Here is a 57,671-nt window from a genome sequence, read left to right as displayed (position 1 = left end):
CTACACGCATTCGAGCTGCATCTCGACCAACCACGTTGTCTGCCACGGCATCCCCAGCGACAAGACGCTGAAAAATGGCGACATCGTCAATGTCGACGTGACGCCATTGCTGGATGGCTGGCACGGTGACACCAGCCGCATGTATCTGGTCGGCGATGTGCCGATCAAGGCGAAGCGGCTGGTCGAGGTGACCTATGAGTGCCTGATGCTCGGCATCGAAATGGCCAAGCCCGGCAATCATCTCGGCGACATTGGCGACGTGATCCAGCGTCATGCCGAAAAGCATCGCTACGGCGTGGTGCGCGATTTCTGCGGCCACGGCGTCGGCCGCCTGTTCCACGATGCACCCGAAGTCGTCCATGCCGGTCGCCCCGGCACCGGCCCCGAGTTGAAGCCCGGCATGATCTTCACGATCGAGCCGATGATCAACACCGGCCGCCCCGACGTGAAGGTGCTCGACGATGGCTGGACGGCGGTAACGCGCGACCGTTCGCTGTCGGCGCAGTTCGAACATTCGATCGGCATTACCGAGACCGGTTGCGAAATCTTCACGCTCAGCCCCGGCGGGTTCGACAAGCCGCCGTATTGAAATCTGATACCCGATCGATCTAGCGAGACATCGGAAAAGGCAGCGTGGGGCGGGGCAAACCCGTCCCCACGCTGCCGCCAGGTTCAGCTGACTTTGCTTACCGTGCCGTGCGTAATGGTGTGGTTGCCATAGGTGTACGTGCCGACGCCGTTCCATTCCGCATCGACGGCCAGCGCCGCCGAGAAGTGCGCGAGATAGCTGCCGATCGCGGGCGGCGGCACCGACACGACATATTCACCATGCAGCGCGATAAGCCGCGTATCGTGCCCGAAACCGGTATGATGCAGCACGCCGCTGATGGGAAATTCGATCGATCCATAGGGTGGCGGCAGCGACTGCGTAATATGCGCCGTGCCATGGATTTGACCAGAAACCGCATTGACCAGCAGCGACAAATGCAACGTCGGAGCCCCGACGATCGGCTCAATACCGAGCTGGACCAACAGCTTTACTTGATAAAGCCCTACTGCTTCAGACATGGTTTATCTCCTGCATCTTGAGAGAATAAAACAACACGTCGAGGATTGAGTCGTTACGCGCATCGTACATTTTCTGTATAATTTTACACGGACACCCTTGCCTAAAAATCAAGGGGTAATGCACGACTCCCGACTCGACCTTGCAAGAGTATCATTTCTCTCTTTGAGTCTAAAGCCGCTTTTCTCGGGTAAGCGCCTGAACCACCATCACTCCGTGTGTAAATTTCTTGCGATCGCGGAAGTTTTTATTTCATCTTTGTGGGTCCATCGAGTCGACACGATCGCACACCCTGGCGTGCCCCGACAGCATGGTTGTGCCTCCCAATCCGGCAATTCCCCCGCCTCCTGCCCATTTGTTGAGCATCGTGACATGGCACCCAAGCCGCTCCAACGCACTTTTGCGCCTCTCGCGCGGCTGGCACGGTTGTTGTAAGGTGAACCGACATAATGGGAGTGCGCACTGCGTGAAAAAGATCGAGGCGATCATCAAGCCGTTCAAACTCGATGAGGTGAAGGAGGCGCTGCATGAAGTCGGCGTCAGCGGCATCACCGTGACCGAAGCCAAGGGGTTCGGGCGGCAAAAAGGCCATACCGAGCTGTATCGCGGTGCCGAATATGTCGTCGATTTCCTGCCCAAGGTGAAATTGGAAGTCGTCGTCGAGGATGCGATGGCGGAGCGCGTGGTCGAAGCGATCGCCGCCGCCGCGCAGACCGGGCGTATCGGCGACGGCAAGATCTTCGTCATTCCGGTCGAAACCGCGTTGCGCATCCGCACCGGCGAGCGCGACGAGGATGCCATTTGACGCAGCGCAACATTGTGTGACAACCCGAGCATCCGGGTGAAATGTGAGTCCCGATTCTACGCGGGACATTGACTGATAACGAAAGGGCGTGGGGACATGGCGAATTCGGCTCCAAACACTGCGAGCGACGTGCTGAAGATGATCAAGGAGCAGGAGATCGAGTGGGTCGATCTGCGCTTCACCGACCCCAAGGGGAAATGGCAGCATCTGACCATGGTCGCCGGTGTCGTCGGCGAAGACGAGCTGACCGACGGCTTCATGTTCGACGGTTCATCGATAGAGGGCTGGAAGGCGATCAACGAATCCGACATGATCCTGAAGCCGGATCTGGACGCGGTGTGGACCGATCCGTTCTCGGCAACGCCGATGCTGATCCTGGTGTGCGACATTGTCGAGCCGTCGACCGGCGAACTCTACGCCCGCGATCCGCGCTCGACCGCCAAGCGCGCCGAGGCGTATCTCAAGACCACCGGCATTGGCGACACCGTGTACATCGGGCCGGAAGCCGAATTCTTCATGTTCGACAACGTCCAGTTCGAAAACAGCTATTCGACCAGCTATTACAAGATCGACGATATCGAGCTGCCGACCAACACCGGCACCAGCTATGACGGCGGCAATCTCGGCCACCGTCCGCGCGCCAAGGGCGGGTACTTCCCGGTCGCGCCGGTCGACAGCGCCGTCGACATTCGCGGTGAGATGGTGTCGACCATGCTCGAAATGGGCCTGCCCTGCGACAAGCATCACCACGAAGTCGCCGCTGCCCAGCACGAGCTCGGCCTCACCTTCGGCACAATGACGCTGACCGCCGACCGGATGCAGATCTACAAATATGTCTGCCACAATGTCGCGCAGGCTTACGGCAAGACCGTCACGTTCATGCCCAAGCCGATCAAGGAAGATAACGGCTCGGGGATGCACACCCATCTGTCGATCTGGGACAAGGGCCAGCCGCTGTTCGCGGGCAATGGCTATGCCGGTCTGTCGGACACTTGCCTGTATTTCATCGGCGGCATCATCAAGCACGCCAAGGCCGTGAACGCCTTCACCAACCCGACCACCAACAGCTACAAGCGCCTGGTGCCGGGCTACGAAGCGCCCGTGCTGCTCGCGTATTCGGCGCGCAACCGCTCGGCCTCGTGCCGCATTCCTTATGGCACCGGCCCCAAGGCAAAGCGCGTCGAAGTGCGCTTCCCCGACGCGATGGCCAACCCGTATCTCTGCTATGCGGCGCTGTTCATGGCCGGCCTCGACGGCATCCAGAACCGCATCCACCCGGGTGAGGCGATGGACAAGAACCTGTACGACCTGCCGCCGGCCGAACTGGCCGAAGTGCCGACCGTGTGCGGCTCGCTCCGCGAAGCGCTCGAATCGCTGGCCGCCGATCACGACTTCCTGCTCAAGGGCGACGTGTTCTCGAAGGACCAGATCGAATCGTACATCGAACTGAAGATGCAGGACGTGGCACGGTGGGAGATGACGCCGAGCCCGGTCGAGTTCGATATGTACTATTCGTACTAAGGTGCGGCCGCGCCCGCACCGGTGCGCGCCAGCGCATCGTGCGAATCGGCCGGCCTCGCTTTAGCGAGGACCGACGACGCTGCTCTGCCGCGGCGCGATCGAAGAAAGAGCGTCTGGAGCGATCCGGGCGCCCTTTCTGTTTGCAATGGCCGCGCTTGCGTCTGACGTCCCGCTCCACCTTCCCAATCAAGAAAGTTGCGATTGGCGCACCGTGCGGAGGCGGCTACTCTCCACTCGTGCCACCACCCAGGTGCTAAAGCACGGATTGCGCGCTCAAAATCAGGAGATACGATGTGTCGCGGTTCCGGTTCGTCGTCTGCTCGCTCCTCACCTTCTTCATCGCTGGAGCCGCCTCAGGGCAGACAGCCAAATCCGATAGCGCGCCAGCCCGCGTCCATATCCCGAAGGACGAACGCGAAGGCGTATGGCAAGCCCCCGCCGAGGGTACGCAGGTGCCGCTATGGTCGGCAAACGTCGCCCTCGCCAAACCCGACAGCGGCGATCGTCCCGAGGCAACGGGCAATGGCACCGGTCTGGTTGGAGGGCGCAAATGGCACTGGGCAACCTATGTCACGCGACCAACCATGACCGTCTATCGCCCCAAAGGGCCGCACAACGGGGCCGCGATGTTGGTGCTGCCAGGGGGCGGATTTGAAGTCGTCGCCACCGATTTGGAAGGCACCGAAATATGCGACTGGGTGGTCCAGCAGGGCATGACCTGCGCCATGCTCAAATACCGGACCCCGCAAGCCTGGCCGGCGGAAAATGGACAGCAACGGCGGCCGAAGGTGCTGTTGGCGTTGGAAGATGCCCAACGCGCGATGGGTTTGCTACGACAGGATGCCGCCAGCTACGGCATCGATCCCCATAAGATCGGCGTAATCGGGTTTTCAGCCGGTGCCTATCTCGCCGCGAATATGAGCAATACGGAAGAGCGCACCTATCCGCCAGCCGACGCGGCCGACCGCCAATCCCCACGACCCGACTTTGCGATCATCGCCTATACGGCGCGCATGGTGGACACCAGCAAGGGGCGGAACAGCCTGGACTTGCAACCCTGGGTGACGATCAGCCCGAAGGCCCCGCCGACGCTCATCCTTCACGCCATGAACGATTCAATGGACAATATCCGGCAACCAATGGCCTATGCGCTGGCGCTGAACGACGCAGGCGTACCGGTCGATCTGCGTCTCTATGCGAAGGGCGGCCACGCTTTCGGCATGCGCCCAACTGCCGATCCGATCACCACAGAATGGCCGGGGCAGGTCAAGCAATGGCTGCATGACATCGGCATTCTTTAATGCCGAACACCCGCCCCCTCACTCATCAAACGCCGTCCCGCCCTTCTCGACCGTCCGCCCGTTCAACTGCCCCCACAATTGCGCCGTCCCGGCTTCATGCGCCTTGTTCACATATTGCGAGGCGACCAGCCATCCCTTGATCGGGCGCAGCGGCAGCAGGCATCCCGCCAGCATCAGCGGCAGCGAGGTTACGGCATGGACCCAGAACGGTGGGCTGAACGCCACCTGGAACCACACCACCACGAACAGCAATGGAAACGCGACGATGCACAAGGAGAAGAAGGCCGGACCGTCATCGGGCGAGGCGAAGCTGTAATCCAACCCGCACACCTCGCAGCGGTCGACCACCTTCAGCCATGAGCGGAACATATGCCCCTTGCCGCAGCGCGGGCACAGGCCCTTGGCCCCGGATTTGAGGATCCAGCGCCATTTTTCGCCTTCAGTCTGTGTGTCCGCCATGTCTGATCCAACCTTTTCGCTGCCGCCTAGATAGGAACCCGCGCGCCGACTGCGATGAGACAAAACGCCCAAGGCGGTTACACGGTCAGCACGGTCGCGCCACACGTTTCCCCGGCTTCCAGCGCGCGGTGCGCGGCGGCGGCGTCTTCCAGCGCGAAGGTCTGGCCGATTTCGGGGGTGATCGCGCCCGAGCGCAGCATCGCGAACACGCGGTCGATCCCGGCCTGGCGCTCCTCGGGCGTGACATAATAGCTGAACAGCGTCGGGCGGGTGACGAACAGCGACCCGCGCGCCGACAGGATGCCGAGATCGACCCCGGTTACCTTGCCACCGGCATTGCCGAAACTGACGATCAGCCCGCGCCGCGCGGCGCTGGCCAGCGAAACCTCCCAGGTGGCCATGCCGACGCCATCGAAAATGATCGGCACGCCCGCCCCCTCGGTCAACTCGCGCACGCGCTGCGCCACATCCTCGCTCTTGTGGAGCAGCACGTGGTCGGCCCCCGCCGCCTTGGCCTGCACCGCCTTTTCCGGGCTGCCGACGGTGCCGATCACCGTCGCGCCGATCGCTTTCAGCCAGCCGACCAGCAAATGCCCGGTGCCGCCCGCTGCGGCATGAACCAGCACGGTCTGCCCGGCCTGCACGCGCGCGCAACGCTCGACCAAGAATTCGGTGGTGCAGCCTTTGAGCAGCACGGCGGCGGCGGTCTGGTCGCTGATATCATCGGGCAGCTTGAGCAGGATCTTGGCGGGGACATTGCGTTCGGTCGCATAGGCACCGAGCGCGGGGCCGAAAGTACCGACACGGTCGCCCGGCGCGACCTCGGTCACCCCCGGCCCTACGGCGGTAACCACACCCGCCGCCTCCGAACCCAGCCCACCCGGCAACGCCATCGGGTACAGCCCGGTGCGGTGATAGACATCGATGAAGTTCAGCCCGACCGCGACATTGCGCATCCGCACTTCGCCGGGGCCGGGATCGGGCAAAGTCACATCGACCCATTCGATCACTTCGGGGCCACCAATACGGTCGATCCGCGCAACGCGTGCCATCTGCCTATCTCCTTATCGAACCGCCCCAACCGACGACGTACGTTTCGGGTTGCAACCTATTTCGTCCCGCTCCATTTGTCGTCGCGTACCAGAAATTCAAGACGGTGGAGAGCGGCGATGAAGAGCTACCTCAAACAGTATATCAACGGTGCCTGGGTCGAGAGCATCGGCGGCACGCGCCACGCGGTGATCAACCCCGCGACCGAGCAGCCCTGCAGCGAAATCACGCTCGGCACGCCCGCCGATGTCGATGCCGCCGTAGCCGCCGCGCGCAGCGCGTTCGAAAGCTATTCGCAAACCAGCGTCGCCGAACGCGCCGCGCTGCTCGAGCGAATCATCGAGGAATATAAGAAGCGCATTCCTGATCTGGCGCAGGCAGTCAGTCAGGAAATGGGCGCGCCGATCGGCTTTGCCACGGCGGCGCAAGTGCCCGCCGGGCTCGGGCATTTCATCTCCACGCTGAAGGCGCTCAACGCCTTCCAGTTCGACGAACAGCTCGGCCGCGCGCGCGTGGTGCATGAGCCACTCGGCGTGGTCGCGATGATCACGCCGTGGAACTGGCCGCTCAACCAGGTCACCGCCAAGGTCGCGCCTGCCCTGGCGGCGGGCGACACCATGATCCTGAAGCCCAGCGAGGAATCGCCCGGCTGCGCGGTGATCCTGGCCGAAATCCTCGACGCCGCAGGCGTTCCGGCGGGCGTGTTCAACCTCGTCAATGGCGACGGCGCGGGCGTCGGCTCGGCACTGTCGGCGCACCCCGATGTCGACATGGTCAGCTTCACCGGATCGACTCGCGCCGGTATCGCGATCGCGCAAAATGCGGCGGCGACGGTCAAGCGCGTGCATCAGGAACTGGGCGGCAAGGCGGCCAATCTGGTGATCGAAGGCGCGGATCTGGCCGCGGTGCTGCCGCCGACGGTGCAAGGCGTGCTCGCCAATTCCGGCCAAAGCTGCATCGCCCCGACGCGGCTGCTGGTGCACAAAAGCCAGGTCGCGGACGCCACCGGCATCGTCAAGGCGATGATGGAGGGCACGCAAGTGGGCGACCCGGCCGAAATGGGCGCGCATATCGGCCCGGTCGTCAACAAGGCGCAATTCGACAAGATCCAGGGCCTGATCCAGTCGGCGATCGACGAGGGCGCGACGCTCGTCACCGGCGGCACCGGGCGGCCCGATGGCCGCAATGTCGGCTATTTCGTCAAGCCGACCCTGTTCGCCGACGTCACGCCCGACATGCGCATCGCGCAGGAAGAGGTGTTCGGCCCGGTCGCGACGATCATCGCCTATGACAGCGAAGATGAAGCCGTGAAGATCGCCAATGGCACGCCCTACGGCCTCTCCGCGACGATTTCGGGCGATGCCGCCAAGGCCGCCAAAATCGCACCACGGCTGCGCGCCGGGCTGGTGACGATCAATTCGTGGAGCCCGGACGGCAACGCCCCGTTCGGCGGCTATAAGCAATCGGGCAATGGCCGCGAAAACGGCAAGTTCGGCCTTACCGACTTCATGGAAGTGAAAACCGTGATCGGCGAGCCCGCCTGACCCCAAGCGCGGGCGGCGGATGCGCCGCCCGCCGACGATCGGCTAAGGCTTCACGCCGACTTGCGTACCGGCTGGCGGAAGCTTTTCAGCGTGAAGCTCGCGCCCTCGTGCACGATATGGTGCTTGGGCGGCTGCGGCTTTTGCGGGGGCCGCTGCGTTTCGGCAGTTTTGGGCAGATCCGGCATTGGCTTTACCTCCAGGGCGGCACCGCTCGCTGGGAGTGGTGAACGCCTCTGCCAGCAATATAGTCGCTTCCGCGCAGAATGCGAGCAGGAAGCCCGTCATCACGAACAACAGCACCTGGCTGCGCGCCCGCGCCTTGGCAACGTTGTTACGGCGGTTGGAGGTTGCCGCATCGGCCAGTTCCGCGATCATCAGCGTTCGCAGATCATCCCGAATCAACCCGTCGCGCTCAAGCGCCTTCTTGCCAATGTCCTGATAGAAGGTGCCCAAGGTTTGGGCGTAATCCAGAATTTCGACATCGCTGGGCGGATAGCGATACTCACGCAGCCGGATGACGTCCCAGAACCAGCGCCCGGCGACGACAAAACACACGAGCGCTCCCACGAGCAGAACGGCCACCGCAATCGTCCAGCCCGGTTCGCGCACCGAAAAGGCCGAGCGATAAATGCTCGGCAGGACCGCGACGGCAAGACCCAGGATCGCCGCGAAAAACGGCAGTGAGCGCCAGATCGCCTCGTCGGCATCCAGCTCGCGCTTGTAGGAGTCGGCAAACAGCGCCGAGAGATATTCGTCGGTCTTGGTTTCCGCCACCGCCTGCTCCCCGCCTCAATAATCCTTCGATACGCGCAAGTTTGCGCTTTGCCTCCCCAGCGTCGAGATGCTCGACAACACCGACAACCAACGCGTCACCTGGAACTCGACTTGTGTCGCCGAATAGCCCGCGCCGTCGGAAACGATCTCGGCGTAGAAACGCCGCGTAATGTATTTGCCCGCCGCGACCGAGGTGCCCTGCCCGGTTTGCGGATCGGCGGGGAGGATGCGCAGGCGGTCGAGCCCGGCCACGCGGCGCACCGCGTTGATCGGATCGAGCCCCCCCTTGCCGTTCTGCAACGCCGCCACTGCTGACGCCAATTGCAGCGCCTCGGGGGCGGACAAATTGGTGATCGAGGTGCCGAACAACAGCCGCGACAGCAATTCGTCCTGCGGCAAAGCGGGCACGCTGGAGAAGGTGATTTCGGGCTTGAGTGCGGGGCCGGTGACGTTGATCGACGCGTTCAGCCCGGTGGTGTTGGCGTTGGCCGAAATATCCAGCGCCGGATTGGCAGGCACTTCGCCGGCAAACAGGATCTTGCCGCGTTCGAGCGCGAAGCTGCGCCCGGCGAAATCGTAATTGCCCTGCACCAGATCGGCACGACCGGTGATCGCGGGATTGTCGGGCGCGCCGCCGATCTTGAGGTCGGCCGACCATTCGCTGCGCAATCCAAGCCCGGTGACCAGCACCTGGTTGGCGGCGCGCGCATGGATGGCGAGCTGCCACGGCGTACGCGGCGCTTCGTCATCCTCCGCGCCGCCGCCGGGCACGTTGATTTCGCGAATGGCGAGTTGCGGCACCGCGCTGGCCGCACTCGCCTGGCCCAGGCGATAGCGTGCCTTGTCGAGCTTCAGATCGCCCGAGATCGTGCCCCCTGCCCCATCCGACTGGAAGCGCAACGGGCCGGTGACGGTCGCGCCGATATCGTCGCGCGCGATCATCACCGCGCGGTCTGTCTGCAAGGTCAGATCGAGCCCGAGGCCGTTCTTGGCGGCGAAATCGAACGTCCCGCTTCCGTTGACTCGCCCGCCTTTGCCCGCGTCCGCCGCAAAGCGATCAATGGTGAGGCGCGACCCGCCGAAACGCCCGGCCGCCTGCACATTGGTCAGCACCGTGCCGGTCGTCGCGCTTTCGATGCGTGCGCCCTTGGCCTGAACGACGCCGGTGATTTGCGGATTAGCGATCGTCCCGCCAACGTCCGCACCGATCGCGACCGGGCCGGTCAGATCGAACAGTTCGACCCCGGTCAGCCGCCAGATCGTGTCGGCGGGCCCGTCATAGCGAAGCTGCGCAAACGCCCCGGCATTGGCAACGCGCGTCGCCAGATCAGGGCCTGCCGGCAAGGTCAGCAGCATTTGCGCGCGCCCGACGGTCTTGCCGCCGGTGGCCGCGACCGCGCGCGCGGCGATACGATCGGGCGACAGCACTCCGGCAATCCCGACATCGACCGGACGCGATGACAGGATCAGGCCCGAACGCGTCAGGCCACGCACCGTCATATCGATTTTGCCGGTCGGGGCCGCGCCGCCGCCTTGCGCATAGGACAGGGTGCCCGAAGCATTGCCGCCGAGGCCAAGCCCCGGATAGCCGATGTCGAGGATCGACAGCGGCATCCGCGCCAGCGTTGCGTCGATCGCGCTCGATTTGCCGGTGAAGCGGCCCGACAGCTTCGCGTCTCCGCCCGAGAAGGTGAGGTCGGTCGGGGCCAGTCGCCAGCCATCGCCATCGCGCGTGAACACCGCAGGGGTGACGAGCTTCAGCGGCCGACGATCGAGCGTACCCTGCGCGGTCACGGAGTAGCTGTCCGGCGTCACGCGAGTGAGCGACTGAATATCGAAGGCGCGCCCGCTCGACCCGGCGATCGAGGCGGTAATGGAGCCGGTGCCGCCGCGCAGCGAGGCGCGCGCAGCAAAGCGCCCGATCACCAGCGACCCGCGCCGCAACCCAGCGCCGGTCACGCTCGCTTCAATCGACGTGCCCGCCGGATCGAGCAGCGCCACCGCATCGAGATGCCCGCGCCGCAACACTACCGCATCGCTCAATCGTGCTGCGGTGGCATCGAGATGCGCCTCGATCCGCTGATGCTCGCCCACCGGGCGGAACAGCACCGCGCCCGACAAGCCCCCACCGGCCACCGCCAGCGTGCCGTCAAACCCGCCCGGCACGATCCGCAGCGGCCCCTTGGCATGCGTCCCGCTCACCGCCAGATCGGCGATGGAGATCGTCCCGTCGCCGCCCTTGGGCAACAGGATCGCGCCATTGCCGCTGAACGCCCCCAGCCGCGATCCGCCGCGCGCGGTGAAGGTGAACCCCTCTGCCGTCGGATCGAGGTGCGCGATCACGTCGCTGAGGCCCATCGTGTCATTGGGGCTTTTGAACACCAGATCGAGCGTCGGATGGTCGATCTTGCCATCGAGCTTCAGCGTCAGCGGGCCATAGGTTGCTTGCTGGCCCGCCCCTTCGAAATGGAAGGTGCCGTCGCGGCGGCGATAGCCATTGCCGGTGATGCGGATTTGCGGCGCGGTCAGCACGAGATGGTTGAGGTGCAGGATCCCGTCGGGGGTCCGCTCCAACCCGGTGACGAGGCGCGGCAACCCGCCCGCCAGCGACCGGAAGAACGCATTTTCCAGCGTCAGCATCCGCGCCGTGCCCTGGCCGACGACGCGCGTGCCGTGGCCGCCGGGGCCCGGCACCGCCTTGAGCTCCGTCTGCACGTCGACCACGCCGAGGCCGGGGATGCGGTAGCGCCCCAGGCCACCATTCAGACCAATATCATAGCGCCCGTCGCTGAGATCGAGCAGCAGGTTGATCCGCCCGTTGAGCTTGTCCGAGCTGAGCTTGAGGTCGTCGCCGATGACCAGCTTCGAGGTCACCCGCAGCACGCCATCGATCGTGAGATTGCGCAGAATGCCGCCCGCCACATCGCCAACCCCGGTGACGCGCGCCGCGACCGCGTGGATCGGCAGCAACACCGGCTGTTTGGACAAATGCCCGCGACCCGCGGCGTGGAAGTCCTCGAAACCCGTATCGTCAAAGGCAAAGCGCGCTGCGCTCAGGCGGTAGTCGAAGGCTGCGCTGGCAAAGCGACCGTCGAGGATGGTGCGCAATTCGATCGCACGCCCGGTCATGTTGGGGAACAACGCCGGTGGCCGCAGCAGGATCGCGTGGAGCCGCACATTGCGATAGGCGCTTTCCGCCAGATCGAGCGTGCCATCGCCAGTCAGGCTGAGCGAGACCGAACGGAGCGACAGCGTGCCCTTGAGCTGACGGTCGACCAGCGTTGCGCCACCATTCACCAGCACGCGCGGGGCGGTCAGCCGTTCGAGCTTGCCATGCACCAGCGGGGCCGGCGTCAGGACACCCGAAAGCGTATAGGCCCCGGCGCGGTCGGTCAGCGCGAGATCGACCAGCCGCGTCGGGCCGACATCGGCAATCGCCTTGCCCTGCCACGCCTGCCAGCTTCCTTTGCCCGCAATATCGAGCGCGATCGGTCGCGCGACCCCGATCAGCTTGGCGAGCACGCCGGTGGCGCTGCCGCGCGCCCGCGCCGCAACCTCCAGCCGGTTGCGATCGGGCTCGGCGTCGAGATGGACGCGCAGCCGGTCGCTGCCCGCCACCATCGCTGCAAGGTCGATCAGCGCGCGGCGATTGTGGATGTCCGCGCGCGCGCGCAGCCGCCCGATCCGCTCCACACCCGTCACCGCGCGCCCGACGATCAGCCGGTCCACCGCCAGTGCGCCGATGCGGATATCGAACCCCGGCAGGATCGGCCCCTTGGTCTCGGTCGGGCGCGTCTCGGGCACTTTGGACAGCGTCGCGCTCGGAATGCGCAAGCTGGTGATATCCAGCCGATTGTCGAGCCAGCGCAGCGGAGACCAATGCAGTTCGGCGCGCGGCGCGGCAAACACCAGCCCCTTCGGATCGCGCACCCGCACATCGATCAGCGTCGCGCGGCTGTAGATCGAGCCCTCGATCCGACCGATGCTGTAGCGCAGACCATTGGCGGGCCGCAGCCCGGCGATGGTATCGGCAATCATCCGGTGCCCGATCGCGGTATCGACCAACCCCAGCGCCGCAAGCAGCACCAGCAGCAGACCGAGCGTTGCCCCCAACACGATCCGCCCCCAGCGCCGGCGGCGCGGCGGCACAGGCGCGGCTTCGACCGTTTCGGGAAGCGACTCCCCGGTCAAAACGCCTGCCCCAGCGAGACATAGACGGCGACGCGCGGATCCCCCTTGGCGGGGTTTACAGGCGTGCCGACATCGATGCGGATCGGCCCGAAATTGGAATAATAGCGCACGCCAATCCCGGTGCCGTAGCGCATTCCGCCCAGCGTCGGGATGCCGCCGGTATAGATATTGCCGCCATCGAAGAACGGCACCACGCCGAAATGGCCGAACGCCTTGACCCGCGCCTCCAGCGAAAATTCGGCCAGGCTGCGCCCGCCGATCGGATCGTTATTGGGGTCGCGCGGGCCGATGTCCTGATAGCCATAGCCGCGCACCGACGCACCGCCACCGGCGTAGAAGCGCCGCGACGGGGCCACCGCATCGCGCGGCGCGCCCGCGATCGTGCCCAAGCGGATACGTCCTGCCAGCACCGCACCGGTCGTGATCGGCTGGTAAGCGCTGGCGTCGATCTGAATCTTGGCATAGCCGAAGATCGATCCTTCCAGCGACGCTTCGGGCGAGAAACGTCCACTCAGGCGGAAACCCCGCGTCGGGTTGAGCAGATCGTTGGACCCGTCATAGCTGAGCGTCGTCGGCAGCGCCGCGATGAAATAGGTGCGGCGGCGCGGAGCACCCGTCGTCACGATCACGTCGCGTTCATCCGACGCGGCCAGTTCCCCGCCGAGCGACCACGTCCATTTCTTCTGGAAGAAGATGTTGGTCTGCCGCTCCAGGCTGCCCGACAGCGACACGGTGCGCGCCTGATAGGCAGTGCGCTTCAAGTTGGACGCCACCGCCTGGAAAGTCAGCACGCGGTCGCGCCCTTCGAAATTGTTGCGGCGGAAGATGACGCTCGCCAATTGCTCTTCGGTGCCGAGCACCCCGCGCAGCGTCAGCGCGCCTTCGGGCGGGAACAGGTTGCGGTGCGTCCAGCTCACTTCCGCGCGCGCGCCTTCGCCGGTGCCATAGCCAAGCTCGCCGGCAATGGTGTGCGGCGGTGCCGGTTCCAAGCCGACCGCAATATCCACCGTGCCGGGTTCGCTACCTTCGACGGGCTCGATCTTGGTCGAGGAGACCAGCCCGGTCTGAATCACCGCCCGCCGCAAATCGACCAGCGCAGAGGCATCATAGGTCTGGCCGGGGACGAAGCGCGCAATGTCCTGCACATGTTTGGCCCCGAACACCTTGTCGCCCGAAGTCATCACGATCTTGCCGAAGCGGCGCTCGGCCCCCGGCACCACCGCCATGTCCAGCGTGGCGGTGTGTGCGGCGCGATCGACGACGATTTGCGGATCGCCAACCACCGCGAACGGGAAACCGCGATCGTTGATTGTGGTGCGCAAACTCGTCGCGCCCGCGACCACCGCATCCGAATTGACGGCATCGCCCGGATTGACCCCGAACGCGCGGCGGAGTGTGGTGGCCTTCGCGCCCGCCGCCTCCACGCCTGCGACGTTCACGCCCGCAAAGGTGTAGAGTTGCCCGGGCTCGGCATCCAGCACGACCAGCGGTCGCGCGGCCGGTTCCACGCGCGTCGTTACATGTGCGTCGTAATAGCCTTCGGCGCGCAGCAATGTCGTCAGCAAGGTCGCATCCTCGCGCGCGCGGCGATCGAGCTGCGCGGCGTTCGCGGGCTGGCCGACATTGGCCTTCAGCGTCGACAGCTGGGCAAACCGGTCGCTGAGCAGGCTGCTCGCGACATCGTCGATCCCGTCGACGCGGAAATCATAGCGGGTGTCCCCGGTCAGCGCGGTCGGCGTATCCGCCGCAACCGGCTCAGGTGGGGCCTTGGACAAATCGGGCCAATCCACCCCCAACCCCGGCAACGGCGCGAGCGGCGATTGCGGATCGAGCGGCGATACCTTGGGGTCAGCCTGCTCGGTCGACGGACGCACTTGCGCCATCGCTCGCGGGCAAGCCACACAAAGGAACCCGGCGGCGGCCAACGACACGCCCCGCCGCCCGACCGACAACGACATGGCTCGTCCTAGCCCGGCTGCGCTCCCAGTGACAGGGGGTTAGTCGCCGATTTGCGCGTCGATCAATGAACCGTGCCGACGGCGCGATCGGCCGAAAGCAGCACAATCAGCCGTTCGATCTGCCGCCAGCGGCAAAAGTGCAGATAATTGCCAAGGTCGCGACTGCGGTCGGCCCGCGCCGCCGCCTCCAGCGCCGCCTCATCGCCAAAGATCGCGATCAAATCGGTCGCATCGACGAAAGCGGCGCGGTCCGCGAGATAGGGCAAGCAGGTCATCAACGCTCCACGCTCAATTGGCTCGCCGACAAGCGTGCGAGCGTCGCGGGTATCACGACGCGTGCCAGTTTCCGCAAAAGCGCGGCAACGCGCGCGCCGTAAGGGTTAACCAAGTCCATCCCACCCGCCGGACGCTCTCACGATGGGACGCTGGCGTCCTGCACCGGGACATGGCAAAGCACCGGCATGGCACGCTCCCCCGCTCCCCGGACGCCGCTTGCAGGCGGGTTTTTGATCGCAATCGGCGCGATGGCAGGTGCCGGGGTCGGGCTGTTCTCGCCGATCGGGCCGACGCGGGGGTTTCTGATCGGCATCACGCTGGGGGGCGTATTGTCGCTGGCGCTGTGGCTGATCGACCGGCGGAAATAGGGCTTAGCGCAAGGTCCGCGACAGCCACACCACGCGTCCGATCACGTCGACCGACGCCGCCGTGATCGGGGGATAAGCGGGATTGTCGCTGACGATCCTGTACCCGTCTGCGGTTTTGGACACGCGCTTCACCAGTAGCACCCCGTCCCGCCGCAGCACGAAGATCGCCGGGCTGGCGCTGACCCGCGTGTCGCGTTCGTCGATCACGATCTGGTCGCCATCGGCGATCGTCGGCAGCATCGAATCGCCGCGCGCGCGCAGCATTGCCGCGTGCGCGGGACGCAGCCGCAAATCGTCGAGCAAGCGCGGGTCGAGCAACATCTCCGCCACGCCCGGATCATCGGCGGCAACCGTCCCCGGCCCCGCCGACACCTCGACATCGAGGCGCCGGATCGTCGCCATCGGCGTTGACGGCGTGCCCCCCAGCTCGGCTGCATCCACCCGAAAATAAGCGGCGAGCAGGGCACGGTCGCGGTCCGCCAGATCGCGCGGCGTCCCCCGCCGGACATATTGCTGCAGATACGCATCGTTACGCCGCAGCATCCGCGACAGCGCAGCATAGCTCGCCGTATCGGCATCGATCAGCGCCGCCAGCCGCGCCCGGGGATCGCCTCGCTCCATAGCCGACACGATAGCCATAGGAAATTTCCTAGACAAGTTGGAAAATGGAACAGATCGTGAACTTCAGCGCGAATCACGGGAGATGGGACATGTCGGTGCTGCAGAAAATCGATCGCTATTTGAAGGCCACGGCAATGCCACCGACCAAGTTCGGGCGGCTCGCGGTGCGCGACCCGCGTCTTGTCCACGATCTCAGGCGCGGCCGCGAGCCCGGCCCCCGCATGGTGCGCCGGATCGAGGCCTTCCTCGCCGCGCAACAGGTGCAGCCATGAGCCGCGGCCCCGATGCCGCCACGCTGCTGCGCCGCGCGCTGGAACGCGATGCGCGCGCAGGGATGTGCCATTACGATCGGTGCCCTGCACAGCACGCGCTGGGCCAGCGCGACCTTTATCGGCGCGCAGCATCGGCTGACGCTGGACGCGCCCGACGATGCCGCGCTGGCGCACTGGCTCGGGGCACTGCCCGAAGTGGAATTGACGCTGCGTGGTCATCTCGTCGCCGATGCCATGGTGACCGCGATCGCGCGGAGCGACGGACGCGCCGAGGCGACGATCGAGGTGCTGACGGTCGAAGCCTGACGCCGCGAGCGGGCGCGGTGGATTGTCGCGCGCGCGCGGCCCGGCTACGGCTGCGCTATGTCCAACCCGCGCATCATTGCCGTGACCCTTGACGAGCGCACCATCCTGTGGCGCTCGGCCGATATCGAGCAGGAACGGCGGATCGCGATCTTCGACCTGATCGAGGGCAACCATTTTGCGCCGCAAAAGGCCTATCCCGATGGCTATGTCGGCCCGTACAAGATCGATCTGACGGTCGAGGAAGGGCGGCTCGGCATCGGGATCCACCGCGAGGATGGCACCCATCTCGAAACCTATATCCTTGGCATGGGGCGCTTCCGCCGCCCGATCAAAGACTATTTCGCGATTTGCGACAGCTATTATCAGGCGATCCGCAACGCCACGCCTGCGCAGATCGAGACGGTCGATATGGCGCGGCGCGGCATCCACAATGACGCCGCCGCGTTGCTGAAAGAGCGGCTGGAGGGCAAGATCGACATCGATTTCGATACGGCACGCCGCCTGTTCACGCTGATTTGCGTCCTGCACATCAAAGGGTAAAGCGGGCGGCATGGGGCGTTGGAAAAAGCGGATCGGCCTGGCCGGTGCCGCCATCATCACCATCGGTGTGGCATATGCGGCAGGCTGGACCTGGATGCACCATTGGCGGCCGTCCGACAAATACGCCTTTCAAGGCGTCGATGTCGCCGAGGCGAACGGCGCGATCGACTGGTGGGCGGTAAAGCGCGCGGGGGCCGATTTCGCCTATGTCCGCGTTACCAGTGGTGCCGACCGACGCGATGCCCGCTTTCAGGAAAATTGGGCCGCCCTCTACGAAACGGGGCTGCGGCGCGGTGCGAGCCATTTGTATTCGATCTGTCGCCTCGCCACCGATCAGGCCAATCTGTTCAACACCACCGTGCCACGCGACGACAGCGCCCTGCCCGCCGCGCTCGAACTCGACTTCGCGGCGGATTGCCCCACGCGCCCGGCCCCGCAGATCGTGCTCGACGAACTGCGCCGCTATATCACCATGGTCGAATCGCACACCGGCAAGCCCGTGCTGCTCAAGGTCAGCAAGGCCTTTGACGCGGCTTACGGTGTGACACTGGCGATCCCGCGCCCGGTCTGGGCGGTGCAGGATTTCTTTCCGCCCGATTATCCGGCACGACGCTGGCGGATGTGGCAGGCAAACGGCACGCGGCGCATCGACGGCGTCGACGGGCCGATCCATTGGGACGTAGTGGCACCATGACCGAAGACAGCACCCGCGACACGCTGATTGCCGCCGCCCGCGCCGCCGCGCGCAACGCGCACGCGCCCTATTCGCGCTTCGCCGTGGGCGCGGCGGTACTGCTGGCGGACGGGCGCATCGTGACCGGGGCCAATTTCGAAAATGCCAGCTATGGCCTGTCGCTCTGCGCCGAGACGGTTGCACTCGCCACCGTCAACAGTGGCGGAAGCCTGCGCGAGGTGGTGGCGATTGGTGTGATTGGCGGGGCGATGGACGCGGATGGCCGCCCGACCGGCAGCACCCCGGTTGGCCCATGCGGGCGCTGCCGCCAGGTCATCAACGAAGCCGCCGATATGGCGGGGCGCGACATCATCGTGTGGTGCGGTGCCGCCGAGGGCGATGCGGTCGAGCGACGTACCCATTCCGAACTGCTGCCACACGCCTTCGGGCCAAAGGATCTGGGCTTGGGCGCTGCGGGGTAGCCGCGCGAGACGAATGTGGCAGCCCCCTTGCCCGCATCGGGATTTCCAGCGAAACGCGGGGACCGAAGACCGACACCATAGGGGAATCATTCGCATGTCGATCATGTCCGACCGCTGGATCCGCGAGCAAGCGCTCGCCACCGGCATGATCGAGCCGTTCGTCGATGGCCAGAAGCGCGAAGGCTGCATCAGCTACGGCCTGTCCTCCTATGGCTATGACGCGCGCGTGTCGGACGAGTTCAAGATCTTCACCAACATCGACAGCGTCATCGTCGACCCCAAGGATTTCGCAGCAAACAGCTTCGTCGACCGCAAGACCGACGTCTGCATCATCCCGCCCAACAGCTTCGCGCTGGCGCGCACGGTCGAATATTTCCGCATCCCGCGCGACGTGCTGGTCATCTGCCTCGGCAAATCGACCTATGCACGCTGCGGCATCATCGTGAATGTCACCCCGCTGGAACCCGGCTGGGAGGGGCATGTCACGCTGGAATTTTCCAACACCACCCCGCTCCCGGCCAAGATCTACGCCAATGAAGGGGCGTGCCAGTTCCTGTTCCTCGAAGGCAATGAGCCGTGCGAGACCAGCTATGCCGACCGTGCGGGCAAATATATGGGCCAACGCGGGGTGACACTGCCGCGGTTGTAATGCCCTTCGATCGCGACGCTTAAGCCGCCCCGAAAAAGTAACTGGTCCCCACGATCGAGCGGATTACCTTGTCGGGCATCGCGGCCAGCGCGGCGGCGACGAACGTTTCGCCGGAGCAGTGACCGGGAATGATATAATCCGGGTTGATTGCCTGCATCAGCGCGAGCGTTTCCATCGCCTGATCGCGCGTCTGTGGGGGAACGAGGTGAAACCCGCCGACGATCGCATGGACCTTATCGACGCCCGAGACGGCTTGCGCGCGTCGTACCGTGTTAATGATGCCGCGATGGCTACACGACCCGATCACCACCAGTCCGCGCCCGGCAACATGGAATGCCGTGCCCAATTCATGCTCGGCATCATCGACGACGAAGGGTCTGTCGCGCTTGGCAAGGTCGAGCAACCTTCTATCGCAATTCTGACCGGGAAGCATGCCCGTGGGCACGCGCGGGCGCTCGGGCGAGACGAACGGGATACGGCCCGTGGTAAAACCGTGCCCTGCCACGACCTGCGAATCGCCCGAGACGATGAGATCGATCCCGGCGCGCCCTATCGACGCTCGGTCGATTGCGCCAAAGGGCGAGCCATCGGGCTCTGTGCCCCGCAGGCGAGCGCAAAAGGCTTCCTCGCCTCCTACTAATAACGGGGTGCGGCGGCGGACCTTTCCCGTGGCCAGGAAGCCGTAAAGCCCGCCAAAATGATCGTAATGGCCATGGCTCAGCACCATCGCGTCAATCGCACCGGGATCGACACCGAGCAGCGCCATATTGTTGAGCAATGCCGCCGCAGTATAGCCAAAGTCGATGAGGGTCGTATGTGTACTCGCACCCACCGACGACCGTGCCAAAAGCGAATAGCCCCACTGGCCGGCAAAAGCCGTGTGATAATCTGCGGTAATCGGTGGCGGAACCACCCGGATTCCCGGTCGCGTTACTGAGGCACCGAACACACCGGTCGTGCTATCGATCAGAACCGTCAGGTGCAGTCGATCGACCACAGGCACCAGAAGCGGCGGTGCCGCGCCGATCGGAAAGGCGGGCATCAAGGCGGCGCCCGTCAGCGCCAGCAAGGATCGGCGATTCAGGTCCACAACGTCCTCCCTATCCGCGCGACACAAGCCTGACAGATCGCCAGTTGGTCCGCAATATTGGCAGCGGCAGTCGCGTCGGTCTCAAACAAAAAAGGCGGCCCCGAAGGACCGCCCTGATTGTGCATCGACAGATCGTAAGCGATCAGAAATCGTTGCGATATTGCTCGTTGCCGATGAAGCCGAGCTTCGAGACGTTCGAACGCTTGATGATCGCCAGAACCTTGTCGACCTTCTCATACTTCGCCGCCGGGTCGGGCTGGAAATGCAGCTCGGGCTCGGGGTTGAGCTGGGTCGTCTGCACCAGATATTGCTGCAGCGTCGCCTCGTCGGTCGGCGCGCCGTTCCACAGGATCACGCCGTCCGGCTGGATGACGATCTTGTTCTTTTGTGGGTCGACGTCAGGCTTCTTCGCGGATGGATCGTTGATCGGAAGATCGACCTTCACCGCGTGCGTCTGGATCGGAATGGTAATAATGAACATGATGAGCAAGACGAGCATGACGTCAATCAGCGGCGTCGTGTTCATGTCCATCATGGGCTCGCCTTCGGCGCCGCCACTGCTGATTGCCATGTCAAATACTCCTTGGTGCTACCGCACGCATTACGCCGACGGGCCACCCGTGGGGGGCGGTTCCGAAATGAAGCCGACCTTGGCGAAACCAGCCGACTGCATCGTGTAGATCGCGCCACCGATGCAGCGATACGGCGTTTCCACGTCACCGCGGATATGCGCCTCGGGCAGATCTTCGGTCGTCAAATTCTGAGCACCGCCGGCCTTTTTGACAATCTCTTCGAGCTTGTCGGTCGCGCGCTTGAGCAGCTCTTCGTGCGTAACCCGCGTCAAACCCCAATAGATCGCGCACTTGCCGTCGCTATCCTTGGTGATCGAGAGCGAGACGTTCTCGGGCTTGGTCACGGTCGGGTCGTACCGCACGTCCGGCAGCTTCAGCTTGACCGACTGCACGATCGCCGGAACCGTGATGAGGAAGATGATGAGCAACACCAGCATGACGTCGACGAGCGGCGTCGTATTGATGTCGGACATCGGGGCGTCATCGCCGCCGCCACCTGTACTAATCGCCATGAAAGGCCATCCTATTCGTATCGGTCAGGCCACCCGATAAAGCCGGGCGGCGAAAGAAACGGGGCCGCCGCTGGGAGCGGCCCCGCTCGGTACTCTTAGACGCGGGTCTGCACGCCGCCGGCCTGGCCAGCCGTGGTCGTGGCAGGCTTCGGCGCAGTTGCGGTCGGAGCCTTCTTGCCGGGAGCGACCGGACGCACCGCACCGTTCGAGGCGAGGTAGCCGAGCACGTCGTTCGAGAACGCGCTGAGATGCTCGGCAATGCCCTTGTTGCGGCGCTGCAGGAAGTTGAAGGCGAGCACGGCGGGAACCGCGACGACCAGACCGAAGGCGGTCATGATCAGCGATTCACCGACCGGACCTGCGACCTTGTCGATCGATGCCTGGCCAGCCTGGCCGATGCCGATCAGCGCGCGGTAAATACCGAGCACCGTACCGAACAGGCCGACGAACGGAGCCGTTGCACCGACCGTGGCGAGGAAGGCGAGACCGCCACCGAGCTGCGAGTTGATCGCTGCTTCCGAACGCTGCAGCGAACCGTGCAGCCAGTCATGCGCTTCGACCGGATCGGTCAGGCGCGAATGCTGTTCCTGCGCTTCGATGCCGTCGTCGACGATCTGCTTGTAGGCCGAGTTCTTCTCGAGCTTGGCAGCGCCTTCGCGCAGCGAGTTCGCATTCCAGAAGGTCGCACGGACGCGACGGCCCTGGTTGATGATCTTCTGCTGCTCGAACAGCTTTGTGAACAGGATGTAGAGCGTGAAGAACAGGAAGATGGTCAGGATTGCAGCCGTCGTCCAGGTGACGGGGCCGCCCTGCTTCATCGCGTTCATGAAGCCGAAATTGTCAGCAGCCGATGCACCGGCAGCGAGAATGGTGGTGGACATTGCGAAGACTTCCTTCTCGAAAAATGCCCGTGCGCCTCACCCCGGAGCACGCACGGGTGGATGGTTTATTGAGGCAAGCGCCAAACGACGTTACGCGAAGACGACGAGCGGATCGGATTGCCCGCACTGTCCAGGGCAGGCGTATACCGCCCGCGCCGCGTAATGTTCGAGCAAGCAGCGCGATCGAGCGAAGCGTTACCGCTCGATGCGACCACTACGCAGTTCTCGACACGGCCAGCGGTGTTGATTTCCCACTTGATCTTGCTCGTGCCCTGCGCCTCGGCGCTCAGTGCGTCCGAAGGATAGTCATCCGTCGTAACCCATTGCGACGGGTCGCCCTTGGGACCGGCCTGCTTGTTGATCGTCGGCGCTGGCGGAGCAGCAACCGGAACCGGGGCAGGCGCTGCGGCGCGCGGCGTAATCACCAACGCGGGCGGCGGTACGGCAACCGAGACCACAGGAGGGGGCGGTGCCGTGACGCGCACGATCGGCGGCGGCGACACGACCGGCGGGGTCTGAAGCTGCGGCTGCTCGGGCGGCGGGGGCGGCGGTTTGTCGGGTGGGGGCGGCGGTGGTTCGACGACGTCGAAGGTGTTCAGCTTTTCGGTAACCTTCTTGATGTATTTGAAGGTCAGACCGTTCACGAAACCCCACGCGAACAGCGCGACAATGATCGACACGATCACGATCGAAACCACGCGGCTGCCACTCGTATTGCGATCAGCGTAAGCCATTCAGAAACGAAACTCCTCTTTTCCGGTCACGACGGTCCAAGCCGATCCGTAACGTCCGCTCGTTATTCCGGCCTGCCATGGGCTAATATATCCTGGACAGGCCCAACCTCTATCGCGCCGAAAACAACGACGCAAACGCTTTGTCTCACGCAACAAACGTACAACCGCCGCATGGCAGAATTATTTCTGTATAAAAAATGCTTCCTCGGATACCCGTTGGGAATGCCAAAGTTCCCAAAAATCGCCCTGACCGCCGCAATTGTCGGACTTTCCGCCCCCTCCGCCGTTGCAGCGCAACATGCTCCGATCGCTGCGGAAAGTGCCGCGCCAGCGCCCGCTTATGCCGATTATGCGGACCTCGTCGTCGCGGCTCCGGTCATCGTCGATGCGACCATTCGCAGCACTGTCCGGCTCAAGCCGACCGATTCGGCGGTCCTCCCGCCCACTATGGCGCGCCTTTATGTGGAAGCCGACGTCTCGGCACTGATTCGCGGCACCGACGCCATGCCCGCGCGGCTTGGCTATACGCTGGACGTGCCGCTCGACGCCCATGGCCGCGCCCCGCAATATCGCAAGAGCCGCGTATTGCTGTTCGCGCGGGCGGTGGCGGACCAAAACGGGCAGATTCAGCTCATTCGCCCCGACGCGCAGCGCGGCTGGACGGTCGCTGGCGAGGCGTTGACGCGGCGAATCGTTCGCGAAACGCTCGCCCCCGAGGCTCCGCCAACGGTGACGGGTATCGCCAACGCCTTTCACACACCGGGCGACCTGCCCGGCTCGGGGGAAACGCAAATCTTCCTGTCGACGGCGGGCAACCGCCCGATTTCGCTGACGATCGAGCGCAAGGCGGGCGAAGCGCCGCGCTGGTCGGTCGCCTTGAGCGAAGTGGTGGATGCCGCCGCGCCACCGCCGCCGCGCGATACGCTATTATGGTATCGGCTGGCGTGCAGCTTGCCCGCGACCTTGCCCGACGCCGTGCTGCACTCGTCCGGCGACGATGCGACGGTCGCCCGCGAGGATTATGCCCTGGTCATCACTGCGCTTGGGGCCTGCGATCGCGGCGGACGCCCCTAATCGCGTGCGCCGATGCGCAACACCTGGCCCGTCGAAGATGTCGCCGCTGCCAGAAAGCGCGCGGCGGCGAGGACATCGTCCGCACACACGCCATCAGCGAGATCGAGCGCGGCCACGCGCATAGCCGGTGCGGCGTCGATCGCGATCGGGCCAATGCCTGCGATCAGCAATGCCCGGTCCAATGTTGGGACGGTTTCGGCAATGATGAGCAACGACAATCCGCCATCAGCCCGCGAATCGGATATCGTATGCCGAAGGTCGACGAGCGCAGCGGCATCGGCGGCGATCACGACGCGCGCCTGCCCCGCCAACGCCGCCGCCACCGCCTGCGTCACCGGCGGTTCCGCACCAGGGTGATCCCGATCGATTCGCCCGCCTCGGCGATGGCGAGCTTGACGATCGACACCTCGACCCGCGTCACGCGGGCATCCTGCAGGAACAGCGTTTCGCAAATATGTTCGGCAACCGCCTCGACCAGCGTGAAATGCACGCCGGTGGGCAGCGCCGTCGTCGCGGCATGTTTCAGATCGAGATAGTTTTTGGAGGCCGACAGCGGCGTATCGGGATCGAAACGATCGGGCACCGCCAAATCCACCGTCAGCGAAATGCGCAGCGGTTGCGGCAGATGCGTCTCCTCCGAATAGATGCCGGTCAGCACCATCACTTCGAGATCATGGACGTTCAGCGTCAGGCGGTCGGTCAAATCTGGCCCTTCTTGTCGATATGGGCGCGCGCCATAGCAGATCGCGGGCGCAGGGGAACCGTCACGCGGCGGCGCTGCTCCGCGCCGATGCGGCCGCGTGCCACCGCCGCAGATTGCCGAGGCCTTCCGGCACCGCCAGCCGCGCGGCCTTGGCGAAGTCGATCGTCACCAGCGCCGTGATATCCGCGAAGCTGTAGGCATCGGTCGCAATCCAGGCGCGCGTCGCCAGTTGCGCATCGAGCGCGGTGGAAAACGCCGCCCATAAAATGCCGCCACGCTCGGCCAGCTCTGGAATTTGCGGGATGGCGGGCCATTTGCCCGCAACGCCGCGATCGCGAAACGCCTCGCGCTGGTTGCGCAGGACATAGACGACTGCGGCATAGCCTTCCTGCTCGATCCGCCGAGTCCACGATTCGATCCGCGCAATGTCGAGCGCGCTCTCGCCGAACAACGATGGCGCTGGCTGCAGCGCCTCGAAATACCGACAAATCGCCGACGATTCGCACAACACCTCGCCGGAATCGAGTTCGAGCGCGGGCACCACCCCACGCGGATTGATCGCGAGAAACGCAGCGCCCAGATGCTCATCGCTGCGCAAATCGACCGGCACGCGGTCGACCTCGATTCCCTTTTCCGCCAGATAGATGCGAACGCGGCGCGGGCTTGGTGCCCAGGCGGCATCATAAAGTTTCACGAAGACTCTCCCCATTCGCCTTGCGTTCGGCGCGGTGGAGGCTAAAGCGCGCGGCCCCTTCGGTCTATGGGCCCGTTCCAGCGGGACACGGAAGGGGCGAGGAAACCGCCGTGATCGAATATGTGCCGATTGCCGATGTCGCGCCCGCTGCTGTCGAGGGACTGCTCGACCGTGCCTTCGGACCCGACCGCCATGAGCGCACCGCCTACCGCATTCGCGCCGGGATGGAGGCGATTGCCGCGCTGAGCTTCGCCGCGCTCGACGATGGCGCGCTGGTCGGCACCATCCAATGCTGGCCGATCCGCTTTGTCGGGGATGACGGGCAGGATGTCGCGATGGTGCAGCTTGGCCCGGTCGCAGTCGAGCCCGGACGGCAGCAAGGCGGCATCGGGCGCGCGCTCACCGCCCAGGCGCTGGCGGCGTCGGAACAGGCCGGTCTGGCCGACGCGATCACGCTGATCGGCGATCCCGAATATTATGGCCGCTTCTTCGGTTTCGATGCGGCGCGCACGGCGGAATGGCGCGTGCCCGGCCCGGTCGAGCGGCATCGCCTGCTCGCGCGCGGCGGCAAAGTGCCGAACGGGGCGGGCCTGCTCGCGCCGCGGATCACCGCGCTCGCCTGACGCGGGTTTACGCAACGCGCCGCCTGCCCTACCGCCGCTGCCATGCCGATGGAGCCGATCCCCGATCTCGCCGCTTTGTCGCTCGCCGACATTGCGCGCCTTGCCGAAGCGCGCAAACTGCCGCCGGTCGAGCGCTGGAACCCCACGCATTGCGGCGACAGTGAAATGCGCATCGCGCGCGATGGCACCTGGTTCCACCAGGGCTCGCCGATCGGGCGCGAGGCGATGGTGCGATTGTTCTCGACGATCCTGCGGCGCGAAGCCGATGGCAGCTATGTTCTCGTCACCCCGGTCGAGAAGCTCGACATCGTGGTCGAGGATGCGCCCTTCGTCGCGGTCGAGATGAAGGTGTCGGGCGAAGGCAAGGCTGCGACGCTCACCTTCCGGCTCAACACTGGCGATCTGGTCACCGCCGATGCCGACCATGCGCTGCGCTTCGAGCCACGCGAGGATGGTCCGCGTCCCTATCTGCACGTCCGCGCCGGGCTCGATGCGGTGGTCGCGCGCGCGGTCTATTACGATCTGGCGCAACGCGCGATCGACGGCGGCGACGTCCCGCCCGGCGTATGGAGCGCGGGCATGTTCTTTCCGCTGGAGCCCTCCGCATGACGCTCGTTTCCCGTTTGCAGCAGGCACTGGCCACGGGCCATGCCGATACGGTGCTGTTGACCGGCGACCATGTCGATCCCGATGCGATCGTCACCACGCTTGCACAGGCGGCGGTGCTGATCCCGGTCACCGACCGCGCCGAACCGGGCGTCATCCTGACGCGGCGCACCGACACGCTGTCGCGCCATGCCGGGCAGATTGCCTTTCCCGGCGGCCGGATCGATCCGGGCGATGCCGGGCCGGTCGCGGCGGCCTTGCGCGAAGCCGAGGAGGAAATCGCCCTGCCGCGCACCCACGTCCGTATCGTCGGCGAGGCAGACCGCTATCGCACCGTCACCGGGTTCGAGGTGACACCGGTGATCGGCGTGGTGCCGCCCGATCTGGCGTTCATCCCGGCCGCAGCCGAGGTTGCGGAGGTGTTCGAGGTTCCGCTCGGCTTCCTGCTCGATTCGGGCAACCATATCGAGGCGAGCGTCGAGTGGCAGGGCCGCAACCGCCATTATTATGAGATTTTCTGGGGGGACCATCGCATCTGGGGCGCAACCGCCGCCATGATCGTCAACCTCTCCCGGCGGCTGCGATGGACGGCCTGACGCTGCCCGATGCGCCCTGGCGGCAGCGCGCGGGGCTGGCCGAATTGTGCGCGGTGCTTGGGGCCGCGCGTGGCGACGCGCGCTTCGTCGGCGGGGCGGTGCGCGATTCGCTGCTTGGGCTGGACGTTGCCGATGTCGATCTGGCGACACGCCACCCGCCCGAGGATGTGATCGACCTGCTCGCGCGCGCGCGGATTCGCGCGGTGCCGACGGGTCTTGCCCATGGCACGATCACGGCGGTGCTGGCGGATGGCTCTCCAGTCGAAGTCACGACCTTGCGCAGCGACGTGGCAACCGACGGCCGCCATGCCACCGTCGCCTTCACCGACGATTGGCGCGAGGATGCCGCGCGCCGCGATTTCACGATCAACGCGCTCTATGCCGATCCACAGACGGGCGAAATCTTCGACTATTTCGACGGCCTGGCCGATCTGGCGGCGCACCGCGTGCGCTTCATCGGGGATCCGTTGCAGCGCATCGCCGAGGATCATTTGCGCATCCTGCGCTTCTTCCGCTTCCACGCGCGCTTTGGCGATGCGCCGGATGCGGCGGGGCTGGATGCCTGCACTGCGCGCGCCAACGATCTGATGGCGCTGTCGCGCGAACGGATCGCGGCGGAACTGCTCAAGCTGCTGGTCGCCCCCAACGCGGTGGCGACGCTGCGGCTGATGGTTGAGCGCGGCATCTTCCGCCCGGTCCTGCCCGAAATCACCGGCGGGGGTGTCGAGGCCTTTGCCGACGTTGCGGGCAGCGAGACGCTGGCGGGCCTCACCCCCGATCCGATCCGTCGCCTCGCCGCTGTGCTCCCGCGCGATGCGAAGGTCGGCGAGGATGTCGCCGCGCGGCTGAAACTGTCAAACGCGCAGCGCAAACGCATCGTGTCCGCACTGACGCCCGATCTCGCCGCCCCGCAGGCGCTCTCCTATCGGCTGGGCCAGGACGGCGCGATCGACCGCGTGCTGCTGCATACCCCGGCGGCGATGGAGCGCGTGCTGGCGGTGCGCCAGATCCTCGATTGGGTCGCGCCGAGCTTCCCGATCCATGGCGGAGCGCTGGTCGCGCGCGGAGTCGACAAAGGGCCCGATGTCGCGCGGTTGCTGAAACTGGTCGAACATCAGTGGATCGCCGAGGATTTTCCGTCAGCCGAGCGCGCCAATGCCATTGCCGATGCGGCCGTCGCTCAATTCCTGAGCGACTCCAGCATCGCATAGGCTGCTTCCGCCTCCAGCGGGCGCGCGTACAGATAGCCCTGGCCATAGGTACACCCCAACGCCGCCAGCGTTTGCGACAATTCGTTGGTCTCGATTCCCTCGGCGGTGGTCTTCATGCCCAGCGCCTGCGCGAGCGACAGGATCGCGCGCACGATCGCGATCTTGTCGCGGTCCGCCAGCATCCCCGTCACGAAGCTGCGGTCGATCTTGAGAATGTCGATCGGCAGTTTCTGGAGATAGGCAAGGTTGGAATAGCCAGTGCCGAAATCATCCATCGCGATGGTGGTGCCCAGCGCCTTCAGCGCGTGCATGATGCCGGCCATGCGGTCCGGGTCGGTCACCAGCGCGCTTTCGGTCAGTTCCAGCGTGAAGCGCGATCCGTCCAGCCCGTAAGCCGCAAGCGCCGATTGCACGACCGGCGCAATCGCATCGCGCTGCAACTGGATCGCGGAGAGGTTGACCGCGAGCTTGACCCCGCAATCGCCCCCCATCCGCGCATCCCATTGCGCCAGCGTCGCCGCCGCTTCCTGAATCGCCCAGCGCCCGAGCGGAACGATCAGCCCCGATTCCTCGGCCACCGGAATAAAATCGTTGGGCGAATATTCGATTCCGGCTTCGTCGCGCCAGCGCGCCAGCGATTCGAACGACACCAGCCGCCCGGTCGCGAGATCGCAGATCGGTTGATAGGTCAGCCGCATCTGCCCACGCTCGATCGCGCGGCGCAGCGCGGTCTCCATGCCGAATTGCTCGCGCGCAATGTCGAACGCCTGGGTCTGATACGCCTCGGTCTTGCCCGTTCCCTTCGAACGTTTGACCGCAAACTGCGCGTGGCGGATCAATTCCTCGCCATCGTCGATCGCCGCCGTGCCGAACGCGATGCCGATCGAACAGGCCACGCGAATCTCGAAATCCGACAGGCGGAACGGCGTGGACAGCGCGCCCTGAATCCGCTTGGCGACATGATCCGCATCGCCCGGCCCATCCTCCAGCGTCAGGAGAATGCCGAATTCATCACCGCCGGTTCGCGCCAATACGTCCTGCGCCCGCAACGCCCCCTTCAAGCGACGCGCGACGGTGATGAGCAGTTCATCCCCCGCCATCGACCCCAGGCACGCATTGACCCGGCTGAAACGATCGAGATCGATGACCAGAACGGCATAACGCGTGCGCGACGCGGGCTCGTCGAGCAAGGTTTCAAGCCGATCGCTGAACCCCGCTCGGTTGGGCAGGCCGGTCAAACTGTCGGTCAGCATTTCCCGACGCAAATTGTGCTCGGTCCGCAATTCGGCGGTTTGGTCAACCAGGATCAGGACGCAGCGCTGATCGGGATTGATCGCCAGTCGCGCCAGGGTGGCCTGATAATAATGGCAATCGACCGCGTCGCCATATTCGATCGGAAATTCGGCGCGGAGCGAATCGCTGCGAATAAAGTCGGCGATCCGTTGCTCGATTTGCGCGACCAGCGAGCGCCGCCGGTCGCCAATGCCAAGCCCTGCAATTTCATAAGCGCGGTTGGCGGCCTGCACCACCACCCCCGTTTCGTGCAGCGCCAGCATCACCGCCGGCACCGGCAACAGCTCGATAACGCGCGATGCCAACATCAGCGACGGCGCATGCGCATTGTCCTGCGTCAGCGCATCCGCCGCAGTCGAATGGTTCAAAGCAGGATGCGAAACGAACGCCATTGTCGTAGCGATAGCGCGCAATCGTTAAGAACCCGCTCAACCTTCCGGTTTTTCAGTACGTTGGTGAAATGACACCGCTGGTACTGGCGCGTGCTAGAAGCGGTTGTCGCGCGGGAATCCGTTGGGTGGCATTCGCCCCGCAGCGCCCCGTGCGGCCCGCCATGGTGCAAGATCGGTTTCGGTACGGGTGCGCCCGCTCTCGCCGCCCATCGGCCAGCTCAATCCATCGGCAAACACGAAGGTCGTCGCATCGGATAACCCGCCATCGCGGAAGCGCATCAACTGCACCCCCTGCCCGCGCGCCATTTCCGCCAGTTCGGTCAGCGGGAACACGAGCAAGCGCCGATTGTCGCCGATCGCCGCGACATAATCGGCCTCCGGCGCGACCGGGCGGACGACCTTGAGCTTGGCCCCGATCCGGGGCGTGACGACGGTCTTGCCCTTGCGCGTCTCGGCGATGATGTCGGCGGTGCGGACGATAAAGCCGCGCCCATCGCTCGCCGCGACCAGCAATTTCTCGGCAATGCCTGCACGGAAAATATCGACGATACCGACGTCGCCATCGAGATCGATCATCAACCGCACCGGCTCGCCAAAGCCGCGCCCGCCGGGCAATTTGTCGGCCGCCAGCGTGTAAAAACGCCCGTTTTCGGCGGCGACGATGATCTTGTCGGTGGTGTGCGCTGTGAAATCGAACAAGGCGGCATCGCCTTCCTTGAACTTTACCGCCGCAACCCCTGCGGCATCGACATGCCCCTTCATCGCGCGGATCCAGCCGCGCTGCGACAGAATCACGGTGATCGGCTCGCGCTCGATCATCGCCTCGAGCGGGATGTCGCGCGCCGGGGCCGCCTCGGCCACGGTGGTGCGCCGCTTGCCGAGCTTGGTCTCGGGGCCATAACGCTCGCGCAATTTGGTGAAGTCGCGCTTCAGCCGCGTGCGCTGGCGTGCCTCGCTGCCGAGCAACGCCTCCAGCCCGGCACGCTCCGCCTCCAGCGTGTCGCGCTCCTTGCGCAACTCCATTTCCTCCAGCCGCCGCAAGCTGCGCAGCCGCATGTTGAGGATCGCCTCGGCCTGGCGCTCGTTCAGGTCGAACTCCGCCATCATCACCGGCTTGGGCTCATCCTCGGTGCGAATGATCTCGATCACGCGGTCGAGGTTGAGATAGGCGACGATATAGCCGTGCAGCAGCTCGATCCGGTCGGCGATCTTGGACAGGCGATGCGTGGTGCGCCGCTGCAGCACGATGAACTGATGCGCCACCCATTCCTGCAACGCCTGGCGCAAACTCATCACGCGCGGCGTGCGGTTGGCATCGAGCACGTTGAGGTTGAGGCTGAAGCGGACTTCGAGGTCCGACATTTTGAACAGGCTTTCCATCAGCATATCGGCCTCGACCGTGCGACTGCGCGGTTCGATGACGATGCGGATTTCCGAATCCGATTCATCGCGGATGTCGGCCAGGATCGGCAGCTTCTTGTCGTTGACGATCGCCGCGATCTGCTCGATCAATTTGCCCTTCTGGATACCATAAGGGATTTCGGTGACGATCGCATTCCAGGTGCCACGCCCTTGATCCTCGACATGCCAGCGTGCCCGCACGCGGAAACCCCCGCGACCGGTGGCATAGGCCTCGGCGATCGACACCGGGCTGTGGACGACCAACCCACCGGTCGGGAAATCGGGCCCCTTGATATGCTCCAGCAGCGCCGCATCCTCGGCGTGTGGATTGTCGATCAGCAGGATCGCCGCATCGAACAGTTCGGCGGCGTTGTGCGGCGGGATACTGGTGGCCATGCCAACCGCGATTCCCGCCGCACCGTTTGCGAGCAGGTTGGGGAAAGCTCCAGGGAAAAGCTCAGGCTCCTGCTCTTCATTATTATAGGTGGGTTTGAAGCCGACAGCGTCTTCGTCGAGCCCTTCCATCAAATCCATGGCGACTTGGGTCAGTCGCGCCTCGGTGTAGCGGAAGGCGGCGGCGTTATCGCCGTCGATATTACCGAAATTCCCCTGGCCCTCAACCAACGGATACCGCACCGAAAAATCCTGCGCGAGCCGGACCATCGCGTCATAGACCGAGGAATCGCCATGCGGATGATATTTGCCGATCACCTCGCCGACCACGCGCGCCGATTTCTTGTAGGCGGTGTTCGGGTCCATCCGCAGCTGGCGCATCGCCCAGAGCAAGCGGCGATGCACCGGCTTCATCCCGTCGCGCACATCCGGCAGCGAGCGTGCGGTGATCGTCGACAGCGCGTAGACCAGATAGCGGTCGCTGAGCGCGCTATCGAACGGCGAGTCCACGATGGCTTGGAAGGGATCGGTCAAATCGGTCGGCATGTGTCCGCGATAGCAGCCGCATTCGCAGGTGGCGAGATGGTCGCGTCGCGATTACACCCGAGAGATGATCCGTTTACTGCCCCTCGCCCTTCTCCTCCTGCCCGCAGGCACCATGGCCGATACCCCGCGCCCGCCCGAACCGCCCTTGCTCACCTGGCCCGACTTGACCGGGCGGGCGCAGCCGAAGCCCGACGCGACGATCGCCTATGGCACCGATGCACTGCAACAGGTGGACGTGTGGCTCCCCGCCGGGGCCGGCCGACATCCCGTCGTGCTGATGGTGCATGGGGGCTGCTGGACGACCAGCATCGCCGATCGCAGCCTGATGAACTGGATCGCCGATGATCTGCGCAAAAGCGGGATCGCGGTGTGGAACATCGAATATCGCGGGGTGGATCGTCCGGGCGGTGGCTATCCCGGAACCTTTCTCGACGCCGGTGCCGCCGCCGACGCGCTGACCGCCAACGCCGCGCGCTTTCATCTCGACACTACCCATGTGGTCGCGGTCGGCCATTCGGCCGGCGGACACCTGGCGCTGTGGCTGGCCGGACGGTCGCGACTGCCCAAGGACAGCCCCCTGCACAGCGCCCACCCGATCACGATCCGCCATGTCATAAGCCTCGGCGGGTTGCCCGATCTGGAAGCCACCGCCGCCAGCCCCGATAACGGGTGTGGCACCGAAATCGTCGCGCAGCTGGTCGGCAAGCCCGGCACCCGCGCCGATGTTTATGCCGATACCTCCGTCCCCCGCCTGCTACCGCTCGGTGTGGCGCAGGATCTGGTCAACGGGCGTGCCGACGCGATCATTCCGTTGCGCCTTGGCACGGCCTATGTTGACCAGGCTCGCGCCAAGGGAGACCGCGCCGCTTTGCACATCGTCGAACGCACCGGCCATGTCGAACTGATCGCACCGGAGACGGCCGCCTGGGCGCAAGCAAAGGCGCTGATCCGCAGCGCGCTGGCGCAATGACGCGCGACGAAGCGCGCGCGCGCGACGCTGCCGATCCGCTGCGCGGCTATCGCGACCGCTTCGCGCTGCCCGACGGCGTACTCTATCTCGACGGCAATTCGCTTGGCCCCTTGCCGCGCGACGCCGCGCCCGCGCTCGCTGATATGGCCGGGCGGCAATGGGGCGAGCGGCTGATCCGCAGCTGGAACGAGGGCTGGATCGACGCCCCGCAGCGCATTGGCGGCAAGATCGCGGCGCTGATCGGGGCCGACCCCGACGAAGTGATTGTGGCCGATTCCACCTCGGTCAACCTGTTCAAATTGCTCGTCGCCGCCCTTCGCCACGATCCGGCGCGCCACACCATTGTCAGCGAAACCGGCAATTTCCCGACCGATCTGCACATCGCCGAAGGCGCGGTTGGCTGCGTGGCCGGTGCGCGGCTGAACGCGGTCGCGCGGGGCGCGATCAGTGCTGCGATCGACGGCGACACCGCAGTAGTCCTGCTCACCCATGTCCATTACAAAACCGCCGAGCGCTTCGACATGGCGTCGTGGACCGCCGCCGCCCATGCCGCCGGGGCGCTGACCTTGTGGGACCTCAGCCACAGCGTCGGCGCGGTGCCGGTCGACCTCAATGCCGCCGGAGCCGATCTCGCGGTGGGCTGCGGGTATAAATATCTCAATGGCGGGCCCGGTGCCCCGGCGTTCCTGTTCGTCGCGCGACGCTTGCAGGAGCGCTTGGCAAGCCCGTTATCGGGTTGGATGGGCCATGCCGCGCCGTTCGATTTTGCCGACGCCTATCAACCGGCCAGCGGCATGAAGCGATGGCTGGCTGGCACCCCTTCCATGCTGGCGATGGCGGGGCTGGAGGCGGGGGTCGACCTGTGGCGCGCCGTCGACCAGCAGGCGGTGGCGACGAAGAGCGCCGCGCTGTTCGATCAATTCGCCGCGATCGGTGCGCGCCTCAACCTCGAATGCGCCAGCCCCGCCAATCCCGAGCGGCGTGGCAGCCATATTTCGTTCCGCCATCCTCAGGCCTATGCGCTGTGCCAGGCGCTGATCGCGCGCGGCGTGATTGGCGATTTTCGCGACCCTGACATCCTGCGTTTTGGCCTGACGCCGCTCTATCTGGGGTTTGAGGATGTGTGGTGCGCCGGATCGATCCTCGCGGACATCCTGACAAGCGGCGCGTTCCGCGACCCCGCCTTCGCGCAGCGCAATGCGGTGACCTGATCCGTTGGGGCCAGCATCACTCCGCCAACCCGCACACCCCCAAGCTGATTGCACCACCGCCGCGCTTTCGATATAGCGACATCCTTACCGCCCCGGCCCGCGTTCCCCGCGTCGCCGGGGCCTATCGTTTTCAGCTTTTGGTTTTTAGGGGTATCCGCGCACATGGCACGCCGCCGCCAGATCTACGAAGGCAAGGCCAAGATCCTCTATGAGGGGCCTGAGCCAGGGACGCTGATCCAGTATTTCAAGGATGACGCAACCGCCTTCAACGCCCAGAAAAAGGGCACGATCAGCGGCAAGGGCGTGCTCAACAACCGGATTTCCGAGCATATCTTCACCCTGCTCGGGCTGATCGGCGTGCCAACGCACTTCATCCGCCGCCTCAACATGCGCGAGCAGTTGATCCGCCAAGTCGAGATCATCCCGATCGAAGTGGTGGTGCGCAACGTCGCCGCCGGATCGATTTCGACTCGACTCGGCATTGAGGAAGGCACCCAGCTTCCCCGCACGATCATCGAATATTATTATAAGGACGATGCGCTCGGCGATCCGATGATCACCGACGAACATATCGCCGCGTTCGGCTGGGCCGGGCAGGAAGAGATGCACGACATTGCCGACCTGGCGATTCGCATCAACGATTTCCTGTGCGGGCTGTTCGCCGGGATCGGCATTCGCCTGGTCGATTTCAAACTCGAATTCGGGCGCGTGTGGGACAATGACTATCCGCGCATCCTGCTCGCCGACGAAATCAGCCCCGATGGCTGCCGCCTGTGGGACATGACCACCAACGAGAAGCTCGACAAGGATCGCTTCCGGCGCGATCTCGGCGGTGAAGTCGAGGCGTATCAGGAAGTTGCCCGCCGTCTCGGGCTGCTGCCCGAAGGTGCCGACAATGCCGTGCTCGATCTCGAAAAGCATCGGCTGAGCAAGGGCAAATAAGCGCATGGCGGGGTGGCGGCAGCTTCGGGCCGCCGCCCCGGCGGCTGTGTGGCCCTATGCGGCCCTGGCGATCGCTTATGTGCTGAGCGTGCTGCGCGTGGTCGGGTGGGCGGGCCTCACCGACCCCACCGCACTCTACTGGCATGATTGGCAGGACCAGTCGCTCTACATACGCTCGGCGACCGCGCTGGCGACCGGCGATCTGGCACCGAGCCTGCATTATTACCCCTTGCTCTATCCGTTGCTCGGCCTGCCGTTCCTGCATCTGTGGCCGAGCCAGCCGTTTTTCTTCGTCAATCTGGCCTGCTATCTGCTGGCCTTTGCCGGCTTTCGCAGCGTCGCGCGCAGTTTTGGCGTGCCGCTATGGGGGGCGGTGCTGCTGTTCGCAGCGACGACGCTCCCGCAATTCGACCTTGCCAAAGTGTGGATCGAGCCGTGGACGAGCACACCGGCGGCGGCGCTGCTGTGGCTCGCGTTCGGGGCGATGGCGCGGCTGTGGGAAGAGGCTTCCTATTCCCCCTTTTCCCTTTCCCGGGGAAGTAGGGAGGAGGAACGCCCAACGGGCGGATCTCGCTGGCCCGCGAGCGTCCTCGGCCTGGCGCTCGGCCTGATCCCGTTCGCCCGCCCCGGCGACGTCATCATCGGCGCGATCATCGGGGCGTTCGCCATCGCCGCGCTGATCCGGGCGCGAGACGGCCGCGCTGCCCGCTATGCCGCTGCCGGCTTCATCCTGTCCTTCGGTGTGCTGGCCACGCTGTTCGTGGCGATCTACGGCCTGCGCCCAAGCCCTTACATGCTCTATTCGGCGCAATATGGCTTCAATTTCGCGTGGCTCGGCTGGAAGGCCTATGTCCTGCTGGTCGAGCCCCGCGCCTGGTTCGGCGAAGGTGTCGGGTTGCTCGATGCGGCCCCGTGGCTGCTGCTCGGCGGAGCCGGTATGCTCGCGGCTTGGTGGACCCCAGCTGCAAGGCGGCCGGTGACGCTCGCGGTCGCAGCGGCGGGTGCAACCTATGTCGTCCTGATGCTCGCTTATGTCGATTTGCTGCCGACCGGGCTGTGGCGCTTCAACAATGTGCATTATTTCAAATGGGTGCTCCCGCTGTTCGGGCTGTTCGCACTGCGTTTCGTGCTCGATGCGTGGCGGCGGCCGGTGACTCTGGTCGCGCTGCTGCCGATTCTGCTTGCGCTGACGATCCGGATCGACCCCGTGCCAGTTGAGGCTCATCAACCCGCGCGCATGGTGGTGTTCCCGGCCCCGGTCGGTGCCGCATGGACACCTACCTATTTCGCCACCGCATGGTTGACCGACGCGCGTGGCGAGCAACGCAACTCTTTTGATTACCATCAGATTTTGGCCGAAAATCGCGTGCGCGCAGTCGCCCTGCGACGGCCGTTCGCGGGCGATGAACGCTGGATCGGCGACGACCATGTCCGCGCGCAATTGGAGGGGCGCGATACCGGCGGCTATGCCCCGCTCTATCTCACCGGCCCGTGGCCCAAGACGACGATCGCCCGCTATGGCGCGCGGATATCCGTCGGCCTGCCCCATTGGTTCGAACCGCGCGAGACCGCGCGCCACTGACCCCTGACGCCACACGACGCTTGCGACACGGCGCGCACAGGGCCATAGGGTGCCGCGCTAACGACCAGCAGCCAGGACATGCCCATGAAGCTCCGCATTTTCGTCACGCTGAAGCCCGGCGTGCTCGATCCGCAGGGCCGCGCGATTCACAAGGCTCTCGGTGGCCTCGGCTTCGGCGGCGTCAACGATGTGCGCGCGGGCAAGCTGATCGAACTCGACGTTGCCGACGACACCAGCGACGACCGGATCGACGCGATGTGCCGCGAATTGCTCGCCAACACCGTCATCGAAAACTATCGGATCGAACGCGTATGAAGACCGCGGTCATCGTCTTTCCCGGCTCCAATTGCGACCGCGACATCGCGACCGCGCTGCACGAGGTCAGCGGCGTCGCGCCGACGATGGTGTGGCATGCCGATAGCGACCTGCCCGATGGCGTCGGCCTGATCGCCCTGCCCGGCGGCTTTTCCTATGGCGATTATCTGCGGTCGGGCGCGATCGGCGCACGCTCGCCGATCATGCGCGCGGTAACGGCGGCGGCCGAGCGCGGCGTGCCGGTGCTCGGCATTTGCAACGGCTTTCAGGTGTTGACCGAGGCGGGGTTGCTGCCGGGCGCGCTGATGCGCAATGCCGGGCTCGATTTCGTCTGCCGCGAAGTGGCGCTGACCGTCGATAATGCGCAAAGCGTGTTCACCAGCCGCTATGGCGCGGGCGAGCAGATCATCATCCCCGTCGCGCATCATGACGGCAATTATTCGGCCGATGCCGAAACGCTCGACCGGCTGGAAGGCGAAGGCCGCGTCGCGTTCCGTTATGCCGAGCCGGTCAATGGCTCCGCGCGCAACATTGCGGGCGTGCTCAATGCAACCGGCAATGTGCTCGGCCTGATGCCACACCCCGAACGCCGCATCGAAACCGCGGCACATGGCGGCAATGACGGACGGCGGATGTTCGAAGGCTTGCTGGAGCTGGTCGGGGCGTAACGACGGACCGACGCCTCTGCTTCCGTTCGTTTCGAGCGAAGTCGAAAAAACTGGCACGGCGCTTGTGGCTGTTTCTCGACTACGCTCGAAACGAACGGCTCAAGGGAAAGCCTTTACCCTCTCAGGACTGGGGCCGCATCGATCCTAAATCTGGAACGGTGAAAAGTCCGTCCCGCGGTCGTAAACGTCCACGCCCTCGCTGCGCTTCAGAACGTTGACCACCAGGTAGGTCACCGGCGTCAGCAGCACTTCCCATGACACTTTCAGCACGAACTGGCTGAGCATCACCATGCCGATCTGCTCGACCGGCCAATCGGCCAGCCCGTAAAAGGCGATCGGGTAGAAGATCAGGCTGTCCGCCCCTTCCCCCACGATCGTGCTACCGATCGTGCGCGTCCACAGATATTTGCCGCCGGTGGCGATCTTCATCTTGGCGAGCACGAAGGAGTTGAGCAGGTCGCCCACCCAGAAAGCGGTGATCGACGCCAGGATGATCCGCCAGCCAGCGCCGAACACGCGTTCATAAGCGGCCTGCCCGTTCCAGCCCTGTGCGACCGGCAAATGCACCACGGTCCATTCCATCACCGCCATGAACAGCAAGGCACCGAACCCCGCCCACAACGCGCGCCGCGCCCGAGCATAGCCATAGACTTCGGTCAGCACGTCATCGATGACATAGGAGACGGGGAAGAACAGGATGCCCGCGCCGAACGGCCACAGCCCGATCCACGGAAGGTTGATGACCGAGCGCTTCTCCGCACCGATCACGTTCGACAGCAGCAGGATGACGACGAACGCCACCATCACGAAATCGAAATAGCGGAACTGCCGTCCACCCAGATCGCGCGCGTTGATACTCTGTGGTGTCGTCATGCGGATCCGCCTTTGCCCTCGCGCGGCAGTTATGAAGGCCGTTTCGCTGCGCCGCAATCCACGCTACAGGCGAATCCGGTGCGCGCCCGTAGCTCAGTTGGATAGAGCAAGGAGCTTCTACCTCCTCGGTCGGGGGTTCGACTCCCTCCGGGCGCGCCATACCGCCGATTGGTCACCGCGCTCTGCCTGCATGGCGGTGCGGAAATCCATGCGAAACAAACCGATCCTAGCGGGCGTGGCATATGCACACCACACCCCGCCGCCTCGCCCTCCAGACCCCGCTCGCGCTGGCGACAATACTGCTTGGCTGCGGCCTGACCTCGCTCGCGCATGCCGACACCGGCGCTGCGCCCCCCGCTAAGGGCGGGGCGTCCGCGCCCGCCCGGCAGGCGAGCACGACCGACGACATCGTCGTTACCGGACGCGCGCTGCCGGGTGCGGTGATTGGCGACATCCCGCCCGAGAACCGCCTCAACCCCGCCGATGTCGCGGCGTACGGCGTGTCGACGATCAGCGAACTGCTCGATGCGCTGGCCGACCAGACGCAGAGCGACCAGGGGCGCGACAGCAGCAGCGCGCCGGTCGTGCTGGTCAACGGCAAGCGCATTTCGGGCGTCAACGAAGTCGGCGACTTGCCGACCGAGGCGATTTTGCGGGTCGATATCCTGCCCGAGGAAGTCGCACTGAAATATGGCTATGACGCGCAGCGCAAGGTGGTGAACATCATCCTGCGCCGCCGCTTCGTCGCCCGTATCGCCAATGCGAGCGCAGGCATGGCCGCTGCGGGCGGCGACGAGAATGGCACCGGCATGCTGGGCTATGTCCGCATTCACGACAATGACCGCTTCAACATCGCGGCGAGCGCCACAGCGACCGGCCAAGTGCTGCAAAGCCAGCGCAATGTGAAATCCACCAACACCGCGACCGATGCCAGCGGCACGGTGGTCGACGATACCGCCGACCGCACGCTGCAAGGGACATCGCGCAGCTACCGCCTGAACAGCGCGCTGGCGCATCGCCTTTCGGAAAGCGTCACCGCCTCGTTCAACGCGACCGGCAGTTTCCAGACCAGCGATTCGCTGAACGGCCTGCCGACCGCGACGCTGTCGGTGCCCGGGCAGGAGGATGAGGACGCGACCACGGTCCGCCGCGTGCTGACCGACCGGGCCTTGCGCCAGCATAGCGAGACCGCGAGCGCGCATGGCGGTGTCACGCTCAACGCCGATGTTGCCAAGGACTGGCAACTCTCGGCGATCGGCGCGTACGACCATAGCGACGTCCGCACCACCACCGACCGGGGGTATACCACCAGCGCGTTGCAAGCCGCGATCGATGCCGACCCGAGCATCGCGACCAATGGCAGCGCCTTTTCCACCAGCACGCTCGGCAGCCTGCAGCGCCAGCATTCGGTGGCGATCACCGATAGCGGCAGCGCCAGCATCGTCGCGATGGGCAAGCTCGCGACCTTGCCCGCCGGGCCGCTGCGCACCACCCTGCGCATCGGCGGGGCGTATAGCGCGCTCTCCTCCGAGACGATCGGCGACGCCGCGACCAGCCCCACCACCTTCAGCCGCTCCGAATTCAACGCGCAGGCCAGCCTGGACGTGCCGCTGACCAGCACCAAGACGCACTTCCTGGAGGCGATCGGCACGCTGTCCGCCAACGTGAACGTGGGCACGACGCGGTTGTCCGATTATGGCGCGCTCGGCACGCTCGGCTATGGCCTCAACTGGACCCCGCACAAACGCATCAGCATCATCGTCTCGGTCAATGAAGACCATGTCGCGCCGACGCTGGATCAATTGAACGCGCCGACCATCGCCACCACCAACGTGCTGGTCTATGACTATCGCAGCGGTCGCACCGTTTCCGTCACCCAGATCAGCGGCGGATCCTCCACGCTGTCGGCCGACGACCGGCACGTGTTCAAGGCCGCCTTGTCCTATGCCGCCCTTGCGAGCACGCGCACCAAGCTGACGCTGAGCGCCAATTATCTCAACAGCCGCACCGACAATGCGATCGGCCGCTTGCCGACGCTGTCGGCGGCGGTCGAGGCGGCGTTTCCCGACCGCTATGTCCGCGATGCCTCGGGCACGCTGATCTCGGTCGATGACCGCGCGGTCAATTTCGCGCGCGAGGAGCGGCAGGAGATTCGCTCGGGCTTCACCTTCTCACGCGTGTTGCGCGCGGCCAAGCGGCCAACGCCGCCCGCCAACTGGCATCCGCCCGCCAATTTCCGGCCATGGGGCGCGGGGGCACCGCACCCCGGTGCTGCCGTTGCCGAGGGTGCCGCTGCGCACGCTACCACGCCGCGCAACATGCCGACCCCCGACCGGGGTACGCCCGACCAGGCGGTGCCGGGGACCGATGGCGACGACATCGTCGTCGAGGGCCACCGCGCACCACGCGAGGATTTCGGCGGGCCGCCGCCCTTTGGCGACCGCCCGCCCCCGCCAGATGGCATGGGCCCGCCGCCGGACGGCATGGGCCCTCCCCCCGATGGCATGGGACCGCCCCCCGGCGGACCGGGAGGCCCTGGTGGCCCCGGTGGACCGGGAGGCCCTGGTGGCCCTGGCGGCCCGGGTGGTTTTGGCGGTGGCGACAACAGTCTGCGGCTGCAACTGTCGGCGTTCCACAGCTGGTTCTTCCGCGACCGGCTGGTGTTGCGCGATGGCGGCGGCACGATCGATTTGCTCAATGGCGGCTCCACCGGCAGTGGCGGCCAGCCGCGCCACACGGTGCAAGTCGATGCCGGCATCGTCGACAATGGCATCGGGTTTCGGCTGAGCGGATCGTGGAAAAGCGCCACCACCGTCGACACCGCGACCGACGGCAGTGGATCGCTGCACTTCGGCGCGCTCGCCAAGCTCGATCTGCGCGTGTTCGCCAATCTGGAACAGCGCTTCTGCGGCCAGGCCTGGGCGCGCGGCACGCGGGTGACGCTGGCGGTCGGCAATGTGTTCGATGCGCGCCAGCGAGTGCGCGATGCGAATGGCGCGACGCCTTTGGTGTACCAGCCCGACCTGCTCGATCCGCTTGGCCGCACGCTGAGCGTGTCGCTGCGCCGGCTGTTTTAGGGGGGCGTGGCGCGGGGCGCGATACGAGGATCATCGCCCCACACCCGGACGGTCAGGCTGGCGATCTGGACGCCAAATAATGACCATTCGTTAAGCGCAATCTTTCCCGTTTCTCCGTCCGCGCTTCGCCATTTCGGGAAAGAGCAATTGGGAACGATTTTGGGAAAGCAAAACCCGCAGGCGTCGGTCAGCGCGATCGAGGCGGCTATATTTCCGCCAGACATTCGGTTTTGAGAACGCCGGATCATAGCTGTCACACAGCCGTCACCCTCGAAAGAGCATCGATTGTGGGAAGGCGGACTGGCACTCAACTCAGTTGGTGATATCAACAGTCACGTTGCTAAAGTCTCCACAACGAAGTGCTTCGCGATCGATTAGCAGCACAAGCGAGTAGCAATCGCCCCAGATAAATCCGGCAATCTTACTCGTGTGAATTTCCAGCAATACCTCGTTTGGGCTTTCGGGTCCGTGGGGAGTGTAAATGTGCCCGAGAGGAGCGTGGCCCATCGCAGCGAGGCCGTCATGCGTTTCGCTTCGCCATTTAGCTTCAACGCGGTCGCGGAGGGGTGTTGGCAAATCTGTAGGCGTCGACGTGTAGGCCTTAATCGCATGATTTGTGAGACCGGCTTCGTAAAGAAGCCACCAAAGTTTTAAATCGGAACCTTTAGGCTGCCAATCAAGCAACTTTGTTTCTTCCAATATCAATTCAGCATTCCCGTCACCATCCGTGCGGGTATATTCTTTTCGATAGGCATTAAGGTCGGCGAGTTCGCCAATAAAGCTGGCTATCGAGGCCGGGTCCACTTTCCCTTCAGAGCGCATCCGCCCTTCAATTTCGAAAAACCGTACAAAGGTGTCTAACACCTCGGCGCGTTTCCCTTCGAACCATGCAGCGTCGGCAGGACGCAGTTTCTTCATGGCCGGGAAGCGCACGATGTCTCGCGCCAGACGCGTCACCGCATCTTCGAGTGCCGTGCATAGCAGTGAAACGGTTTGGCGATCAAAGGGATGATATGCGGGATCGACCAAGGTGCCCTGTTCGGGCGATTCCGTTGCTCGGGGCGCATCAGAGTCATGCAGTTCGTTACCCGAACGGGTTTCGACAATTAGCGGCCATTTCGGAAGCGCGAAGGTCGCTGGTTCCTTAAAGTCGAAAATACGAGTCCAATCGGCGTCGTTCGGTATCGGGGCCTTCACTTCAACTAAAGGGCCATCGAAGTGCAGTATCGACGGCTTTAGCGGGTGCTTCTCCGAAAGGAATATGCCTAGCCATCCGAACCTCGGACCTACGCCGCCCCACAAATCTCTTGGTAGCGCAGAAAGATCGATCTGCCCGACGAATAGTAGCTTCTGTCCGCCCTCCTCAGGCCAGACCGTGCCTTGCGGCATGGCGGCATTGCCCCCGAACCATCCGGCTATTGGCCCCACCCCAATGGGAATTTGAGGCTTTAAAATTGCAATATTTCGTTGGCTAGAGCGAGCGGCATCCTTCATCCGATCGGTATCGGACTGATAGCCAAGGAACTCGGCGATGAATTTTCCGCCCTCGCCCCCTGTGCCCGCACTTTTCTTGCGTCCGAACATGCCCGATCTCTCCCTGCCGATCGAACGTACATCCACCCGGTTGAAGATCGATTAAGCCTTTCCCTTATGTTCCGCCGTTTCGCCGGCGTTCCCGTTGAACCATCCTTTTTTGGGAACGTCGGCAGCTGCCCAATGTCGGCTATCGCCACCCACCTTCCCCGAAAGCAGCCGGTCTGCTGTCCACCAATTCCCGCCGCTCGCTGCCCCACCTCCCAATCCCGCTCCCCCCGGGAGAGGGGTGTCGGATGCGCCTGGTATCAGCCCTCCGCAGGATTCGACATAACGCCCGCCGCGATGGCGGCACCATAGGCTTGTGCGACGAAGTCCATCAGGGCGTTCGCTGATGGCGATGCCGCGGCGAAGGCGGGTTGCTGATGCGTTTCGCGCGCCACCATTTTCATCTTGCGGGTCAGCGCTGGATCGCCGCCCGTCGCCTCAAACACCTTGCCCATCCAGCGCCGGGCGAGGTCGATCGCTTGCGGGGAGTGCGGGTCGCCGATGGTCATCAGCCGGGTGGCCTCTTCGTGCAAGGTGCCCCAATCCGCATCGGGCTGGTGCATGCCGCCATAGCCATTGGCGTCCAATGTCGCCTGATCGGCGGGAGAGAAGTGTTTGGCGGCGATCGCCTGATAGGCGGCGCTGACATCGTTGGTGCGTGGGTCGGTCATGGCGGTTTCCTTGGTAAGGTCCATCAATTCGTCCGAGGAAAGGCCCCCTTGGTGGGCGAGTTTGGCGCGCGCGGCCGACAGCAACCGGAGCGCCTCCGCCACGCGCGTGGCTTCCTGGCGCAACAGCTGTTCATGCAGTTCCAGGAACGCAGCCAGGTCCGCAAGGTCGCCCGACAGGAGATCGGCAATGCGACGGAGCGAAAAGCCGAAGCTCTTGAGCGCGATGACCTGATGCAGACGTCGGATCTGCTCGGGGCCATAGACCCGCCAGCCCGCCGCCGTGCGTTCCGCCCGCACCAGGCCGTACCGCTCATACACCCGCAAGGCCTTGCCGCTCACCCCAAAGCGGCGGGCGGCCTCTGCGGAACGGAGATACGGCTCGGTTTGCGCCACGGTGTGCCCTTCATCGAACGAATCGCTCTATCGGGCCTGCCCCAGGGGCCGGTGCAAGGGGAAAATGCCACAGCGACGCGAACGGCTTCAAGATCGCTGTTGTCTCGCAAACCGCCGCTCGTCCTGCGGCGTCGCCGCGAAAAATCCGCTATACATTGCAAAATTCAATCAAATTTGAAACACTTTGAAATAATGCGTGCCTAAATTCCAACGTACACCGGCAATATAGCGCCAACTCATCAGACCAATAGCCATTGTCATCGAACTTTCATAAGCGGCCTACACGCCATTTATTGGCAGCGGACACAAATAAGGTCCCGCCTGTATGGTCCAACGAGGGAAGACAATGCGCAAAACTCTTATGTATAGTGCCGCCGTGGCGGCGCTTGGCTTGCCGACGCTCGCGTCGGCGCAGTCGACCGGCTCAATCGATGCCGAAACCGATATCGTTGTCAGCGGCAAGCGCGCGACCGGGATCAATGGCATCGAAATCCCCGACACGCCCAAGGCCAAAGCGGTGCTGACGCAGGAGTTCATCGCGCACCGCGTTCCGGGCCAGTCGATCCTCGACACGATCAACCAGATCCCCGGCGTCAATTTCACCAACAGCGATCCTTATGGTGCATCGGGCGGGCAGCTTCGTATTCGCGGCTTCGATGGCGCGCGCGTGTCGCTGACCTTCGACGGTATCCCGCTCAACGATTCGGGCAATTATGCGATCTATTCCAACCAGCAGCTCGACCCCGAGCTGATCGAGCAGGTCAACGTCAATTTCGGCACGACCGACGTGGATTCGCCGACCGCGAGCGCATCGGGCGGCACGGTCAATTACCGCTCGCTCACCCCCACCGACACAATGGGTGCGACCGCAATCTATTCGCACGGCACTTATGACATGAACCGCGTGTTCGGCCTGTTCAACACGGGCGTGTTCACCGCGTTCGGCACCAAGGCGTGGTTCTCGGCGAGCAAGGAAAGCTACGACCAGTATCGCGGCTATGGCAGCCTCGACAAAAAGCAGTTCAACGGGAAACTGTATCAGCCGCTCGGCAGCAATGGCGACTTCATCTCGATCGCCGGCCATTATAACGAGAATCGCAACAGCTCGTACAGCAACCCGTCGCTGGCCAATATCCGCTCGGTACTGGGCACGTCGGTGGTGCCGTCGACGATCGGCACAGCCACCCCCTACACGCTGTCGCTGAGCAAGAGCCAGTATGACGCGCTGTATAACAACACCTCCTCCGCCTTCCTCTACGATGCGAGTTGCTCACTCCCCTCGGCAAGCGGCGTCAACGGCACCAGCCAAAGCGACAAATCGGCCTGCTCGAACGTGGCCGCGACCGCGATCAACCCGTCCAACACCGGCAACGTGCGGCTCAACTCGCGCATCACGCTGACCCGCAAGCTCACGCTGACCTTCGACGGTGCCTATAGCTTCACGCGCGCCAATGGCGGCGGGTCTTCGGTGCTGGCCGAAAGCAACGCCAATGCCACCAACGCTGCCGGAACTGCGGCGGCGTCGGGCGTCTACAGCTATCAGTTCCAGCGCCTGGGTGCGGGCACGGCCAGCGGGGTCGACATTAACGGCGATGGCGACACGCTGGATTATGTGCGGGTCTATTCGCCCTCGAACACGCGGACGCAGCGCTTCACCGCGATTGCCAATTTGCGCTACGAGTTCGACGCCGACAATGCGGTGCGCTTCGCCTATACGTGGGACCGCGCGCGCCATCGCCAGACTGGCGAAATGAGCCTGCTCGATGCGACCGGCCAGCCCTATAATGTGTTCAGCGCGATCGACGGCGTGAGCGATTATGCTGTGGTCGATGCCGCCGGCAACGTGCTGCAGAAGCGCAACCGCTTGTCCTATGCGATCCTGCACCAGCTTTCGGGGGAGTATCGCGGATCGTTCCTGAACGAGAAGCTGAAGGTCGCGCTGGGCGTGCGTGCGCCGTTCTTCCGCCGCAACCTTACCAATTATTGCTACACCATCCCCGGCAGCACCAGCGACGCTTATTGCACGTCACAGACCGCGGCACAGGTGGCCGCCAATGCGACCACGGCGACCTATGGCCTGCCATACAACAACCGGGTGAAGACCTATAATGCCGTCCTGCCCAATGTCGGCCTGACCTATGCGATCACCCCGCACCTCAGCACCTTTGCCAGCTACTCCAAGGGTTTCTCGGCACCGCGCACCGACAACCTCTATGCCTTTGACGATGTGAAGATCAAACCGACCGGTGCGGTGAAGCCCGAAAAGACCGACACGGTCGACCTCGGCCTGCGCTACACCACCGCCTTGATCCAGGCGCAGGTGGCCGGCTGGTACACCTATTACGACAATCGCATCATCTCGACCACGACCGAGCTGGAGGGTGGCGGCACGCTGACCACCGACCGCAACGTCGGCGCGGTGAAGAGCAAGGGCGTGGATGCCAGCATCGGCATCGCCCCCGTGCAGCATCTGTCGGTCTACGGCTTTGGCTCGTTCATCGATGCGCGGTTGCAAAGCGATGTCATCAACCCGACCACCGGTCTCGTCACCGCCAACACCGCCGGCAAGTTCGTCGTCGAGACGCCGAAATGGCAATATGGTGGTCGCATGCAAGTCGACTTCGATCCGATCGCGATCGGGCTGCAGGTCAAGCATGTCGGCCGCCGCTATGCGACCGACGTCAACGACGTGATCGCACCCGGCTACACCACGGTCGATCTCGACACGCGGATCGGGCTGAAACAGCTTGGGCTGCCGCAGACCTATTTCCAGCTCAACGTCGCCAATCTGTTCAACGAGCGCTATTTCAGCAATCTGACGACTGGCACCGACTCCACGAGCACAACGCGCTACACCTTCGGGTCGCCGCGCACCTTCGTGGCCTCGATCCACTTCGGCTTCTGATGCAGCGGCGGGGCGGATCGCACCGTGCGGTCCGCCCCGTTTCCGCCTCGGTTCAGGCCACCCGCGCCTCCACGCGCGGCAGAAACAAATACCCCCGATTGCGCACCGTGCGGATGATCTCGTCGCCGCCATTGACCGACAGCTTGCGCCGCAAGCGGCTGACATGGACGTCGATCGTGCGGTCGTTGCAATGGGGATTATCCCGCCCGGTCAGATCCGCGAGATTTTCGCGGGAGTGGACGACTTGCGGATCGCGCAGAAAGATGGCGAGCATGCGATATTCGGTTTCGGTCACAGCGACGATCGCGCCGCCCGGTGCCGTGAGTTTGCGGCGGCGCGAATCGAACGTCCAGCCGGCGAATGCGAAACAATCGGTCGGCGCGGGGGCTGCATGACCGACACTGATCGCCCCGCCCCGTGCCGCCGTCCCCGCACGACGGCGCAAGACCGAGCGAATGCGCGCCATGATCTCGCGCGGTGTCGAGGGTTTCAGGACATAATCGTCGGCCCCCATCTCGAGCGCGACGATCCGGTCGATCTCGCTCGAAATGGCGGACAGCATGATGATCCCGGGCCCGTCGGCATCGTGCATCAGCGAGCGCAGGATCGAGAGCCCGTCCTCGCCCGGCATCATGATGTCGAGCACGATCAGGTCGCATTCGCGCCGCTCCAACCGGTCGCGCAGGGCAGCACCATTGGCGACGGCCTCGGCCCCGAAGCCGTTTTCGACGAGAAATTCGGTGAGCAGCTCGCGCACGCCGGGATCGTCATCGACGATGACGATTCGGGCTCCGCTTGTGCTGGAGATTGCAGTATTGGCGCTAACTGTCATGGTCGAGAAACTCCGAAAGGGAACACGCTGCGGCGACGAACTGCGCCCCGCGCATGGGCTGCGTTCTTTTCCGCCCTGTTTCCGGCCATGTCCCCCATGTTACAAAGCGAGGCCGCTGCGCATCCGCCCGCCCGAACATGCCCTGACGGACATATCCCGGACACATCGCAGTCGCACCGCCGCGCGATGACCCCGGCCACCCCGCCTCCGTCCGACGCGCCAACCTTGCTGATCGTCGATGACGACCATGCCATTCGCAGCTTGTTGACCGAAAGCCTCGGCCAGCACGGCTATCGCGTGGAAACCGCAGCCAGCGCGCAGGAAATGGACATGGCGCTGGCCCGTCACCCCATTGCGCTCATCCTGCTCGATATCATGATGCCCGGGGAGGACGGCATTTCCGCCTGCCGCCGCATCGCCCTGCGCGGTGGGCCGCCGATCGTGTTTCTCAGCGCGCTCGGCGATGAACCGGACCGGATCCTTGGCCTCGAAATCGGGGCCAGCCATTACCTCACCAAACCGTGCAGCGCGCGCGAAGTGCTGGCGACCGTGCGCGCGGCGCTGCGTGCGCGCGACGGTGCCGCCGAAGAACCGCGCCACTATCGTTTCCTCGATTGGCGCGTCGATTTCGCGGCGCGCGAGTTGATCGACGGCAGCGGCATGCTGGTCGATTTGACCGACGGCGAATTTTCGGTGCTGCGTGCCTTCGTCCGTCGCCCGCGCCGGGTGCTGACGCGCGATGCGCTGCTGGAGGATGCGCGCGGCCCCGACAGCGAGGCCTATGATCGTGCGATCGACGTGCAGGTCAGCCGCCTGCGCCGCAAATTGCGGGCGCGCGACGACGAGATCATCCGTACCATCCGCAACGAAGGCTATTATTTCGTCCCCAGCGTGACCCGCACATGACCGCCGACCGAACCGTCGATCTGCGGCGCTCCTGGCCGCTGTTCCTGCGCATCTTCAGCTTGATGCTGGGGACGGTGATCCTCGTCCAGTTGCTCAATTTCGGGGCGTTTCTGCTGATGCCGCCGCCCGCGCCCGTCATCTATACGACCAGCCGCCTCGCTATGGTCGCGCAATCCGGTCGTGATCCGACCAAGCGCCTGGCGATTGAGGAGACCGGCACGCCACCCGGACCGAGTCACGACGCCCGCGATCTCGCGCTGGGCCACCTGATCGCGACCGATCTGCACCTTCCCGAAACGGCAGTCGTCGTGCAATCCGATCAACGGATGGGGCCGACCATCATCGGTGCGTTTCACCCGCCCCCGCCGATGGGCATGGCAGACGAGCGTCGACGCCACCGCGCGATGGATGACGCTTTGTTCGGCGATTTCAGGGTTTATGTTCAGCAGCCCGATGGTCGTTGGCATGTGATCACGCCGACCGACCGCATGCTGAGCCCATGGCGCATGCGCTTCGTCCTGTGGTTTGTGCTGGCAGCGGTCGGCATTGCCCCGCTGGCCTGGGCGATGTCGCGCCGGATCGCCAAGCCGATCGCGCTGTTCGCGGCGGCCGCCGATCGGCTCGGTCGCGATCCCCGTGCCGCACCGCTCACCTTGTCGGGCCCATCCGAAATCGCCGAAGCGGCGGCGAGCTTCAACCAGATGCAGGAACGCCTCAACCGCTATGTCGAGGATCGCACGACGTTGATCGCTGCGGTGGCGCACGATCTGCGCACCCCGCTGATGCGGCTGGCGCTGCGCCTGGAAAAGGCCCCCGACGCGATCCGCCTCGCAGGCGAAGACGATATTCGCGAAATGAGCGAGCGGATCGGCGCGGCAATGGCCTTTGTCCGCGAAATGACCCGCCACGTCCGCCGCCAGCGGCTCGATTTGCGCTCGCTGGCCGAAAGTGTCGCGACCGACGCGGCCGATCGCGGCGGCGACGTTACGCTCCTGCCGGGGCCGGCGATCAGCATGGAGGGCGACGCCCCGTCGCTCAAGGCGCTGCTCACCAATCTCGTGACCAATGCCGTGCATTATGGCGGTAGCGCACAGATAGCGCTACGCCGCGAGCGCGATGTCGCGATCATCGAAGTCAGCGACAATGGGCCTGGCATGGTGCCGTCGGACCTTGTCCGTGCGTTCGAGCCGTTCTTCCGCGCCGAACGATCGCGCAATCGCGACACCGGCGGCACCGGCTTGGGCCTCGCCAGCGTGCGCGCGGTGGCCCGTGCGCATGGCGGCGAGGCCAAGATCGAAAACCGACCGACCGGCGGGCTGCTCGCGCGGGTGACGCTGCCGGTCTGAGCACCTGTTCCGCGCGACGCCGGGGTTCAGCGCAGAAACCGCCACCAATGCTGCGCGACGAACAACATTGCGCGCAGCATCATTGGAACGTCGCCCCGTCGGCCAGCACTTTGGACGGGCTGAACCCTTGCTGCTCCAGGAACTGGTTGAGCCCGGTGACAAGTTCCAGCGCCGCCGTCGTGGTCAAGGCGACGCGCCCGACGACGACGCGCTCCAGCGCGGGCTGCGGACGACTATGGTCGCAGCGCGCGCTTTCCAGCGTCAGCACGATCACGCCATTGAGATTGGCCAGCCCCGAATAGCCGGTCGCGAAAATCTCGGGCGCAAACGGGTTGTCGATATAAGGGGGCTGCTCGGGGAGCTGCGGCGGCGGAACGAGCGGACTCTTGATGGCAACAAACATGGCAAGCCTTTCACTACATGCGCGCCGGATGGGGACAGCGCGCAACGGTCTGGTGCGCTCCCCAAATGTCCATCAAATGTCCCGCACGTGGCGGCCCTGACACACGCCGCCCGGCAAAACGCGCCGATCGCCCCCGCACGACCGTATGTTTTGCGCCCGACGCATCGGCGCGCGTGTCGGCAAAATCCGAACATCCACCGGACACATCCCCTGCCTAGCCCCGCCGCTGGTTGGAGATGCACTGATGTTGTTTGTGTTGGGCGTTGGCCCGATCGTTTTCGCTTCCGCCGGCGTCGCTGTTACGCCGCCCCCCCTCCAAACGCCGCCACCGCCACACCCCGCTGCGATAGCGCGCACGATCGCCTCGCTTCAGGTCGAGGGGGCACAGCGGCTCGAGGCGGAAACCGTGCTGTCCTACACCAAGCTGCGCGTCGGCCAGGCGTTCAGCAACGAAACGCTCGATCAGGCGATCAAGGACCTCTACGCCAGCGACCTGTTCGCCGACGTCTCGATCAGCGGTGCCGAAACCGGCGCAATCGTGCTGCGGGTGCGCGAGAACCCGATCATCAACCGCGTCCTGTTCGAGGGCAATAAGCGGCTGAAAGAGGAGAAAATCTCCAAGGAGGTAAAACTCGCCCCACGCCAGATCTTCACCCGCACCGCCGTGCGGCAGGATGTCGCGCGGATCGTCGAGCTCTACCGTCGCCAGGGCCGCTTCGCCGCCGTGATCGAGCCCAAGATGGTGTCGCTCGACCAGAACCGCGTCGACCTCGTCTTCGAAATCAGCGAAGGGCCAAAATCGCAGGTCCGCCAGATCAACATCCTCGGCAATACCGTCTTCCCCGACAGCAAGCTGCGCGAACAGATGGCCACGAAGGCGGCCCGCCTCAAAACCATGCTGAGTTCCAACACCAGCTACGATCAGGACCGGCTTGCCTATGACCAGCAGAAGCTGCGGCAATTTTACCTGACCGAGGGCTATGCCGACTTCAAGGTGATCTCCGCCGTGGCCGAGCTGACGCCGGATAAGAAGGACTTCATCATCACCTATGTCGTCGAGGAGGGCAAACGCTACAAATTCGGAGATGTTACCGTCGACAGCGACATTCGCGACTTCGACAATAAGCGTGTCGCCGCCAACCTCAACATCAACAAAGGCGAATGGTATAACGCCAAGCGCGTCGAATCCGCGGTAGACTCGCTCAGCGCCGCCGCCGGCGCGCTCGGTTACGCCTTTGCCGACGTCAATCCCGATTTCCAGCGTGACAAGGACACGCTGACGATGGGGATCAATTTCCACATCGCCGAGGCCAAGCGCACCTTTGTCGAACGCATCGACATCAACGGCAACACCCAGACGCAGGACAAGATCATCCGGCGCGAAATCCGGCTGGCCGAAGGCGACGCGTTCAGCAATTTTCAGGTGAAGCGCTCGCAGGATCGGATCAATTCGCTCGGCTATTTCCAGGACAAGTTCGAGATCAAACAGACCGAGGGCTCCGCGCCCGATCGCGTCGTGTTGACCGCCGACCTGCAGGAAAAATCCACCGGCGAACTGTCGTTGTCGGCGGGCTATTCGAGCCTTGAGAAATTCATCATCCAGGCCTCGATCACGCAACGCAATTTTCGCGGCAAAGGCCAGGAATTGCGCGCGAGCGTCAGTTACTCGACCTATTCCAAATCGGTCGAACTGGGCTTTACCGAACCGTATCTTTTCAACACCAACATCGCGCTCGGCGGTGACATCTTCCGGCGCGACTACCGATCGTACAACACGATCGGCGACAGCACGACGACCACGTACAAGCAGGTATCGACCGGGTTTCAGATCCGCGCAGGGCTCCCGCTCAACGAATATTGGACGGCGTCGGCTCGCTATGGCCTTACCTATGAGCAAGTGTCGCTCGACCAGGCGACCTATTACACCAACGGCACCTGCGACGTCGCGCTGGCGGGTTCTTATCTCTGCGACGCGATCGGCAATCGCTGGACCTCGTCCATCGGCTATTCGTTCATTTTCGACAGCCTTAACAACCGCCTCCACCCGACCAAGGGTTCGCGCCTCTCGATCAGCCAGGATTTTGCCGGGGTGGGCGGCGATACGCGCTATCTGCGGTCGACCATCGTGGCGGCGAAATATTGGGGGCTGGGCTCGGGCTTCGTGCTCAACGCGCAAGCCGAAGGCGGGCATATCATGGGCATCGGCCAGGATGTGCGGCTGACCGACCGCTTCTTCCTGGGCGACCCGCAATTGCGCGGCTTCGACGTTCGCGGCGTCGGCCCGCGCGTGATCCGCCAATATTATGACACCTCGACCGTCCCGGCGACGCTGACCGCAGCCAGCAACAACACCTCCGAGGCGCTCGGCGGCGATACCTATTATCGCGGTCGGCTGGAGCTCGAACTGCCGCTTGGCGCGGGGATGCGGGAAATGGGCCTGCGTCCGTCCATCTATGCCGATATCGGCGCGGTGTTCGGGGGCGTAAAGACCCCGACGCTAGCTGATAGCTGCGCGGCAGCGATCATCGCAGGGGTCGCCTGCACCACCTCGACCCGACAATATACCAATAGCAGCGGCGCGTTGCTGTACCTCGATTCGAGCGGCAACACGACCACCACCAACACCGGCACGCCCTATACCTATGCGCTGAGCGCCTATCGCGAGAGCTATGCCGGCAACAGCCCCAAGCCGCGCGTTTCGATCGGCATTGGCGTCAACTGGAACTCGCCATTCGGCCCGCTCCGCATCGATCTTGCCAAGGCGCTGCTCAAGCAAAGCGGCGACGACACCAAGCTCCTCACCTTCAATGTCGGCGGCCAATTCTAGGGCCGCCATGCCAAACCGGAGCGCCCGTCCCAGGCGCTCCGGTCCGTTGCCTCAGAACTTCAGCGACACGCCGCTGAAGAACGCCCGACCATAGGGGTCATAGGTCGACGGATAGGTGTTGGCCTGCTGCTGATTATCGCCCAGGATCGGCGGCTGGCGATCGAACAGGTTGTTCACGCCCAGCGTCCAGGTGAACTTCTTCATCACGTCAAACGACAGCGTCGTGTCGAGATAATGATACGCCTTGATGTGATCGACCGTGTAGCCGCCCGAGTCATCATCCACCGGCGACAGATAGCGATAGAGCATCGAGAACGTCACCGGCCCCGTGGTCAGCGTCGTGCGCGCCGACAGGCGCCACTTGGCATAAGGGTCGCCGCAATTGACGCCGAATTTGCCCGCACAGCTGACATTGAGATCGGGCAGCGACGCCACCGGATTGATGTCGAACGCCAGCAGACGCGTGCCGCTCACGCGGAACGACAGGCTGCTATTCTCCGCGCCGATCTTGAGCGGCACCGAATAGCGCGCCTCGAAATCGATCCCGCGCGTTTTCGCGCCGCCGGTATTGGCGAGCAGGTTGACCGCACCCGTAATCGCATAGCTGTTGGCATCACGCGGCAGCAGCGAACAATATGAGCTGTTATACGCGACATAGCCGTTGGCCGCATTGCCGTAACAAGCCGTGATGATGTTCGCCGTGCCCGGGGTGGAAATATAGTTCGCGATGTTGATGCGATAATAATCGACGGTCAGCGAGAAGCGCTTGAGGAAGCGTGGCTGCAGCACCGCGCCGACCGTATAGGTATTGGCCGTTTCCTCGCGCAGATTGCTGTTGCCGCCGGTGACCGAGTCGATCTGCGATCCGTTGTTGAAATCCGTCCCTAGCGCGCTGGCCCCAACCCCCGTCGCCAGGCAGCTTGCCTTGAGATTGGCATTCTCGATCGCTGCTTTCAGCGTGCATGGGTCGGTTGCGGTCGGGAAATCCTGGGAGGTACCGCTGTAGAGATTGGAGACAGTCGGTGCCCGCACTGCGCGCGAAAACTGCCCGCGCAGGCTGATATCGCGGATCGGCGACCAGACGAGACCGCCCGAGAAGGTGCTCACCGATTTGGCTGCGGTGGAATAATAAGAATAGCGATACGCGCCATTGGCAACCAGGCTGTGGATGAACGGCTTGTCCGCGAGCAACGGCACTTCGATTTCACCGTATAGCTCTTTGACGTTATAGCCGCCCGACAACCCCTGGCTGCCGTTGAACCCGACCACATCCCCCGACGCCAGCGCTGCATCGGGATTGTAGCTGCCATATTCGTCGCGATATTCGGTGCCGATCGCGATCCCTGCCGGGCCAGCGCCAAGGTCGAATAGATTGTCGTTGGTGATCGCCGCGCTCGCCACCTTCTCGGTGATTTCGGCGACGTTGCGCGTATCGATCGAGATGAAGGCCGCGGCCGCACTGCTGATATTGCCCGCACCATAGATGTTGAGCGGCACGCAGCCGTTGCTGGTGTCGGAGCAGACCAGATTGCCCGACGAATCATAGGTGGTCTTCAGCGCCTGCAGCACGCGCTTGCGCGATACGTTGCCGGTCTGCGTTTCCACCTGGCGGGTGTGCGAATAGCTGAAATAGGCGTCATATTTCCAATCGCCGGTAATCTCCCCCTTGGCACCGAACACGCCGCGATAGGCGGTGTTGTCATCGCTCGAGATGCGGGCACCGACCTCGGTCATGCGGCGATAGATGGTCGCGGTGGTATAGCCGTCGCCATCGGTATCCGCCGCCTTTAGCAGCGCCTGCGATGAGGATGAGAGGAACGACGAGTCATTGTCGATCTGCACCGCGCCGGTGAACGGCGTTGGCGCAAGCTGGTTCTTCACCTTGTTATGGATGTACTGACCCTCGGCATAGAGCGTCAGGTGGTCGCTCACGTCATAATGCGCCTGGCCGCTGAACAGATACCGCTCCTGCGGCACCTGCAGATAATTGGACGGCGCGTAATTATAGGCGTCGGTCTTGGAGCTATAGCTCGAATAGCTGCCGTCGGTGTCGAATTTGCGGCTGACGCCGCCAATCGCGAAACGCGTCCCCGGGATCGAGCCGGAGCCCCCCGCCGCCAGACTGGTCCCATTGTCCACCAGCGTCTGGCTGGAGTAGCTGCGATCGCCCTGCAAAATTCCGTTACGCTTGGTGTAATCGCCATACAGCGTCACATTGCCGCGCCCGCCATCGAAATTGTGGCCGACGAGCAGGTTGACGTCGGCCGTTCCGCCATCGCCCTGGCCGGTAAGCCGGTAATTGGCATTGGCCTGGACGCCCGAAAAGTCTTGCTTGAGGATGAAATTGACCACGCCCGCAACCGCATCCGACCCATAGACTGCGGAGCGCCCGCCGGTGACGAGATCAACCCGCTCGATCAGCCCTGTCGGGACGGTATTGAGATCGACGATCTGCTTGGCGTCGTAGGAAATATAGCGCCGCCCATTGACGAGCACGAGCGTGCGCGTCGGGCCCAACCCGCGCAAATCGGCCGTGCTGACCCCGCCGCCCGGATTGTTGGAGGCACCCGTGGTGCTCGGCACAAGTTGCGGCAGGTCCTTCAGGATGTTTTCGACGTTGATCTGCCCGCTCAGTGCGATCTCCTGGCTGGAAATGACCGAGATCGGCGATGCCTGCTGCAGTTCCGGCCGTCCGATGCGCGAGCCGGTGACGACAATGTCGACCGGGGCGTCGGCAGCGCCGGGCTGATCCGCACTCGCCGTCTTATCCGAAGGCGTGGTTTGCGCGTGGGCGAACGTGGGCGTGATAACCGCCAAGGTGGTAGAAAGAAGTCTTGCAACGAGGGTGATGCGCATGGGCAAATCCAAAAAGCTCGTGTTGAACTCCGAATGAAACTTCGGATGTCACGAACGTCCTCTGAATCGCATTGCTACATCAATAAAAAAGGACCAGCCAAAGCAAGCCGTCATATTTCTGTCACGCCAAAACTACTCTTTATTACGATGTATTTTAGACTTTTTAGTATTGTTACGCGGCGTTTCATCGCAATATGTATTGTTTATATTTCGCAAAGGAAAAGCCCTCGCAAGCGGAGTGCGTGGTAACGAAGATTGGGATTTCGCAAGCGCTTTGTCCGCAGCTTCGTATTAAAGAGCCCGCATGCATATTCTGCTCGCCGAAGACGATACCGAGACAGCGCGCTTCATCGCCGAAGGGCTGACTGCGCTCGGCCACCAGGTGACGCACGTCGCAACCGGGCCCCTGGCGCTACAGGCGGCGAGCGATGCCACCTTCGATGCCGTGATCCTGGACCGGATGTTACCGGGCTTGGACGGGCTGGAGGTGCTGCGCCAGCTGCGCGCGGTCCCCAACCGCGTCCCGGTCTTGGTGCTGACCGCGCTGGGCGGCATTGCCGACCGCGTCGATGGGCTCGATGCCGGGGCCGACGATTATCTGGTCAAGCCCTTCGCCTTTGTCGAACTCGCCGCGCGGCTGAACGCACTCGCACGGCGCGTGCCCGGCCCCGAGCAAACCACCCGGATCGAGATTGGCGAGATCGCGCTCGATCTGCTGCGGCGCGAGGTGACGCGGTGCGGCAAGCCAGTCCATTTGCAACCGCGCGAATTCGCCTTGCTCGAACAACTCATGCGCCAAGCCGGGCGTGTGGTGACGCGCACGATGTTCCTTGAGAACGTATGGGGTTTTCATTTCGACCCGCAAACCAACATCGTCGAAAGCCACCTCAGCCGGCTGCGCACGAAGCTGCGCGAGGGGTTTAGCGACGATCCGATCGAGACGATCCGCGGCTCCGGCTACCGGATCCGAACCGATGCGTAAGCCGAGGGCAAGCGCGGCATACCGCATTGCCTTCACCTATTCGGCGGCCTTCACCCTCGCCATCCTGCTCCTGGGCGTGGCGATCTACATTGCCGCAGACGCGCAATTTCGTCGCCAGCAGGATGCCGCCTTGGTCGACGAGGCGAGCGCCCTT

54 protein-coding genes and 1 tRNA gene (2 of these 55 cut by a window edge) are annotated in these 57,671 nt (G+C 64.3%); 31 read left to right on the top strand and 24 right to left on the bottom strand.

Annotated elements, in window-relative coordinates; genetic code table 11:
• Positions 1–589: the 3' portion of a type I methionyl aminopeptidase gene (gene map, locus ON00_RS17220; protein WP_010408004.1), read on the top strand. 236 nt of this gene lie to the left of the window's left edge; only the last 589 of its 825 coding nucleotides appear in the window; its start codon lies beyond the left edge, outside the window; the stop codon is at positions 587–589.
• 83 nt (positions 590–672) lie between these two features.
• Here map and ON00_RS17215 read toward each other — a convergent pair whose 3' ends face one another.
• On the bottom strand, positions 673–1,068 hold the full coding sequence (locus ON00_RS17215) for a DUF1842 domain-containing protein (protein ID WP_010408000.1): 396 nt from the start codon (positions 1,066–1,068) through the stop codon (positions 673–675).
• Between the two features lie 464 nt (positions 1,069–1,532).
• On the opposite strand from ON00_RS17215, the gene ON00_RS17210 reads away from it, so the two are divergent.
• The 3 genes from ON00_RS17210 (at position 1,533) to ON00_RS17200 (ending at position 4,693) form a co-directional block, all read left to right on the top strand.
• A complete protein-coding gene (locus tag ON00_RS17210) occupies positions 1,533–1,871 on the top strand; it encodes a P-II family nitrogen regulator (protein ID WP_010407999.1) in 339 nt (112 codons plus the stop codon).
• Between the two features lie 96 nt (positions 1,872–1,967).
• Complete coding sequence (gene glnA / locus ON00_RS17205) at positions 1,968–3,392, top strand: type I glutamate--ammonia ligase (protein ID WP_010407996.1); 1,425 nt, start codon at positions 1,968–1,970, stop codon at positions 3,390–3,392.
• A gap of 584 nt (positions 3,393–3,976) precedes the next feature.
• Complete coding sequence (locus ON00_RS17200) at positions 3,977–4,693, top strand: alpha/beta hydrolase (RefSeq protein ID WP_245535597.1); 717 nt, start codon at positions 3,977–3,979, stop codon at positions 4,691–4,693.
• Between the two features lie 18 nt (positions 4,694–4,711).
• Here ON00_RS17200 and ON00_RS17195 read toward each other — a convergent pair whose 3' ends face one another.
• On the bottom strand, positions 4,712–5,152 hold the full coding sequence (locus ON00_RS17195; protein WP_010407992.1) for a DUF983 domain-containing protein: 441 nt from the start codon (positions 5,150–5,152) through the stop codon (positions 4,712–4,714).
• A gap of 77 nt (positions 5,153–5,229) precedes the next feature.
• Positions 5,230–6,204 carry a quinone oxidoreductase family protein gene (locus ON00_RS17190; protein ID WP_010407989.1) on the bottom strand — a complete coding sequence of 325 codons (975 nt, stop codon included), beginning with the start codon at positions 6,202–6,204 and terminating at the stop codon, positions 5,230–5,232.
• 117 nt (positions 6,205–6,321) lie between these two features.
• Here ON00_RS17190 and ON00_RS17185 point away from each other — a divergent pair, with 117 nt between their 5' ends.
• Entirely contained in the window at positions 6,322–7,746 is a 1,425-nt protein-coding gene (locus ON00_RS17185; protein ID WP_010407987.1) for an aldehyde dehydrogenase family protein, read from the top strand.
• A gap of 42 nt (positions 7,747–7,788) precedes the next feature.
• Here the strand turns inward: ON00_RS17185 and ON00_RS17180 are convergent, their stop codons facing one another.
• The 4 genes from ON00_RS17180 to ON00_RS17165 form a co-directional block, all read right to left on the bottom strand.
• On the bottom strand, positions 7,789–8,520 hold the full coding sequence (locus ON00_RS17180; RefSeq protein WP_010407984.1) for a hypothetical protein: 732 nt from the start codon (positions 8,518–8,520) through the stop codon (positions 7,789–7,791).
• A gap of 15 nt (positions 8,521–8,535) precedes the next feature.
• Positions 8,536–12,711, bottom strand: coding sequence for a translocation/assembly module TamB domain-containing protein (locus ON00_RS17175; protein WP_010407982.1), 4,176 nt, complete (start codon positions 12,709–12,711; stop codon positions 8,536–8,538).
• On the bottom strand, positions 12,708–14,669 hold the full coding sequence (locus ON00_RS17170; protein ID WP_010407980.1) for an autotransporter assembly complex protein TamA: 1,962 nt from the start codon (positions 14,667–14,669) through the stop codon (positions 12,708–12,710). Before ON00_RS17170 ends, ON00_RS17175 begins: the two co-directional genes overlap by 4 nt.
• 62 nt (positions 14,670–14,731) lie before the next feature.
• Positions 14,732–14,944, bottom strand: coding sequence for a hypothetical protein (locus ON00_RS17165; RefSeq protein ID WP_010407978.1), 213 nt, complete (start codon positions 14,942–14,944; stop codon positions 14,732–14,734).
• 186 nt (positions 14,945–15,130) lie between these two features.
• On the opposite strand from ON00_RS17165, the gene ON00_RS17160 reads away from it, so the two are divergent.
• On the top strand, positions 15,131–15,313 hold the full coding sequence (locus tag ON00_RS17160; RefSeq protein WP_010407976.1) for a hypothetical protein: 183 nt from the start codon (positions 15,131–15,133) through the stop codon (positions 15,311–15,313).
• Positions 15,314–15,316: 3 nt separating this feature from the next.
• Here the strand turns inward: ON00_RS17160 and ON00_RS17155 are convergent, their stop codons facing one another.
• Positions 15,317–15,952, bottom strand: a complete 636-nt coding sequence (locus ON00_RS17155) for a S24 family peptidase (protein WP_010407974.1) — start codon at positions 15,950–15,952, stop codon at positions 15,317–15,319.
• A gap of 71 nt (positions 15,953–16,023) precedes the next feature.
• On the opposite strand from ON00_RS17155, the gene ON00_RS17150 reads away from it, so the two are divergent.
• The 6 genes from ON00_RS17150 (at position 16,024) to dcd (ending at position 18,856) form a co-directional block, all read left to right on the top strand.
• Positions 16,024–16,206, top strand: a complete 183-nt coding sequence (locus tag ON00_RS17150) for a hypothetical protein (protein WP_029623047.1) — start codon at positions 16,024–16,026, stop codon at positions 16,204–16,206.
• Positions 16,207–16,218: 12 nt separating this feature from the next.
• Positions 16,219–16,512 (top strand): hypothetical protein, encoded by a 294-nt coding sequence (locus ON00_RS17145; protein ID WP_245535596.1) that lies wholly within the window; start codon positions 16,219–16,221, stop codon positions 16,510–16,512.
• 57 nt (positions 16,513–16,569) lie between these two features.
• Positions 16,570–17,052 (top strand): UPF0262 family protein, encoded by a 483-nt coding sequence (locus ON00_RS17140; RefSeq protein ID WP_010407968.1) that lies wholly within the window; start codon positions 16,570–16,572, stop codon positions 17,050–17,052.
• Between the two features lie 10 nt (positions 17,053–17,062).
• On the top strand, positions 17,063–17,746 hold the full coding sequence (locus ON00_RS17135; RefSeq protein WP_010407966.1) for a GH25 family lysozyme: 684 nt from the start codon (positions 17,063–17,065) through the stop codon (positions 17,744–17,746).
• Positions 17,743–18,207, top strand: coding sequence for a cytidine deaminase (locus ON00_RS17130; protein ID WP_010407964.1), 465 nt, complete (start codon positions 17,743–17,745; stop codon positions 18,205–18,207). Before ON00_RS17135 ends, ON00_RS17130 begins: the two co-directional genes overlap by 4 nt.
• A 94-nt stretch (positions 18,208–18,301) precedes the next feature.
• On the top strand, positions 18,302–18,856 hold the full coding sequence (dcd, locus tag ON00_RS17125) for a dCTP deaminase (protein ID WP_010407963.1): 555 nt from the start codon (positions 18,302–18,304) through the stop codon (positions 18,854–18,856).
• A 19-nt stretch (positions 18,857–18,875) separates the two neighbouring features.
• Here the strand turns inward: dcd and ON00_RS17120 are convergent, their stop codons facing one another.
• The 5 genes from ON00_RS17120 to ON00_RS17100 form a co-directional block, all read right to left on the bottom strand.
• Complete coding sequence (locus ON00_RS17120; protein WP_010407961.1) at positions 18,876–19,946, bottom strand: MBL fold metallo-hydrolase; 1,071 nt, start codon at positions 19,944–19,946, stop codon at positions 18,876–18,878.
• 142 nt (positions 19,947–20,088) lie between these two features.
• Positions 20,089–20,517, bottom strand: a complete 429-nt coding sequence (locus ON00_RS17115) for an ExbD/TolR family protein (RefSeq protein WP_010407958.1) — start codon at positions 20,515–20,517, stop codon at positions 20,089–20,091.
• A gap of 30 nt (positions 20,518–20,547) precedes the next feature.
• Positions 20,548–21,030 (bottom strand): ExbD/TolR family protein, encoded by a 483-nt coding sequence (locus ON00_RS17110; protein ID WP_010407956.1) that lies wholly within the window; start codon positions 21,028–21,030, stop codon positions 20,548–20,550.
• Between the two features lie 95 nt (positions 21,031–21,125).
• The gene (locus ON00_RS17105; protein WP_010407954.1) at positions 21,126–21,911 is read right to left on the bottom strand and encodes a MotA/TolQ/ExbB proton channel family protein; all 786 of its coding nucleotides are present in this window, start codon (positions 21,909–21,911) and stop codon (positions 21,126–21,128) included.
• A 65-nt stretch (positions 21,912–21,976) separates the two neighbouring features.
• A complete protein-coding gene (locus ON00_RS17100) occupies positions 21,977–22,645 on the bottom strand; it encodes an energy transducer TonB (RefSeq protein WP_010407952.1) in 669 nt (222 codons plus the stop codon).
• Between the two features lie 222 nt (positions 22,646–22,867).
• Here ON00_RS17100 and ON00_RS17095 point away from each other — a divergent pair, with 222 nt between their 5' ends.
• Complete coding sequence (locus tag ON00_RS17095) at positions 22,868–23,719, top strand: hypothetical protein (protein ID WP_010407950.1); 852 nt, start codon at positions 22,868–22,870, stop codon at positions 23,717–23,719.
• Here the strand turns inward: ON00_RS17095 and ON00_RS17090 are convergent.
• The 3 genes from ON00_RS17090 to ON00_RS17080 form a co-directional block, all read right to left on the bottom strand.
• A complete protein-coding gene (locus ON00_RS17090; RefSeq protein ID WP_010407948.1) occupies positions 23,716–24,054 on the bottom strand; it encodes a Rossmann fold domain-containing protein in 339 nt (112 codons plus the stop codon). The genes ON00_RS17095 and ON00_RS17090 overlap by 4 nt on opposite strands.
• Positions 24,051–24,422, bottom strand: a complete 372-nt coding sequence (locus ON00_RS17085; protein ID WP_010407946.1) for a dihydroneopterin aldolase — start codon at positions 24,420–24,422, stop codon at positions 24,051–24,053. The genes ON00_RS17090 and ON00_RS17085 overlap by 4 nt, the downstream gene beginning before the upstream one ends.
• A gap of 61 nt (positions 24,423–24,483) precedes the next feature.
• Entirely contained in the window at positions 24,484–25,116 is a 633-nt protein-coding gene (locus tag ON00_RS17080) for a glutathione S-transferase family protein (RefSeq protein WP_010407944.1), read from the bottom strand.
• 110 nt (positions 25,117–25,226) lie between these two features.
• On the opposite strand from ON00_RS17080, the gene ON00_RS17075 reads away from it, so the two are divergent.
• The 4 genes from ON00_RS17075 to ON00_RS17060 are packed head-to-tail and all read left to right on the top strand — an operon-like array spanning position 25,227 to position 28,152.
• Positions 25,227–25,739, top strand: coding sequence for a GNAT family N-acetyltransferase (locus tag ON00_RS17075; protein ID WP_010407942.1), 513 nt, complete (start codon positions 25,227–25,229; stop codon positions 25,737–25,739).
• A gap of 42 nt (positions 25,740–25,781) precedes the next feature.
• The gene (locus ON00_RS17070; RefSeq protein ID WP_029623043.1) at positions 25,782–26,348 is read left to right on the top strand and encodes a DUF1285 domain-containing protein; all 567 of its coding nucleotides are present in this window, start codon (positions 25,782–25,784) and stop codon (positions 26,346–26,348) included.
• Positions 26,345–26,941, top strand: coding sequence for a CoA pyrophosphatase (locus tag ON00_RS17065; protein WP_010407937.1), 597 nt, complete (start codon positions 26,345–26,347; stop codon positions 26,939–26,941). The genes ON00_RS17070 and ON00_RS17065 overlap by 4 nt, the downstream gene beginning before the upstream one ends.
• On the top strand, positions 26,929–28,152 hold the full coding sequence (locus ON00_RS17060; RefSeq protein WP_010407935.1) for a CCA tRNA nucleotidyltransferase: 1,224 nt from the start codon (positions 26,929–26,931) through the stop codon (positions 28,150–28,152). Before ON00_RS17065 ends, ON00_RS17060 begins: the two co-directional genes overlap by 13 nt.
• On the opposite strand, the gene ON00_RS17055 is transcribed toward ON00_RS17060, so the two are convergent.
• Entirely contained in the window at positions 28,122–29,753 is a 1,632-nt protein-coding gene (locus ON00_RS17055) for a putative bifunctional diguanylate cyclase/phosphodiesterase (RefSeq protein WP_211207177.1), read from the bottom strand. The two genes, ON00_RS17060 and ON00_RS17055, sit on opposite strands and share 31 nt — an antisense overlap.
• Positions 29,754–29,930: 177 nt before the next feature.
• Positions 29,931–32,177, bottom strand: coding sequence for a DNA topoisomerase IV subunit A (gene parC / locus ON00_RS17050; protein WP_010407929.1), 2,247 nt, complete (start codon positions 32,175–32,177; stop codon positions 29,931–29,933).
• Between the two features lie 64 nt (positions 32,178–32,241).
• On the opposite strand from parC, the gene ON00_RS17045 reads away from it, so the two are divergent.
• From ON00_RS17045 to purQ, 6 genes are all read left to right on the top strand, one after another.
• Positions 32,242–33,147, top strand: a complete 906-nt coding sequence (locus ON00_RS17045) for an alpha/beta hydrolase family protein (protein ID WP_029623040.1) — start codon at positions 32,242–32,244, stop codon at positions 33,145–33,147.
• Positions 33,144–34,358, top strand: a complete 1,215-nt coding sequence (gene kynU, locus ON00_RS17040) for a kynureninase (RefSeq protein WP_010407922.1) — start codon at positions 33,144–33,146, stop codon at positions 34,356–34,358. Before ON00_RS17045 ends, kynU begins: the two co-directional genes overlap by 4 nt.
• Before the next feature lie 162 nt (positions 34,359–34,520).
• Entirely contained in the window at positions 34,521–35,300 is a 780-nt protein-coding gene (purC, locus tag ON00_RS17035) for a phosphoribosylaminoimidazolesuccinocarboxamide synthase (protein ID WP_010407920.1), read from the top strand.
• A gap of 4 nt (positions 35,301–35,304) precedes the next feature.
• A complete protein-coding gene (locus tag ON00_RS17030; RefSeq protein WP_010407917.1) occupies positions 35,305–36,882 on the top strand; it encodes a hypothetical protein in 1,578 nt (525 codons plus the stop codon).
• Positions 36,883–36,966: 84 nt separating this feature from the next.
• Entirely contained in the window at positions 36,967–37,197 is a 231-nt protein-coding gene (gene purS / locus ON00_RS17025) for a phosphoribosylformylglycinamidine synthase subunit PurS (protein ID WP_010407914.1), read from the top strand.
• The gene (gene purQ / locus ON00_RS17020) at positions 37,194–37,865 is read left to right on the top strand and encodes a phosphoribosylformylglycinamidine synthase subunit PurQ (protein WP_010407912.1); all 672 of its coding nucleotides are present in this window, start codon (positions 37,194–37,196) and stop codon (positions 37,863–37,865) included. Before purS ends, purQ begins: the two co-directional genes overlap by 4 nt.
• A gap of 144 nt (positions 37,866–38,009) precedes the next feature.
• On the opposite strand, the gene ON00_RS17015 is transcribed toward purQ, so the two are convergent.
• Complete coding sequence (locus tag ON00_RS17015) at positions 38,010–38,738, bottom strand: queuosine precursor transporter (protein WP_010407909.1); 729 nt, start codon at positions 38,736–38,738, stop codon at positions 38,010–38,012.
• 82 nt (positions 38,739–38,820) lie between these two features.
• On the opposite strand from ON00_RS17015, the gene ON00_RS17010 reads away from it, so the two are divergent.
• Positions 38,821–38,897, top strand: a tRNA-Arg gene (locus ON00_RS17010).
• Between the two features lie 83 nt (positions 38,898–38,980).
• Complete coding sequence (locus tag ON00_RS17005) at positions 38,981–41,815, top strand: TonB-dependent receptor (protein ID WP_010407907.1); 2,835 nt, start codon at positions 38,981–38,983, stop codon at positions 41,813–41,815.
• Between the two features lie 312 nt (positions 41,816–42,127).
• Here the strand turns inward: ON00_RS17005 and ON00_RS17000 are convergent, their stop codons facing one another.
• Positions 42,128–43,399: a DUF1963 domain-containing protein gene (locus ON00_RS17000; protein WP_010407901.1), complete on the bottom strand. Its 1,272-nt coding sequence runs from the start codon at positions 43,397–43,399 to the stop codon at positions 42,128–42,130.
• 257 nt (positions 43,400–43,656) lie between these two features.
• The gene (locus ON00_RS16995) at positions 43,657–44,460 is read right to left on the bottom strand and encodes a MerR family transcriptional regulator (protein WP_010407898.1); all 804 of its coding nucleotides are present in this window, start codon (positions 44,458–44,460) and stop codon (positions 43,657–43,659) included.
• A 346-nt stretch (positions 44,461–44,806) separates the two neighbouring features.
• Here ON00_RS16995 and ON00_RS16990 point away from each other — a divergent pair, with 346 nt between their 5' ends.
• Positions 44,807–47,365 (top strand): TonB-dependent receptor, encoded by a 2,559-nt coding sequence (locus ON00_RS16990; protein WP_245535595.1) that lies wholly within the window; start codon positions 44,807–44,809, stop codon positions 47,363–47,365.
• 52 nt (positions 47,366–47,417) lie between these two features.
• Here the strand turns inward: ON00_RS16990 and ON00_RS16985 are convergent, their stop codons facing one another.
• Positions 47,418–48,197 (bottom strand): response regulator, encoded by a 780-nt coding sequence (locus tag ON00_RS16985; RefSeq protein WP_010407892.1) that lies wholly within the window; start codon positions 48,195–48,197, stop codon positions 47,418–47,420.
• Between the two features lie 186 nt (positions 48,198–48,383).
• Here ON00_RS16985 and ON00_RS16980 point away from each other — a divergent pair, with 186 nt between their 5' ends.
• Together ON00_RS16980 and ON00_RS16975 are read left to right on the top strand one after the other, a co-directional pair.
• A complete protein-coding gene (locus ON00_RS16980; protein ID WP_211207140.1) occupies positions 48,384–49,103 on the top strand; it encodes a response regulator in 720 nt (239 codons plus the stop codon).
• Positions 49,100–50,449 (top strand): ATP-binding protein, encoded by a 1,350-nt coding sequence (locus ON00_RS16975; RefSeq protein WP_010407886.1) that lies wholly within the window; start codon positions 49,100–49,102, stop codon positions 50,447–50,449. The genes ON00_RS16980 and ON00_RS16975 overlap by 4 nt, the downstream gene beginning before the upstream one ends.
• Before the next feature lie 79 nt (positions 50,450–50,528).
• Here ON00_RS16975 and ON00_RS16970 read toward each other — a convergent pair whose 3' ends face one another.
• Complete coding sequence (locus ON00_RS16970; RefSeq protein ID WP_010407883.1) at positions 50,529–50,852, bottom strand: hypothetical protein; 324 nt, start codon at positions 50,850–50,852, stop codon at positions 50,529–50,531.
• Between the two features lie 244 nt (positions 50,853–51,096).
• Between ON00_RS16970 and bamA the strand changes: the two genes are divergently transcribed.
• Positions 51,097–53,679, top strand: a complete 2,583-nt coding sequence (gene bamA / locus ON00_RS16965) for an outer membrane protein assembly factor BamA (protein WP_010407881.1) — start codon at positions 51,097–51,099, stop codon at positions 53,677–53,679.
• Positions 53,680–53,730: 51 nt separating this feature from the next.
• Here bamA and ON00_RS16960 read toward each other — a convergent pair whose 3' ends face one another.
• A complete protein-coding gene (locus ON00_RS16960) occupies positions 53,731–56,535 on the bottom strand; it encodes a TonB-dependent receptor (RefSeq protein ID WP_029623036.1) in 2,805 nt (934 codons plus the stop codon).
• Between the two features lie 304 nt (positions 56,536–56,839).
• On the opposite strand from ON00_RS16960, the gene ON00_RS16955 reads away from it, so the two are divergent.
• Both ON00_RS16955 and ON00_RS16950 read left to right on the top strand, forming a co-directional pair.
• Complete coding sequence (locus tag ON00_RS16955) at positions 56,840–57,517, top strand: response regulator transcription factor (RefSeq protein WP_010407875.1); 678 nt, start codon at positions 56,840–56,842, stop codon at positions 57,515–57,517.
• On the top strand, positions 57,510–57,671 hold the start of the coding sequence (locus tag ON00_RS16950) for a sensor histidine kinase (protein WP_010407872.1). 1,173 nt of this gene lie beyond the right edge of the window; only the first 162 of its 1,335 coding nucleotides appear in the window; the start codon lies at positions 57,510–57,512; its stop codon lies beyond the right edge, outside the window. The genes ON00_RS16955 and ON00_RS16950 overlap by 8 nt, the downstream gene beginning before the upstream one ends.

Origin of the sequence: Sphingomonas echinoides ATCC 14820, assembly GCF_000241465.1 — a bacterium.
GTDB lineage: Bacteria > Pseudomonadota > Alphaproteobacteria > Sphingomonadales > Sphingomonadaceae > Sphingomonas > Sphingomonas echinoides.
This window is presented reverse-complemented; position numbering and strand designations above follow the sequence as displayed.

Coding starts and splice junctions, on each gene's coding strand:
- ON00_RS17110 (WP_010407956.1), bottom strand. CDS start 21,030: ATGGCGATTAGTACAGGTGGCGGCGGCGATGACGCCCCGATGTCCGAC.
- ON00_RS17215 (WP_010408000.1), bottom strand. CDS start 1,068: ATGTCTGAAGCAGTAGGGCTTTATCAAGTAAAGCTGTTGGTCCAGCTC.
- ON00_RS17055 (WP_211207177.1), bottom strand. CDS start 29,753: ATGTTGGCATCGCGCGTTATCGAGCTGTTGCCGGTGCCGGCGGTGATG.
- glnA (WP_010407996.1), top strand. CDS start 1,968: ATGGCGAATTCGGCTCCAAACACTGCGAGCGACGTGCTGAAGATGATC.
- ON00_RS16980 (WP_211207140.1), top strand. CDS start 48,384: ATGACCCCGGCCACCCCGCCTCCGTCCGACGCGCCAACCTTGCTGATC.
- ON00_RS16960 (WP_029623036.1), bottom strand. CDS start 56,535: ATGCGCATCACCCTCGTTGCAAGACTTCTTTCTACCACCTTGGCGGTT.
- ON00_RS17140 (WP_010407968.1), top strand. CDS start 16,570: ATGTCCAACCCGCGCATCATTGCCGTGACCCTTGACGAGCGCACCATC.
- bamA (WP_010407881.1), top strand. CDS start 51,097: ATGTTGTTTGTGTTGGGCGTTGGCCCGATCGTTTTCGCTTCCGCCGGC.
- ON00_RS17155 (WP_010407974.1), bottom strand. CDS start 15,952: ATGGCTATCGTGTCGGCTATGGAGCGAGGCGATCCCCGGGCGCGGCTG.
- ON00_RS17170 (WP_010407980.1), bottom strand. CDS start 14,669: ATGTCGTTGTCGGTCGGGCGGCGGGGCGTGTCGTTGGCCGCCGCCGGG.
- ON00_RS17190 (WP_010407989.1), bottom strand. CDS start 6,204: ATGGCACGCGTTGCGCGGATCGACCGTATTGGTGGCCCCGAAGTGATC.
- ON00_RS17165 (WP_010407978.1), bottom strand. CDS start 14,944: ATGACCTGCTTGCCCTATCTCGCGGACCGCGCCGCTTTCGTCGATGCG.
- ON00_RS17060 (WP_010407935.1), top strand. CDS start 26,929: ATGGACGGCCTGACGCTGCCCGATGCGCCCTGGCGGCAGCGCGCGGGG.
- purS (WP_010407914.1), top strand. CDS start 36,967: ATGAAGCTCCGCATTTTCGTCACGCTGAAGCCCGGCGTGCTCGATCCG.
- ON00_RS17160 (WP_010407976.1), top strand. CDS start 15,131: ATGGCACGCTCCCCCGCTCCCCGGACGCCGCTTGCAGGCGGGTTTTTG.
- purQ (WP_010407912.1), top strand. CDS start 37,194: ATGAAGACCGCGGTCATCGTCTTTCCCGGCTCCAATTGCGACCGCGAC.
- ON00_RS17065 (WP_010407937.1), top strand. CDS start 26,345: ATGACGCTCGTTTCCCGTTTGCAGCAGGCACTGGCCACGGGCCATGCC.
- ON00_RS17145 (WP_245535596.1), top strand. CDS start 16,219: ATGCCGCCACGCTGCTGCGCCGCGCGCTGGAACGCGATGCGCGCGCAG.
- ON00_RS16990 (WP_245535595.1), top strand. CDS start 44,807: ATGCGCAAAACTCTTATGTATAGTGCCGCCGTGGCGGCGCTTGGCTTG.
- ON00_RS17030 (WP_010407917.1), top strand. CDS start 35,305: ATGGCGGGGTGGCGGCAGCTTCGGGCCGCCGCCCCGGCGGCTGTGTGG.
- ON00_RS17115 (WP_010407958.1), bottom strand. CDS start 20,517: ATGGCAATCAGCAGTGGCGGCGCCGAAGGCGAGCCCATGATGGACATG.
- ON00_RS17200 (WP_245535597.1), top strand. CDS start 3,977: ATGACCGTCTATCGCCCCAAAGGGCCGCACAACGGGGCCGCGATGTTG.
- ON00_RS16985 (WP_010407892.1), bottom strand. CDS start 48,197: ATGACAGTTAGCGCCAATACTGCAATCTCCAGCACAAGCGGAGCCCGA.
- ON00_RS17005 (WP_010407907.1), top strand. CDS start 38,981: ATGCACACCACACCCCGCCGCCTCGCCCTCCAGACCCCGCTCGCGCTG.
- ON00_RS17015 (WP_010407909.1), bottom strand. CDS start 38,738: ATGACGACACCACAGAGTATCAACGCGCGCGATCTGGGTGGACGGCAG.
- dcd (WP_010407963.1), top strand. CDS start 18,302: ATGTCGATCATGTCCGACCGCTGGATCCGCGAGCAAGCGCTCGCCACC.
- ON00_RS17045 (WP_029623040.1), top strand. CDS start 32,242: ATGATCCGTTTACTGCCCCTCGCCCTTCTCCTCCTGCCCGCAGGCACC.
- ON00_RS17095 (WP_010407950.1), top strand. CDS start 22,868: ATGCCAAAGTTCCCAAAAATCGCCCTGACCGCCGCAATTGTCGGACTT.
- ON00_RS16975 (WP_010407886.1), top strand. CDS start 49,100: ATGACCGCCGACCGAACCGTCGATCTGCGGCGCTCCTGGCCGCTGTTC.
- purC (WP_010407920.1), top strand. CDS start 34,521: ATGGCACGCCGCCGCCAGATCTACGAAGGCAAGGCCAAGATCCTCTAT.
- ON00_RS17100 (WP_010407952.1), bottom strand. CDS start 22,645: ATGGCTTACGCTGATCGCAATACGAGTGGCAGCCGCGTGGTTTCGATC.
- ON00_RS17130 (WP_010407964.1), top strand. CDS start 17,743: ATGACCGAAGACAGCACCCGCGACACGCTGATTGCCGCCGCCCGCGCC.
- ON00_RS17105 (WP_010407954.1), bottom strand. CDS start 21,911: ATGTCCACCACCATTCTCGCTGCCGGTGCATCGGCTGCTGACAATTTC.
- ON00_RS17185 (WP_010407987.1), top strand. CDS start 6,322: ATGAAGAGCTACCTCAAACAGTATATCAACGGTGCCTGGGTCGAGAGC.
- ON00_RS17150 (WP_029623047.1), top strand. CDS start 16,024: ATGTCGGTGCTGCAGAAAATCGATCGCTATTTGAAGGCCACGGCAATG.
- ON00_RS17000 (WP_010407901.1), bottom strand. CDS start 43,399: ATGTTCGGACGCAAGAAAAGTGCGGGCACAGGGGGCGAGGGCGGAAAA.
- ON00_RS17070 (WP_029623043.1), top strand. CDS start 25,782: ATGCCGATGGAGCCGATCCCCGATCTCGCCGCTTTGTCGCTCGCCGAC.
- parC (WP_010407929.1), bottom strand. CDS start 32,177: ATGCCGACCGATTTGACCGATCCCTTCCAAGCCATCGTGGACTCGCCG.
- ON00_RS17195 (WP_010407992.1), bottom strand. CDS start 5,152: ATGGCGGACACACAGACTGAAGGCGAAAAATGGCGCTGGATCCTCAAA.
- ON00_RS16955 (WP_010407875.1), top strand. CDS start 56,840: ATGCATATTCTGCTCGCCGAAGACGATACCGAGACAGCGCGCTTCATC.
- ON00_RS17135 (WP_010407966.1), top strand. CDS start 17,063: ATGGGGCGTTGGAAAAAGCGGATCGGCCTGGCCGGTGCCGCCATCATC.
- kynU (WP_010407922.1), top strand. CDS start 33,144: ATGACGCGCGACGAAGCGCGCGCGCGCGACGCTGCCGATCCGCTGCGC.
- ON00_RS16970 (WP_010407883.1), bottom strand. CDS start 50,852: ATGTTTGTTGCCATCAAGAGTCCGCTCGTTCCGCCGCCGCAGCTCCCC.